Origin of the sequence: Burkholderia sp. E168m15 (genome assembly GCF_016586105.1) — a bacterium.
In the GTDB taxonomy this organism is placed as follows: Bacteria; Pseudomonadota; Gammaproteobacteria; order Burkholderiales; family Burkholderiaceae; genus Burkholderia; species Burkholderia orbicola.
The window spans coordinates 1-48,764 of the sequence record NZ_BCPO01000031.1; the positions used below are offsets into that span (position 1 = coordinate 1).

34 protein-coding genes are annotated in these 48,764 nt (G+C 68.2%); 18 read left to right on the forward strand and 16 right to left on the reverse strand.

Features of this window, described 5'->3' with window-relative positions:
• The first annotated feature begins 246 nt into the window (after positions 1 to 246).
• From JMF86_RS05525 to JMF86_RS05555, 7 genes are all read left to right on the forward strand, one after another.
• Complete coding sequence (locus tag JMF86_RS05525; RefSeq protein WP_011694233.1) at positions 247 to 1,479, forward strand: aspartate aminotransferase family protein; 1,233 nt, start codon at positions 247 to 249, stop codon at positions 1,477 to 1,479.
• Positions 1,480 to 1,509: 30 nt separating this feature from the next.
• Positions 1,510 to 2,577: an arginine/ornithine succinyltransferase subunit alpha gene (aruF, locus tag JMF86_RS05530; protein ID WP_011544986.1), complete on the forward strand. Its 1,068-nt coding sequence runs from the start codon at positions 1,510 to 1,512 to the stop codon at positions 2,575 to 2,577.
• Positions 2,574 to 3,605, forward strand: a complete 1,032-nt coding sequence (gene astA, locus JMF86_RS05535; protein ID WP_011544987.1) for an arginine N-succinyltransferase — start codon at positions 2,574 to 2,576, stop codon at positions 3,603 to 3,605. The genes aruF and astA overlap by 4 nt, the downstream gene beginning before the upstream one ends.
• A 7-nt stretch (positions 3,606 to 3,612) precedes the next feature.
• Positions 3,613 to 5,076 carry a succinylglutamate-semialdehyde dehydrogenase gene (gene astD / locus JMF86_RS05540; RefSeq protein WP_011544988.1) on the forward strand — a complete coding sequence of 488 codons (1,464 nt, stop codon included), beginning with the start codon at positions 3,613 to 3,615 and terminating at the stop codon, positions 5,074 to 5,076.
• A 14-nt stretch (positions 5,077 to 5,090) separates the two neighbouring features.
• Positions 5,091 to 6,431: an N-succinylarginine dihydrolase gene (astB, locus tag JMF86_RS05545; RefSeq protein WP_011544989.1), complete on the forward strand. Its 1,341-nt coding sequence runs from the start codon at positions 5,091 to 5,093 to the stop codon at positions 6,429 to 6,431.
• A 7-nt stretch (positions 6,432 to 6,438) separates the two neighbouring features.
• Positions 6,439 to 7,467, forward strand: a complete 1,029-nt coding sequence (gene astE / locus JMF86_RS05550) for a succinylglutamate desuccinylase (RefSeq protein WP_011544990.1) — start codon at positions 6,439 to 6,441, stop codon at positions 7,465 to 7,467.
• A 355-nt stretch (positions 7,468 to 7,822) separates the two neighbouring features.
• Positions 7,823 to 8,617 (forward strand): ABC transporter substrate-binding protein, encoded by a 795-nt coding sequence (locus JMF86_RS05555; protein ID WP_011544992.1) that lies wholly within the window; start codon positions 7,823 to 7,825, stop codon positions 8,615 to 8,617.
• 99 nt (positions 8,618 to 8,716) lie between these two features.
• On the opposite strand, the gene JMF86_RS05560 is transcribed toward JMF86_RS05555, so the two are convergent.
• Together JMF86_RS05560 and cdpA are read right to left on the reverse strand one after the other, a co-directional pair.
• Positions 8,717 to 10,240 carry an HDOD domain-containing protein gene (locus JMF86_RS05560; protein WP_011544993.1) on the reverse strand — a complete coding sequence of 508 codons (1,524 nt, stop codon included), beginning with the start codon at positions 10,238 to 10,240 and terminating at the stop codon, positions 8,717 to 8,719.
• A 27-nt stretch (positions 10,241 to 10,267) separates the two neighbouring features.
• A complete protein-coding gene (gene cdpA, locus JMF86_RS05565) occupies positions 10,268 to 12,010 on the reverse strand; it encodes a cyclic di-GMP phosphodiesterase CdpA (protein ID WP_193759616.1) in 1,743 nt (580 codons plus the stop codon).
• 278 nt (positions 12,011 to 12,288) lie between these two features.
• Here cdpA and JMF86_RS05570 point away from each other — a divergent pair, with 278 nt between their 5' ends.
• Positions 12,289 to 12,837: a peroxiredoxin gene (locus JMF86_RS05570; RefSeq protein ID WP_011544995.1), complete on the forward strand. Its 549-nt coding sequence runs from the start codon at positions 12,289 to 12,291 to the stop codon at positions 12,835 to 12,837.
• A gap of 87 nt (positions 12,838 to 12,924) precedes the next feature.
• On the opposite strand, the gene JMF86_RS05575 is transcribed toward JMF86_RS05570, so the two are convergent.
• Complete coding sequence (locus tag JMF86_RS05575) at positions 12,925 to 13,554, reverse strand: SDR family oxidoreductase (protein ID WP_006476432.1); 630 nt, start codon at positions 13,552 to 13,554, stop codon at positions 12,925 to 12,927.
• A gap of 227 nt (positions 13,555 to 13,781) precedes the next feature.
• On the opposite strand from JMF86_RS05575, the gene JMF86_RS05580 reads away from it, so the two are divergent.
• Positions 13,782 to 14,834, forward strand: a complete 1,053-nt coding sequence (locus tag JMF86_RS05580; RefSeq protein WP_041489291.1) for an RNA-guided endonuclease TnpB family protein — start codon at positions 13,782 to 13,784, stop codon at positions 14,832 to 14,834.
• A gap of 119 nt (positions 14,835 to 14,953) precedes the next feature.
• Positions 14,954 to 16,450: an NYN domain-containing protein gene (locus tag JMF86_RS05585; RefSeq protein WP_011544997.1), complete on the forward strand. Its 1,497-nt coding sequence runs from the start codon at positions 14,954 to 14,956 to the stop codon at positions 16,448 to 16,450.
• A 109-nt stretch (positions 16,451 to 16,559) separates the two neighbouring features.
• Here JMF86_RS05585 and JMF86_RS05590 read toward each other — a convergent pair whose 3' ends face one another.
• The 8 genes from JMF86_RS05590 to JMF86_RS05625 all read right to left on the reverse strand — a co-directional run bounded on the left by JMF86_RS05590 (position 16,560) and on the right by JMF86_RS05625 (position 30,630).
• Positions 16,560 to 16,943 (reverse strand): VOC family protein, encoded by a 384-nt coding sequence (locus JMF86_RS05590; RefSeq protein WP_011544998.1) that lies wholly within the window; start codon positions 16,941 to 16,943, stop codon positions 16,560 to 16,562.
• A gap of 232 nt (positions 16,944 to 17,175) precedes the next feature.
• Positions 17,176 to 20,484, reverse strand: coding sequence for an efflux RND transporter permease subunit (locus tag JMF86_RS05595; protein WP_011694234.1), 3,309 nt, complete (start codon positions 20,482 to 20,484; stop codon positions 17,176 to 17,178).
• 3 nt (positions 20,485 to 20,487) lie between these two features.
• The gene (locus JMF86_RS05600) at positions 20,488 to 23,607 is read right to left on the reverse strand and encodes an MdtB/MuxB family multidrug efflux RND transporter permease subunit (RefSeq protein WP_011545001.1); all 3,120 of its coding nucleotides are present in this window, start codon (positions 23,605 to 23,607) and stop codon (positions 20,488 to 20,490) included.
• Positions 23,608 to 23,622: 15 nt separating this feature from the next.
• Positions 23,623 to 24,996: an MdtA/MuxA family multidrug efflux RND transporter periplasmic adaptor subunit gene (locus tag JMF86_RS05605; protein ID WP_011694235.1), complete on the reverse strand. Its 1,374-nt coding sequence runs from the start codon at positions 24,994 to 24,996 to the stop codon at positions 23,623 to 23,625.
• Positions 24,997 to 25,250: 254 nt separating this feature from the next.
• Positions 25,251 to 26,075 (reverse strand): IclR family transcriptional regulator, encoded by an 825-nt coding sequence (locus JMF86_RS05610; RefSeq protein WP_011694236.1) that lies wholly within the window; start codon positions 26,073 to 26,075, stop codon positions 25,251 to 25,253.
• A 616-nt stretch (positions 26,076 to 26,691) separates the two neighbouring features.
• Positions 26,692 to 28,656: a PhoX family phosphatase gene (locus tag JMF86_RS05615; protein ID WP_077177979.1), complete on the reverse strand. Its 1,965-nt coding sequence runs from the start codon at positions 28,654 to 28,656 to the stop codon at positions 26,692 to 26,694.
• Between the two features lie 190 nt (positions 28,657 to 28,846).
• Positions 28,847 to 30,040, reverse strand: a complete 1,194-nt coding sequence (locus tag JMF86_RS05620; protein ID WP_011694238.1) for an ammonium transporter — start codon at positions 30,038 to 30,040, stop codon at positions 28,847 to 28,849.
• A gap of 254 nt (positions 30,041 to 30,294) precedes the next feature.
• Complete coding sequence (locus JMF86_RS05625; protein ID WP_011545006.1) at positions 30,295 to 30,630, reverse strand: hypothetical protein; 336 nt, start codon at positions 30,628 to 30,630, stop codon at positions 30,295 to 30,297.
• Between the two features lie 197 nt (positions 30,631 to 30,827).
• Between JMF86_RS05625 and JMF86_RS05630 the strand changes: the two genes are divergently transcribed.
• The 4 genes from JMF86_RS05630 to JMF86_RS05645 all read left to right on the forward strand — a co-directional run bounded on the left by JMF86_RS05630 (position 30,828) and on the right by JMF86_RS05645 (position 33,282).
• Complete coding sequence (locus JMF86_RS05630) at positions 30,828 to 31,256, forward strand: hypothetical protein (protein WP_011545007.1); 429 nt, start codon at positions 30,828 to 30,830, stop codon at positions 31,254 to 31,256.
• 90 nt (positions 31,257 to 31,346) lie between these two features.
• A complete protein-coding gene (locus JMF86_RS05635) occupies positions 31,347 to 31,802 on the forward strand; it encodes an Rrf2 family transcriptional regulator (RefSeq protein WP_011545008.1) in 456 nt (151 codons plus the stop codon).
• A gap of 132 nt (positions 31,803 to 31,934) precedes the next feature.
• Positions 31,935 to 32,576, forward strand: coding sequence for an NAD(P)-dependent oxidoreductase (locus tag JMF86_RS05640; protein ID WP_006476420.1), 642 nt, complete (start codon positions 31,935 to 31,937; stop codon positions 32,574 to 32,576).
• Positions 32,577 to 32,811: 235 nt separating this feature from the next.
• Positions 32,812 to 33,282, forward strand: a complete 471-nt coding sequence (locus tag JMF86_RS05645) for an Lrp/AsnC family transcriptional regulator (protein ID WP_006484401.1) — start codon at positions 32,812 to 32,814, stop codon at positions 33,280 to 33,282.
• Positions 33,283 to 33,312: 30 nt separating this feature from the next.
• Here JMF86_RS05645 and JMF86_RS05650 read toward each other — a convergent pair whose 3' ends face one another.
• The 3 genes from JMF86_RS05650 to JMF86_RS05660 are packed head-to-tail and all read right to left on the reverse strand — an operon-like array spanning position 33,313 to position 36,812.
• Positions 33,313 to 34,086 carry an ABC transporter ATP-binding protein gene (locus JMF86_RS05650; RefSeq protein ID WP_011545009.1) on the reverse strand — a complete coding sequence of 258 codons (774 nt, stop codon included), beginning with the start codon at positions 34,084 to 34,086 and terminating at the stop codon, positions 33,313 to 33,315.
• Positions 34,087 to 34,090: 4 nt separating this feature from the next.
• Complete coding sequence (locus JMF86_RS05655; RefSeq protein ID WP_011545010.1) at positions 34,091 to 35,779, reverse strand: iron ABC transporter permease; 1,689 nt, start codon at positions 35,777 to 35,779, stop codon at positions 34,091 to 34,093.
• Positions 35,769 to 36,812 carry a Fe(3+) ABC transporter substrate-binding protein gene (locus JMF86_RS05660; RefSeq protein ID WP_011545011.1) on the reverse strand — a complete coding sequence of 348 codons (1,044 nt, stop codon included), beginning with the start codon at positions 36,810 to 36,812 and terminating at the stop codon, positions 35,769 to 35,771. The genes JMF86_RS05655 and JMF86_RS05660 overlap by 11 nt, the downstream gene beginning before the upstream one ends.
• Before the next feature lie 243 nt (positions 36,813 to 37,055).
• Between JMF86_RS05660 and JMF86_RS05665 the strand changes: the two genes are divergently transcribed.
• Complete coding sequence (locus JMF86_RS05665) at positions 37,056 to 37,217, forward strand: hypothetical protein (RefSeq protein WP_006476417.1); 162 nt, start codon at positions 37,056 to 37,058, stop codon at positions 37,215 to 37,217.
• 147 nt (positions 37,218 to 37,364) lie between these two features.
• On the opposite strand, the gene JMF86_RS05670 is transcribed toward JMF86_RS05665, so the two are convergent.
• Positions 37,365 to 38,732, reverse strand: a complete 1,368-nt coding sequence (locus tag JMF86_RS05670; protein ID WP_011545012.1) for an amino acid permease — start codon at positions 38,730 to 38,732, stop codon at positions 37,365 to 37,367.
• Positions 38,733 to 39,024: 292 nt separating this feature from the next.
• Positions 39,025 to 41,319, reverse strand: a complete 2,295-nt coding sequence (locus JMF86_RS05675) for an FUSC family membrane protein (protein ID WP_011545013.1) — start codon at positions 41,317 to 41,319, stop codon at positions 39,025 to 39,027.
• A 179-nt stretch (positions 41,320 to 41,498) separates the two neighbouring features.
• On the opposite strand from JMF86_RS05675, the gene recC reads away from it, so the two are divergent.
• The 3 genes from recC to JMF86_RS05690 form a co-directional block, all read left to right on the forward strand.
• Entirely contained in the window at positions 41,499 to 44,837 is a 3,339-nt protein-coding gene (recC, locus tag JMF86_RS05680) for an exodeoxyribonuclease V subunit gamma (RefSeq protein WP_011545014.1), read from the forward strand.
• Positions 44,834 to 48,541, forward strand: a complete 3,708-nt coding sequence (recB, locus tag JMF86_RS05685; RefSeq protein WP_011694239.1) for an exodeoxyribonuclease V subunit beta — start codon at positions 44,834 to 44,836, stop codon at positions 48,539 to 48,541. The genes recC and recB overlap by 4 nt, the downstream gene beginning before the upstream one ends.
• The coding region (locus JMF86_RS05690) for a hypothetical protein (RefSeq protein ID WP_201316786.1) at positions 48,538 to 48,764 on the forward strand (227 nt) is incomplete at its 3' end. The genes recB and JMF86_RS05690, both read left to right, overlap by 4 nt.

Below are 48,764 nucleotides of genomic sequence, written 5' to 3' on the forward strand. Positions count from 1 at the left end.
GCTGCCCCGCGCAGGGGCGACGCCAATAGACCGACACGATCACAGGTGCTTCACGACACCGGAAGCAAGCCACAGACAAGACAGGAAAAAGCCCCAAAATACCGACACGGCGTAGCCGCCCCCCGGCCCTAAAGGACAAAACCAAAACCTTCCGATAGAACCCGTCGCAATTCCGCAAGACGCTTGCGTCACCCTTACCTAAACTTGATCCTATTGAACCCTCTTACGAAACCGAAAGGAACGACCATGACGACCTCGACCGTGACCCGCCAGACATTCGACGAAGTGATGGTGCCGGTATTTTCTCCCGCCCCGTTCGTGCCGGATCGCGCAGAGGGCTCCCGCGTGTGGGACACGGCCGGCCGCGAGTACATCGATTTCGCGTGCGGCATCGCGGTCACGTCACTCGGCCACGGCCACCCGGAACTGCTGAAGGTGCTGGACGAACAAGGCCGCAAGCTCTGGCACATCGGCAACGGCTACACGAACGAACCGGTGCTGCGTCTCGCAAAGCGCCTGGAATCGCTGACCTTCGCCGATCGCGCGTTCTTCGCGAACTCGGGCGCGGAAGCGAACGAAGCCGCACTGAAGCTCGCACGCCGCGTCGCGTTCGACCGCCATGGCGCGGACAAATACGAAATCGTGTCGTTCGTGCAGTCGTTCCACGGCCGCACGTTCTTCACGGTCAGCGCCGGCGGTCAGCCGAAGTACTCGGAAGGCTTCGGCCCGGTGCCGGAAGGCATCAAGCACCTGCCGTTCAACGACATCGAAGCCGCGAAGGCCGCGATCGGCCCGAAAACCTGCGCCGTGATCGTCGAGCCGGTGCAAGGCGAAGGCGGCGTGATCCCGGCCGATCCGGCGTTCCTGAAGGCACTGCGCGAAGCGTGCGACGCCAACGGCGCACTGCTGATTTTCGATGAAGTGCAAACGGGCGTGGGCCGCACCGGCCAGTTCTACGCCTACATGGACACGGGCGTCACGCCGGACATCCTGACGACCGCGAAGGCGCTCGGCAACGGCTTCCCGATCGGTGCGATGCTGACGACGAACGAACTGGCCGCGCACTTCAAGGTCGGCGTGCACGGCACGACGTATGGCGGCAATCCGCTCGCATCGGCAATCGCGGACAAGGTCGTCGAACTGATCGGCGACCCGGCGCTGCTCGAAGGCGTGCGCGAACGCAGCGTGCGCCTGAAGGGCGCGCTGGAACGCATCAACGCACGCTTCGGCATCTTCAAGGACGTGCGCGGCAAGGGCCTGCTGGTCGGCGCGGAACTCACCGCCGCATTCGACGGCCGCGCGAAGGACTTCGTCACCGCGGCCGCCGAGAACGGCCTGATCATGCTGATCGCCGGCCCGAACGTGCTGCGCTTCGTCCCGTCGCTGGTGATCCCGTTCGACCTGCTCGACGAAGGCGTGAAGCGCTTCGAGAAAGCGGTCGAACAAGTGCTCGCGGCCCAGGAAGCCACCGCGCGCTGATCGGCGCGCCCATCGCAGACAGGAACGACGATGCTATTTGTTCGCCCCGGCAAACTCACGGATCTCGATGCGCTCGCGCACATGGCGCGCACCGCGCAGCCGGTCCTGCACTCGCTGCCGCACGACCGCGCGGCGCTCGAAGCGCGTGTGGCGCTCTCCGAGGATTCGTTTCGCGCGGACGTCGACTTCGCCGGCGAGGAGTTTTACCTCTTCGTGCTCGAGGATTCGTCGACCGGCAAGCTGCTCGGCACGGCGAGCATCGTGGCCGCGGCCGGCTACTCGGAGCCGTTCTACGCGTTCCGCAACGACGCGCTGATCCACGCGTCGCGCGAGCTGCACGTGAACCGCAAGATCCACGCGCTCACGATGTCGCACGAGCTGACCGGCAAGAGCCGGCTCGCGGGCTTCTACGTCGATCCGTCGCTGCGCGGCGACGCGGCCGCGCACCTGATCTCGCGCGCCCGGATGATGTACATCGCCGCGAACCGCCGCCGCTTCACGCCGGAAGTGTTCACGCTGCTGCTCGGCGTGAGCGACGGCAACGGCGCATCGCCGTTCTGGGAAGCGGTGGGCCGCAAGTTCTTCGGCCGTGACTTCACCGACGTCGACATCGCGTCGGGCGGCCGCAGCCGCACGTTCATCGCGGAAGTGATGCCGGCCTATCCGCTCTACGTGCCGCTGTTGCCCGAAGCCGCGCAGCGCGTGCTCGGCGAGCCGAACGAAACGGCGTTGCTCGCGTACGACATCCATCTCGAGGAAGGCTTCGAGCCCGACCGCTTCGTCGACATCTTCGACGCGGGCCCGGTGCTGACCGCGCAGGTCGACCGTACCGCGTGCGTGAAGCAGGCGTCGGAGCGCGTCGTGCGCGAGGCCGCGCACCAGCAGGGCGACGTCGCGTACATGGTGTCGACCGGCAGCGGCGAATCGTTCCGCTGCGTGCTGGCCGACCTGCCGGGCGACACGGCCGATGCGGGCGGCGCCGAGGCGCCGCTGGCCGGCGACGTGCGCGCGGCGCTCGACGTGAAGGACGGCGATGTCGTGCGCTGCGTGCCGCTGCACCGCCGCGACGAGGAAGATTTGAAGGGAGACGCAGCATGATCGTCGTTCGGGTCGTACAAACGGGCGACGTCGACGCGCTCGTGTCGCTCGCGCAGGAAACCGGGCCGGGCCTGACCACGTTCAAGCCCGACCGCGACGCGCTCGCCGCGCGCATCGAACGCTCGCGCCGCACGCTCGAAGGCCGGGCCGCGCCAGGCGAAGCCGGCTACTTCTTCGTGATGGAAGAATCGAAGACGGGCGACATCGCGGGCGTGTGCGGAATCGAAACGCAGGTCGGCCTCGAGCAGCCGTTCTACAACTACCGCGTGAGCACGGTCGTGCATGCGAGCCAGGAGCTCGGCGTGTGGACGCGGATGTCCGCGCTGAACATCTCGCACGACCTGACGGGCTACGCGGAAGTGTGCTCGCTGTTCCTGAGCCCGCGCTATCGCACGGGCGGCGTCGGCGGCCTGCTGTCGCGCTCGCGCTTCATGTTCATCGCGCAGTTCCGCGACCGCTTTCCGGAACGCATCTGCGCGGAACTGCGCGGCCACTTCGACGAGGACGGCACGTCGCCGTTCTGGCGCGCGGTCGGTTCGCACTTCTACCAGATCGACTTCAACGCGGCCGATTACCTCAGCTCGCACGGCCGCAAGTCGTTCCTCGCGGAACTGATGCCGCGCTATCCGGTGTACGTCGACCTGCTGCCGCAGGACGCGCAGGACGCGGTGGGCCTCACGCACCGCGACACGCTGCCGGCCCGCAAGATGCTCGAAGCGGAAGGGCTGCGCTACCAGAACCACGTCGACATCTTCGACGCGGGCCCGGTGCTCGAATGCCACGTCAACGACCTGCGCACGGTGCGCGAGAGCGTCGTCGTACCGGTCGCGATCGGCGTGCCCGACGCGCGGGACGACGCCCCCCGGTCGCTCGTGTCGAACACGTCGCTGGGCGATTTCCGCGTCGGCGTCGCGCCGGGCGTGGTCGCGAACGGCGCGTTCGTGCTGTCGGCCGACGATGCCGTCGCGCTCGACGTGAAGGCCGGCGATCCGGTCCGCGTACTGCCGCTCAAAGTCAAACAGGGATAAACGAATCATGACGGAACTCTTCATCGACGGCGCCTGGGTCGCAGGCTCGGGCCCCGTCTTCGCTTCGCGCAACCCCGGCACCGACGCCGTCGCCTGGCAGGGCGAGAGCGCGTCGGCGGCCGACGTCGACCGTGCGGTCGCGAGCGCACGTCGCGCGTTCGCCGGCTGGTCGGCGCTCGACTTCGAAGCGCGCTGCGAAATCGTCAAGCGCTTCGCCGCGTTGCTCACCGAGCGCAAGGAAGCGATCGCGACCGCGATCGGCCGCGAGACGGGCAAACCGCTGTGGGAAGCGCGCACCGAAGTCGCATCGATGGCCGCGAAGGTCGGCATCTCGATCCAGGCGTATCAGGAACGCACCGGCGAGAAGCGTCAGGACATGGCCGACGGCGTCGCGGTGCTGCGTCACCGCCCGCACGGCGTCGTCGCGGTGTTCGGCCCGTACAACTTCCCCGGCCACTTGCCGAACGGTCATATCGTGCCGGCGCTGATCGCCGGCAACACGGTCGTGTTCAAGCCGTCGGAGCTTGCGCCGGGCGTCGCGCGCGCGACGGTCGAGGTGTGGCAGGAAGCCGGGTTGCCGGCCGGCGTGCTGAACCTCGTGCAGGGCGAGAAGGACACCGGCATCGCGCTCGCGAACCATCGGCAGATCGACGGGCTGTTCTTCACCGGCAGTTCCGATACGGGCACGCTGCTGCACAAGCAGTTCGGCGGCCGTCCGGAGATCGTGCTCGCGCTCGAGATGGGCGGCAACAACCCGCTCGTGATCGGCGAAGTCGAGGACATCGACGCGGCCGTGCATCACACGATCCAGTCGGCGTTCCTGTCGGCCGGCCAGCGCTGCACGTGCGCGCGCCGCATCTTCGTGCCGCAGGGCGCGTTCGGCGACCGCTTCCTCGCGCGCTTCGCAGACGTCACGTCGAAGATCACCGCCGACGTGTTCGACGCCGATCCGCAGCCGTTCATGGGCGCGGTGATCTCGGCACGCGCGGCCGCGAAGCTGGTCGATGCGCAGGCGCGCCTGGTCGAGCAGGGCGCGAAGCCGATCGTCGCGATGGCGCAGCGCGATCCGCGCCTCGGCTTCGTGAATGCGGCGATCGTCGACGTGACGGGCGTCGCGAACCTGCCCGACGAAGAGCATTTCGGCCCGCTCGCGCAGGTCGTCCGCTACGCGACGTTCGATGAGGCGATCGAGCGCGCGAACGACACGGCGTTCGGCCTGTCCGCCGGCCTCTTGGCCGACGACGCGAAGGTGTGGGAGCACTTCCGCCGCACGATCCGCGCCGGGATCGTCAACTGGAACCGGCCGACCAATGGCGCATCGTCCGCCGCGCCGTTCGGCGGCACGGGCCGCTCGGGCAACCATCGCCCGAGCGCGTACTACGCGGCCGACTATTGCGCGTACCCGATGGCGTCGGTGGAAAGCACGCAACTGACTTTGCCCGCGAGCCTGTCGCCGGGCCTGCATTTCTGATCGAGGGAACGACGATGAACGCACAAGAAGCCAATTTCGACGGGCTCGTCGGCCCGACCCACAACTACGCCGGGCTGTCGTTCGGCAACGTGGCGTCGCTCAACAACGAGAAGTCGGCCGCGAACCCGAAGGCCGCCGCGAAGCAGGGGCTGCGCAAGATGAAGCAGCTCGCGGATCTCGGTTTCGCGCAAGGCGTGCTGCCGCCGCAGGAGCGGCCGTCGCTGCGCCTGTTGCGCGAGCTCGGCTTCTCCGGCAAGGACGCGGACGTGATCGCGAAGGCCGCGAAGCAGGCGCCCGAATTGCTCGCCGCGGCGAGCTCGGCGTCGGCGATGTGGACCGCGAACGCGGCCACCGTCAGCCCGTCGGCGGATACCAGCGACGGCCGCGTGCACTTCACGCCGGCGAACCTGTGCAGCAAGCTGCATCGCGCGATCGAGCACGAAGCGACGCGCCGCACGCTGTCGACGCTGTTCGCGGACCCCACGCACTTCGCGGTGCACGAAGCGCTGACCGGCACGCCGGCGCTCGGCGACGAAGGCGCGGCGAACCATACGCGCTTCTGCGCGGAATACGGCAAGCCGGGCATCGAATTCTTCGTGTACGGCCGCGCCGAATACCGTCGCGGCCCCGAGCCGAAGCGCTTCCCGGCACGTCAGACCTTCGAGGCGAGCCGCGCGGTCGCGCATCGCCACGGGCTCGCAGAGGAAGCGACGGTGTACGCGCAGCAGGACCCGGACGTGATCGACGCGGGCGTGTTCCACAACGACGTGATCTCGGTCGGCAACCGCGACACGCTGTTCACGCACGAACGCGCGTTCGTCAACAAGCAGGCGATCTACGACACGCTGACCGCCGCGCTCGACGCGCGCGGTGCGCGCCTGAACGTGATCGAGGTGCCCGACGCGGCGGTGAGCGTGAACGACGCGGTGACGTCCTACCTGTTCAACAGCCAGCTGTTGTCGCGCGCGGATGGTTCGCAGGTGCTCGTCGTGCCGCAGGAATGCCGCGAGAACGCGCGGGTCGCCGCCTATCTCGACCAGCTGGCGGCCGGCAACGGCCCGATTCACGACGTGCTCGTGTTCGACCTGCGCGAAAGCATGAAGAATGGCGGCGGCCCGGCGTGCCTGCGCCTGCGCGTCGTGCTGAACGACGCCGAGCGCGCGGCCGTCACGTCGAACGTGTGGATCAACGACACGCTGTTCGCGTCGCTCGACGCGTGGATCGACAAGCACTATCGTGACCGCCTCGCACCGGAAGACCTCGCCGATCCGGCGCTGCTCGACGAGTCGCGTACGGCGCTCGACGAGCTTACGCAGATCCTGCGCGTCGGTTCGCTGTATGACTTCCAGCGCTGAGGCACGGATGCCGGCCGCCGCGTTGCTCGACGATTTTCTGGCGTTCACGCTCGCTGGTGACGCGCCGGCCGAACGGGACGGCGCCTGCGCGGGCGGCGCGGTGCGCTGGCAATGGCTCGGCGACGGGCTGCTCGCGTTCGAACCGGCGGCGACCGACGCCGCGGCGCGCGCGAGCGTGCTCGTGTCGGCCGGCGTGCATGGCGACGAGACCGCGCCGATCGAGCTGCTGTCGATGCTCGCGCGCGACCTCGTGGCGGGTGCGCTGCCGCTCGCGTGCCGGCTGCTCGTCGTGCTCGGCAACGTGCCGGCGATGCGCGCGGGCGAACGCTATCTCGACGATGACCTGAACCGCCTGTTCAGCGGCCGTCACGCGCAGGTGCCCGCGAGTCGCGAAGCGCCGCGCGCCGCGCAGCTCGAAGCGGCGGCATCCGCGTTCTTCGGGGCGGCGCCGGCGGGCAGCGCACGCTGGCATATCGACATGCACACGGCGATTCGCGCATCGGTGTTCGAACAGTTCGCGCTGCTGCCGCACACGGGCACGCCGCCCACGCGCGCGATGGTCGAATGGCTCGGCGATGCACGCATCGCGGCCGTGCTGCTGCATACGGCGAAGGGCAACACGTATTCGCATTTCACGGCCGAGCATTGCGGCGCGCTCGCGTGCACGCTGGAGCTCGGCAAGGTGCGTCCGTTCGGCCAGAACGACCTGACGCGCTTCGCGCCGGCCGACCGCGCGGTGCGCAAGCTCGTGTCGGGTGGGCGGGCGGAAGGCGGCGCCACGTTGCCGCGCGTGTTCACCGTCATCGACCAGATCACGAAGCAGAGCGACGCGCTCGAGCTGTTCGTCGCGGCCGACGTCGCGAACTTCACCGCGTTCACGCGCGGCACCGTGCTCGCGCAGGACGGCGACTACCGCTACACGGTGAAGCACGACGAGGAACGCATCGTGTTTCCGAACCCGACCGTGAAGCCCGGCCTGCGCGCGGGCCTGCTCGTCGTCGATACGACGCGCGACACGCTGGCCGCACTCGTCTGATCAGGGTGCGATCGTGCGGGCTGCGGCGACTCGCAGTCCGCGCATCGTCTCGCGGTCTATTCATTTTTTGCGATAACACCCGCCCGCCGCACGGCCGGCGCACGCGCCACGCTTGCGTATTTGCGACACCGTCTTGCGAGTTCGACGGGGCGCGTGGCGGCTCCCGGACGCGCAGCGCAGCATTGCATATCGGTGGCCGCTTTGCCATATCGGGTCGCGCGGATTGGTACAATCGCGGCCTTGCGGCTGTTGCGCCGCATCACGGCGCGGCATCGGCATTGTCGGTGTCATCCGACCCTGCAATGATGCATGCGCCCGTAGTTCCGGAACATTCGAGTATCGAGGAGAACACCTGATGAAGTTGGATTGGCGTAAAGTGGCCGCGCATGCGGTGGTGGCGGCATCGGCGATGGCGGCAGGCAGCGCGTTTGCCGCGGATCTGAAGGAGATCCGGTTCGGCGTCGAGGCCTCGTACGCACCGTTCGAATACAAGACGCCCGACGGCAAGCTGACCGGCTTCGACATCGACATCGGCAACGCGGTGTGCGCGAAGCTGAAGACCAAGTGCGTGTGGGTCGAGAACGACTTCGACGGCCTGATCCCGGCGCTGCAGGCGCGCAAGTTCGACGCGATCAACTCGGACATGACGATCACCGAGCAGCGCAAGCACGCGATCGCATTCACCGATCCGATCTACACGATTCCGAACCAGCTGATCGCGAAGCAGGGCAGCGGCCTGCTGCCGACCCCGCAATCGCTGAAGGGCAAGCGCGTCGGCGTGCTGCAGGGCACGATCCAGGAAGCGTATGCAAAGAAGAAGTGGGCGCCGGCCGGTGTTGAAGTCGTGCCGTACCAGACGCAGGATCTGGCGTACGCCGACCTGAAGTCGGGCCGTCTCGACGCGACCTTCCAGGATTCGGAAGCCGGCTCGAAGGGCTTCCTGACGAAGCCACAAGGCCAGGGCTTCGCGTTCGCGGGCGGCACGGTCAGCGACACCGAGATCCTCGGCTCGGGCGTCGGCTTCGGCCTGCGCAAGAACGACGCGGCACTGAAGACCGCGCTCGATCAGGCGCTGAAGGAACTGAAGGCCGACGGCACGATCGACAACCTCGCGAAGAAGTACTTCAGCGTGCCCGTCACGCTCAAGTAAGCGCATCGCTCGAGCGCACGCTGTTGTAAAGAAAACCCGGCCGCTGATGCGGCCGGGTTTTTCTTTTGGGGAGCGAAAACGCCGGACGCGCGCCGGCCGTCAGCCTGGCTGCGCGGGAAAGAACCGCCCCAGCTCGCGCGCGAGTTCGTTGAGCACGGCCATCTCCTGCTGCGAGATCTTGCGTGCGGGTTGCGCGCCGGCCCAGTCGCCGTACAGCAGCGCGACGCTCGTCGTGCCGACGCGCACGGGCAGCAGCACGAATGCGCGCGTGTCGTCGAACGCATCGAGATACCACGCGGGCAGGCGCTTCATCATCTTCGGCTCCTGCGCCTGCTCGATGAAGATGCCGACCGAGTTCGAGATCGCGAGATGAAACACGTCCGGCTCGAAGCGTTCGTCGAAGCGCAGCCGGTCGAGCGCCGTGTCGACGCCGGGGCCGAAGCCCAGGCGCGCGGCGAACGTACCGTCGTCGTGACGCACGAACATCACGGTGCGCGTGAACGCGAGGCCGGCCAGCAGGCTTTCCGACGCGAGCGCGAGCACCGGCGTCAGCACGTGCTCGGACGGCAGCGCGCGCAGGTCGGCCAGACCGGCTTCGAGGCAGGCCTCGGGCGCGGCCTGCGCGCGTGCGATCGCATCGGCGTTCGCGCGCAGCTCGACGATCTCGCGCATCACGGTGTCGCTCGCTTCCTCGCGCGCGAGCCGTTCGGCGATCTCGACGAGCGCGTCGGATTCCATGTCGAGCTCCGCGCCGTAGTGCTGCGCGAGCGCCGCGATGCGCGCGTCGCGCTGCGGGCTCGCGGGCATGACGAGCGCGCCGGCGACGTCGGTCGAGCAGCGGCTCACCGCGCGCAGCCAGCGGATGCGGTCGGCCGGGCCGCGATCGGCCGGGCCGTCGTCTGCCGCCGGGCCCGCGTGGCGGGCGTCGCCGTCGTCGTCGAACGCGTCGGCGTGCGCCGCGTGATCTCCGTTGGCCATCCCCGCGCGGATCACGTCGGGCAGCCGCCAGCGCGCGGCGGCTTCGAGACCGATCTCGTCGAAGCCGACGCCGAGCACGTCGACGCAGGCGGCCGATTCGTCGCCGTTCAACTCGGCCGCGCGGCGGCGGATGTGATCCCATTCGTTGTCGAGATAGCAGACCACCAGCAGCTTGCCGACCTGGCGCATCAGCGTGCAGACGACGGCTTCCTCGCCCGAGCGCAGTTCGGCGCGCTCGGTGAGCTTGCGCGCGACGCAGCCGGACAGCAGCGCGCGGTTCAGCGCCAGCTTCGCGTCGATGCGCCGCGGCGTGCTCTGATGGAAATGGTCGACGAGCTTCAACCCGACGACGAGATGGCCGACGGCGTCCATGCCGAGCACCATCAGTGCGCGGGTCACGGTGGTGATGTTGCCGCCGAACGCCATGTACATCGCGGAGTTCGCGAGCCGCAGCACTTTCTGCGTGAGCGCGAAGTCCGACAGCACGACGCGCACGAGCGCGGTGAAGTCGAGGTCGTCGTTCTTCATCGCGGCCATCGTCGCGCGCAGCGATTCCGACAGCAGCGGGAAATCGCCCCGTTCGTTCATCCGGGCCCACAGCTTGTCGAGCAGCGCGGTGCGGGGCAGGTATTCGGTGGTTGACATACGGATCTGTTCGGTTCGCCGCGCGCGTCAGGCGGCGGCGTGCAGGTGCAGCTGCTGCGCCTCGAAGCGCCGCGCGAGCTCCTCGGACGGCAGCGCCTGGCAGACGAGCCAGCCCTGGATGTGATTGCAGCCCATCTCCGACAGCAGCGCGCGCTGCGCCTCGGTCTCGACGCCTTCGGCAACGAGCTCGAGATCCAGTGTCTGCGCGAGGCCGACCACCGCGGACACGATCGCGCGGTCGTTGCGCGACGTCAGCAGGTTCTCGACGAAACTGCGGTCGATCTTCAGCTTCGCGAGCGGGAAACGCTGCAGATAGGCGAGGCTCGAATAGCCGGTGCCGAAATCGTCGATCGCGAAGCGGATGCCGAGACCGGTCAGTTCCTCGAGCAGGATTTTCGCGTGCGCGGGATCGTGCATCAGCAGGCTTTCGGTGATTTCGAGCACGATGCGGCGCGGGTCGATGCCGGTCAGCGCGATCGCCTCGCGCACGCTCTGCGTGAAGCGCGGGTCGCGGAACTGCTGCGGCGACACGTTGACCGCCACGTATTGCAGCGCGAGCCCCTGGCCGTCCCACGCGACGAGCTGCATGCACGCGGCCTTGAGCACCCAGTTGCCGAGGTAGTTGATCAGGCCGATCGATTCGGCGAGCGGGATGAAGGTGGCCGGCGGCACGAGGCCGTGCACCGGATGGCGCCAGCGGATCAGTGCCTCGACGCCGACCACCGCGCCCGACTGGCTGCGCGTGATCGGCTGGAAATGGAGCGAAAACTCGCCGTTGCGCACGCCGTCGTACAGATCCGCCTCGAGCTTGAGCCGTTCGGCGTCGGCCGGATCGTCGACGGGCGCATGGAACGCGAGCGCGTTGCCGCCCGATGCCTTCGCCTGCGCGAGCGCGTGGTCGGCGCGGCGCAGCAGCGGGCTGTGATGCTGCGCCCGGTGCGGTGCGGCACGTTCGTCGGGATAGAGCGCGATGCCGATGCTCGCGGACAGGTGCACGGTCTGCCCCTGGAATACATAGGGCTCGCGCACCGCGGCCTGCAGCCGGCGCGCGAGCGCATCGGCGGCATGGCTCGCCTGCGCGCGGTCCGCTGCGCCCAGCACGACCGCGAACTTGTCGCTCGCGACGCGCGCGAGCCGCTCGTTCGGCGTGACGAGCGCCTTCAGCCGCTGTGCGGTCTCGCGCAGCAGCATGTCACCGGCGTCGTAGCCGAGCGCGCGGTTGATCCGCTGGTAGTCGTCGAGGTCGAGCAGCAGCAGCGCCGCGCAGGTGCCGCTCTCGTCGGCCGTCTGCTGCGCGGCCATCAGCGCCGGCACGAGCGCGGACAGGTTGTCGAGCCCCGTCATCGGGTCGTGGTGCATTTCGTACGTCAGGCGAGCCTCGAGCGCGCGCCACGACGACACGTCGAACGCCGCGATCGCGAAGCCGTCGACGCCGTGGTGGCGGCTCTTGAACGCGCGGATCTCGACGTCCAGCGGGTAGGTGAGCGACTTGACGATGCACATCGTCGCCTTCTCGACCTGGCCGGAACGGGCGGCGCGTGCAAGCAGGCCTTCGAGCGCCGGGGTATCCTGTTCGGCGATCAGGTCGCGCAGCGTCAGCGTATGCAGATAGTCGCGGTGGTAGCCGATGAAGCGCAGGCTGGCGTCGGACACGTACAGAAAGCGCAGCTCGCGGTCGACGTGGGCGAGGAAATCCACCGTGCCGACCGTCTGTTCCAGCCAGTTGCGCACGGAGTCGTCGCGGCGCGGCGCGACGGCGCGCGCGGGCATCAGCGCGCCGCCCGACCGAGCGAAGCGTCGCAGCGTATGCAAGGCGCTGCGCCAGGAGCCCTTGCGTGACGTCTGTTTCCTGTTGGCTTCCATGTTTCTCGCTGACGTGAAGGGCTGGAACCGGTTGTCCGGAAGGAATAACGGCAGACTGTCAGAAATCTTTAACGGGCCGGCCGCAGGCGGCGCTGCCGCGGTCCGGATCAACGAGGCAGGCGTTCGACAGGCGAACACCTGAATGGCCTGCATCGAGGCCGACTTTATAAGAAATGAGGACGCAGATGAAGCGAAAACTGTTGCTGGGCGCCATGGCGGCGCTGGTGGCCGGCCATGCGCTGCTGGCGCAGGCGGAACTGAGGCCGGGCGCCGCGGCGCCCGATTTCACGACGCAGGCGTCGCTGGGCGGCAAGACTTACACGTACTCGCTCGCGGACGCACTGAAGCAGGGGCCGGTCGTGCTGTATTTCTATCCGGCGGCGTTCACGAAGGGCTGCACGATCGAGGCGCATGCGTTCGCGGACGCGGTCGACCGTTACAAGGCTTACGGCGCGACGGTGATCGGCGTGTCGGCCGACAACATCGACACGCTGACGAAGTTCTCGGTGAGCGAGTGCCGCAGCAAGTTCCCGGTGGCGGCCGACCCGGACGCGAAGATCATCCGCGAATACGACGCGAAGCTGCCGGCGCTCGACCGGGCCAACCGCGTGTCCTATGTGATTTCGCCGGAAGGGAAGGTTCTCTACGAATACACGAGCCTGTCGCCCGACAAGCACGTCGAGAACACGCTCGCCGCCGTGAAGGCGTGGGCCGACGCGCATCCGAAGCAGTAAGCGGCTGCCCCGCACGTGAAAACGGCCCGTCGTGCGGGCCGCGGGCACGGGCATGCGCCGCCCTTCCGGGAGGCGCGCGACGGGCCGTTACGCGCGCAATGCCTGTTCGATCGGCACGCTGCCGCCGACGAAGCCGACGATCTTGCGCGAGATGCCGAGCTTGATCGCCTCGATCGCGGCCCATGCAACATCCTGGCGCGAGACGGGCGGCGCGGGCTCGAGCCACCGGTCGGTCAGCGCGATCTTGCCGACGCCCGGATCGTCCGTGAGCGGGCCCGGGCGCAGGATCACATAGTCGACGCCCGACGCGATCACGCGCTCGTCGCCTTCGCGCTTCATCTGCGAATAGTGGTGCAGCGCGTCCGGGCCCTGCTCGGGCCGGTACGCGGACAGCGAGCTGACCACCACGAGCTTCTGCGTGTTGTAGGCCAGCGCGTAGTCGGCCGCGCGGGCGACCGCGTCGCGGTCGACCTGCTCCTCTTCGGTCGCACCGTCCGATTCCGCCGAGCCTGCCGTGTAGATCACGTGCGTGATGCCCTGGAACGCGTGCGAGAAATCGTTCGTCAGATCGGCCTCGACGACCCGTGCGCCCGCCAGCGCATAGCCGTGCCGGCGCACGAGCGCCGTGACCTCGAACTCCGGCTGCTTCAGCAGCAGATCCGCGCAGGCCTGGCCCGTCCGGCCGGTCGCGCCAATCAGCAGTACCTTCGTCGTCATGAAACCGCTCCTTGCTCGATGCGTCATCCATCCAGATAGGGACGGACGACCGATAACTCAAGTGTAATGTCGAATCGACCCGGCGGCGGGGGTGTAATAAGGGGCGTACCGGCATCGGGCGTACCGGCGTTCATTCATCAGTTGCTCCGAGAAACCCCGTCCTTCAGGACGGGGAGGAAAGGAGCGCCGCTGTTTGACAGCGGCATTCCACCGTTAAAATGGCCGGCATGATCCTTGTCTATCGCTACCGGGTGAAATCGCTCAACGGACTGCTCAACAAGCAGAGCCGTGCGGTGAACTACGTCTGGAACTTCTGCAACGACACGCAGAAGCACGCGCTCAAGTGGGGCAAGAAGTGGCCGACGGGATTCGACCTGAACGTGCTGACGACTGGCAGCAGCAAGGAACTCGGTATTCACTCCGGCACGGTCAACGCGACGTGCGAGCAATACGCGAAGTCGCGCAGCCAGCACCGTCGGCCCTACCTGCGCTATCGCGGCAGGAAATCGCTGGGCTGGTTGCCGCTGAAGGGGCGTGACCTGAAGCGCGAAGGCGACGCGTTCCGTTTCGCGGGCAACACCTTTCGCGTGTTCAACAGCCGACCGCTTCCCGAAGGCAAGATCAAGGACGGGACCAACTTCGCGCAGGATGCACGCGGCAACTGGTTTCTCAACATCGTGATCGAGATGCCCGATGTGCAGGCCCGCCCGATCCGTTCCGGCGTCGGCATCGATCTCGGCCTGAAAGACTTCACCACACTTTCGACCGGCGAGAAGCTGCCCAATGACCAGTTTGGCCGGCGCGCGGCTGAAAGGTTGGCGAAGGCGCAGCGTGCGCACAAGCACAAGCGGCATATCGCGAAGCTGCACGCCAAGGTCGCGAATGCGCGTGCCGATTTCCAACACAAGCTCGCGCTCGATCTGGTGCGGCGCTTCGATTACATCGCGGTTGGCAACGTATCTGCCGTCAAACTTGCCAGAACCAGGATGGCAAAGAGCGTCTACGACGCATCCTGGTCGTCCTTCCGAAACAAGCTCCGCTACAAGGCGATCGCGCACGGGGCCACGTTCGAGGAAGTCGACGAAAGCGGTTCGACCCAGTCCTGTTCGGCGTGCGGATCGAAAGACAGCACGACGCGGCCGAAAGGTATCGCGGGACTGAGAATAAGAGAGTGGGTCTGCAGTGACTGTGGTGTCTTGCATGATCGAGATACCAACGCTGCGCTGAACATTCTCCGATGCGGACGTGCATCGCCAGGTGTGGGAACCCTCTCCCTTTAGGGAGAGGAGGACGTCAATCACACGGATGCGGGAATGACGCGCCGACCGGCTATCATGTGCGCGATGCATTTTTCGCCGCTACGTGTGAATAACGCGGCGGCCCACCGGTTGGAGTACACATGGCATTACCCCTGGACAACGTCAGCATGGCCGTGTTCTGCGACTTCGAGAACGTCGCGCTCGGCGTGCGCGATGCGAAGTACGAGAAATTCGACATCAAGCCCGTGCTGGAGCGCCTGCTGCTGAAAGGCAGCATCGTCGTGAAGAAGGCCTATTGCGACTGGGATCGCTACAAGGGCTTCAAGGCGTCGATGCACGAGGCGAGCTTCGAGCTGATCGAGATCCCGCACGTGCGCCAGTCGGGCAAGAATTCGGCCGACATCCGGCTCGTCGTCGACGCGCTCGACCTCTGCTACACGAAGTCGCACGTCGATACGTTCGTGATCATCAGCGGCGATTCGGATTTCTCGCCGCTCGTGTCGAAGCTGCGCGAGAACGCGAAGAAGGTGATCGGCGTCGGCGTGAAGAAATCGACGTCGGATCTGCTGGTCGCGAACTGCGACGAATTCATCTTCTACGACGACCTGGTGCGCGAGCAGCAGCGTGCGCTCGCGAAGCGCGAACAGCAGCAGCGCGCGGGCAACGGCGGCGCGAAGCGGCCGGACGAGCCGTCGCGCAAGCACGACATGGAAGCGCGCAAGGCCGAGGCGATCGCGCTGGCGGTCGAGACGTTCGACGCGCTCGCGTCGGAGCGCGACGACGTCGGCAAGATCTGGGCGTCGGTGCTCAAGAGCGCGATCAAGCGCCGCAAGCCGGATTTCAACGAGTCGTACTACGGGTTCCGCGCGTTCGGCAACCTGCTCGACGAGGCGCAGGCGCGCGGGCTGCTCGAAGTGGGGCGCGACGACAAGTCGGGCGCGTTCGTGTCGCGGGCTCGCCAGTCGGCCGCAGCCGAGCACGTTGCCGCAGGGGGTGAAGGCGGCGCGGCGCACCACGGCGGCCACCACGGTACGCGCGCGGCGGAGGCGGTGCCGGCCGGCCGCGAGGCGCGCCGTCGCGGGCAGCGCGCGCAAGCCGTCGTCCACGAAAGTGTGCAGGTCGAGGCGGATGACGCGGAAGACGCGGAGTTTGCCGAGCTCGCCGATGCGACGCCGGCCGAAACACCCGACGCACCCGACACGCCCGACGTGGCCGAAGCGCATGGCGACGCGAAGGATGGCCGCAAGCGTGCGCGCAAGAGCGCGGCGAAGAAGACCGGCGCGAAGAAAGGCGCCGCCGCGAAGGGCGCCGATCGCTCCGCCGGCGGCAAGCCGGACGCCGCTGCGCAGGGCGATGCGGCGCACGGTGGCGATGCGCACGCGCCCGGCCAGCGTGGGGACGAGTCGCATCGCGACGCAGCGCATGACGAGCGGCACGCGGTGGCGCCAGCCGAACCGGCGCCTCGCGCTTCCGGCGCTCGGGACGAGGCAGTGCAATCGTCGCACGACGTGGCGCCGCTCGACGCGACGCCCGAAGGCGCTGCCGAAGCGCCGGCCGCCGCCAAGCCGAAGAAACCGGCCCGCAAGGCGGCACCGCGTGCGCGCCGTCCGCGCAAGACGACGGCTGCCGCCGAGTAACCGGGTAACGGTAGCTGGCAGTTGGCGACAGTCTGACGATCGGCCGGGTCTCGTCCGCAACCGGGCGACACCCGCGCCATCCGGGCCGGCGCAATGCCGGCCTGCCGCGCTACCCGTTCAGCCCATACGGCTGAGTCATCACTTCGAGGAAGTGACCGTCCGGATCGTCGAAGTACACGCCGCGTCCGTCGTTGTGGCGGTAGATGTCGCCGGGTTGCCGCTTCGCCGGATCGGCCCAGTGCGGCAGCCCGCGTTCGCGAATGCGCGCGAGCACGCGATCGAAGCCGGCTTCGTCGATCAGGAACGCGTAATGCTGCGACCGGATCTCGCCCGCCTGTTCGTAAAAATCGAGCGACACACCATTGTCGAGCGCGACGACCAGCATCGCGCCGAACGGCGTCGGCGGCGGCAATTCCAGCAGTTCGGTGAGAAAGCGGCTCGACGCATGCTTGTCGCGGCACCAGACGATCGTGTGGTTGAGCTGGACGTTCATGGCGGGTTCCCGTGCGGCGGGGCGGCGGTGGGCATGGACACACGATAGCCGATTGCGGCTGGCAATCAAGCCCGGCAATCAAGCGCAAAAGAAAGCGCAAAAGACGGCCGCCGAAAGAAACACTAACGCTCGGCGCTGTCCAGGAAATCCGGGCGGTTCATTCACGCCCCCCAAGGGTCGGGATAATGTCCAACTCTTGGGGGGGGGCAACTCGGAAGGGCAGCCGCGTTCGTCACTCGCCCGCGACCGCCGGCCCGCCGGTATTGCCGCGGCGGTTGCGGCGCTTCTCGGCCCACACGCGGAACCGGTCCATGTACAGGTAGACGACTGGCGTCGTATAGAGCGTCAGCACCTGCGACATGACGAGGCCGCCGGCGATCGCGATCCCGAGCGGCGCGCGCAATTCGGCGCCGTCGCCGTTGCCGAACGCGAGCGGCAGCGCGCCGAGCAGCGCCGCCATCGTCGTCATCATGATCGGGCGGAAGCGCAGCAGGCACGCCTCGTGGATCGCGTCGAACGACGACTTCCCGTGATTGCGCGTCTGGTCGATCGCGAAGTCGACCATCATGATCGCGTTCTTCTTCACGATGCCGATCAGCAGGATCACGCCGATCAGCGCGATGATGCTGAACTCCGTCTTGAACAGCAGCAGCGCGAGCAGCGCGCCGACGCCGGCCGACGGCAGCGTCGACAGGATCGTGATCGGGTGGATGTAGCTCTCGTACAGGATGCCGAGCACGATGTAGACGGCCAGCAGCGCGGCGAGGATCAGGATCGGCTGATCGTTCATCGACTGCTGGAACGCCTGCGCGGTGCCCTGGAAGCTGCCGACGATCGTCGGCGGGACGCCGATCTGCGCCATCGTCTGATAGATGATCTGTGTCGCCTGCGACAGCGACACGCCCGGCGGCAAGTTGAACGAGATCGTGGTCGCGACGAACAGCCCCTGGTGGTTGACCGACAGCGGCGTCGTGCTCGGCCCGAACGTCGCGATCGCCGACAGCGGGATCATCGTCGACTTCGAGGTCGACACCGACGCGCCCGACGACGCGCTCGACTTGCCGCTCGCCGCGATCGAATTGAGCGCCTGGTTGCGCGCGGAATCGGACGCGATCGCCGCGGCGCTCTGCGCGGCCGTGCCGGCGCTCGACGTGCCGGCCGAGGTCGCGACGAAGGTGCCGGCGGCTGCGTTGGTGGTCTGCGAGCCGTTCGCGCTGCCCCCCGACGTGCTGATCCACACCTGGTTCAGCATCTCCGGGCTCTGCCAGTACTTCGGCGCGACTTCCATCACGACGTGGTACTGGTTCAGCGGGTTGTAGATCGTCGAGACCTGGCGCTGGCCGAACGCGTCGTACAGCGTGTTGTCGATCTGCGCGGGCTTGATGCCGAACCGCGCGGCGGTGGCGCGGTCGATCGTCACCATCGCCTCGAGACCGCCTTGCTGCTGGTCGGAGTTCACGTCGGTCAGTTCGGGGCGCTTCTGCAGCGCCTCGGTCAGGATCGGCCCCCACTTGTACAGGCCGGCGCTCGAATCGCCGAGCAGCGTGAACTGGTACTGCGCGTTGCTCTGCCGGCCGCCGACGCGGATGTCCTGCGCCGCCTGCAGGAACGTGCGCGCGCCCGCCACGTCCGCCAGCCGCGGGCGCAACTGCTGGATCACCTGATCGGCCGACAGCTTGCGCTCGGTGCGGTCCTTCAGCGTGACGAACATGAAGCCCGAGTTGGTCTGCGTGCCGCCGGTGAAGCCCGCGACGCTCTTCACGTTCGGGTTGCCCTGCACGATGCGCATCATCTCGGAGAATTTCAGCTTCATCGCCTGGAACGACGTCGACTGGTCGGCCTGGATGCCGCCGATCATCAGCCCGGTGTCCTGCTGCGGAAAGAAGCCCTTCGGCACGACGATATACAGGTAGACGTTCAGCCCGATCGTCGCGAACAGCGTCAGCAGGATCAGGAGCGGCCGGCGCAGCGCCCACGACAGCGAGCGCTCGTAGCCGCGCTGCATGCGCGCGAAACCGCGTTCGAGGAAGCGCCCGAAGCGGCCCTCGCTTTGCGGGTCGTGCTGTTCGGGCAACAGGCGCGCGCACATCATCGGCGTGACCGTGAGCGACACCGCGAGCGACACGGCGATCGCGAGCGATAGCGTCAGCGCGAACTCGCGGAACAGGCGCCCGACGATTCCGCCCATCAGCAGGATCGGCAGGAACACCGCGACGAGCGAGATGCTCATCGACAGCACCGTGAAGCCGACTTCGCGCGCGCCGTCGAACGCGGCCTGCATCCGCGGCTTGCCGTTCTCGATGTGCCGCGAGATGTTCTCGAGCACGACGATCGCATCGTCGACGACGAAGCCGGTCGCGACGATCAGCGCCATCAGCGACAGGTTGTCGATCGAGAAGCCGAGCAGATACATCGCGCCGAACGTGCCGACGATCGAGATCGGCACCGCGACGCTCGGGATCAGCGTCGCGCGCCAGTTGCGCAGGAACAGGAACACGACCATCACGACGAGGCTGACCGCGATCAGCAGCGTGTGTTCGGTATCCCTCAGCGATGCGCGGATGGTAGTCGAGCGGTCGAGCACCGGCGTGACCGTGATGTCGGCGGGCAGCGACGCGGTGAGCTGCGGCAGCGCCGCGCGCACTCGGTCGATCGTCTCGATGATGTTCGCGCCGGGCGAGCGGTAGAGGATCACGAGCACCGCGCGCTTGCCGTTCGACAGGCCGAGGTTGCGCAGATCCTCGACCGAATCGACGACGTCCGACAGATCGGACAGCCGCACGGCCGAGCCGTTGCGGTAGGCGACGACGAGGTCGCGGTATTGCGACGCCTGGGACGCCTGGTCGTTCGTATAGAGCTGGAAACGCTGCGGGCCGAACTCGATCGCGCCCTTCGGCGCATTGGCGTTCGCGGAAGCCAGCGCCGCGCGCACGTCCTCGAGGCCGATCCCGTAGTGGAACAGCGACTGCGGCTCGAGCTCGACGCGCACGGCCGGGTTCGCGGAGCCGCTCACGGTGACCTGGCCGATTCCGTCGATCTGCGACAGCGACTGCTGCAGCACCGTCGACGCGGCGTCGTACACCTTCGCGGGCGACGCCGTCTCCGAGGTCAGCGACACGACCATGATCGGCGAATCGGCCGGGTTGACCTTGCGGTAGGTCGGATTGCTCTTCAGCGCGGCGGGCAGGTCGGCGCGCGCCGCGTTGATCGCGGCCTGCACGTCGCGCGCGGCGCCGTCGATGTCGCGGTTCAGGCCGAACTGCAGGATGATCCGCGCATTGCCGACGGTGCTCGTCGACGTCATTTCGGAGACGTCCGCGATCGAGCCGAGGTGCCGCTCCAGCGGGCTCGTCACGCTGGTCGCGACCGTTTCCGGGCTCGCGCCCGGCAGCGACGCCTGCACCGAGATCGTCGGAAAGTCGACCTGCGGCAGCGGCGACACCGGCAGCTTGATGAACGCGAACAGGCCCGCGAGCGCGACGCCGAGCGCGAGCAGCGTCGTCGCGACGGGGCGGGTGATGAAGGGGCGCGACAGGTTCATCGGTTATGCACCCGTGTGCTTGCCTGCATCGGCGCCCGGCCCGTGCCGCTCGAACCAGCCGCGTACGCGGCGCGCGAGCGAATCGAAGCCGAGGTAGATCACGGGTGTCGTGAACAGCGTCAGCACCTGCGACACGATCAGGCCGCCGGCGATCGCGATCCCGAGCGGCTGGCGCAGCTCGGAGCCCGCGCCGGAGCCGACGATCAGCGGCACCGCGCCGAGCAGTGCGGCGAGCGTCGTCATCAGGATCGGCCGGAAGCGCAGCAGGCAGGCCTGATAGATCGCCTCGCGCGGCGGCTTGCCTTCGACGCGTTCGGCCTCGAGCGCGAAGTCGATCATCATGATCGCGTTCTTCTTCACGATGCCGATCAGCAGCACGATGCCGATGATCCCGATGATGTCGAGGTCGTGCCCGGTGATCATCAGCGCGAGCAGCGCGCCGACGCCGGCCGACGGCAGCGTCGACAGGATCGTGATCGGGTGGATGTAGCTCTCGTACAGCACGCCGAGCACGATGTACATCGTGACGATCGCCGCGAGGATCAGGAACAGCTGGTTCGACAGCGACGCCTGGAACGCGAGCGCCGCGCCCTGGAAGCGCGTCTGGAACGAGCCGGGCAGCCCGATGTCCTTCTCGGCGGCCTCGATCGCCTTGACGGCCTCGCCGAGCGATGCGCCCGGTGCGAGGTTGAACGAGATCGTCGTCGACGGGAACTGCGACAGGTGCGCGACCAGCAGCGGCGACGGCCGCTCGTGGAACGACGCGATCGACGTCAGCGGCACCTGGCCGCCGCCGGCCGACGGCAGGTAGATGTCGTTCAGCGATTGCGCGTAGTGCTGCTCCTTCGGCTCCGATTCGAGAATCACGCGGTACTGGTTCGACTGCGTGAAGATGGTCGACACGATGCGCTGGCCGAACGCGTCGTACAGCGCGTTGTCGACGGTCGCCGGCGTGATGCCGAAACGCGCGGCGCTCGCGCGGTCGATCTCGATGTACACCGACTGGCCGTTGCTCTGCAGGTCGGTCGCGACGTCGGCGAGCGACGGCTCCTGCTGCAGCCGCGCGACGAGTTTCGGCACCCAGGTCGCGAACTCTTCCGAGTTCGGGCTCGTCAGCATGAACTGGTACTGCGTCGGGCTGACCGTCGAGTCGATCGTCAGATCCTGCACCGGCTGCATGAACAGCGAAATGCCGGTGATGTTCGACACGCGCTGCTGCAGGTCGCGGATGATCTGCGCGGCGGTTTCGGTGCGTTCGTCGCGCGCCTTCAGGTTGATCAGCATCCGGCCGCTGTTCAGCGTGATGTTGCTGCCGTCGACGCCGATGAACGACGTGAGGCTGTCGACGTTCGGGTCCTTCAGGATCGCGGCCGCGAGCGTCTGCTGGCGTTCGGCCATCGCGCCGTACGAGATCGACTGCGGCGCCTGCGTGATCGCCTGGATCACGCCGGTGTCCTGCGCGGGGAAGAAGCCCTTCGGCACGTAGACATAGAGCAGGGCGGTCAGCCCGAGCGTCAGCAGCGCGACGACGAGCGTCGAGCGCTGGCGGTTCAGCACCCATTCGAGCGCGACCGCGTAGCGCGCGATCACCCAGTCGATCGCGCGGTGCACGCGCGCCTCGAAGCGGTGGCTCTCGGGCGGCGGCGAGTGGCGCAGCAGCTTCGCGCACAGCATCGGCACGAGCGTGAGCGATACGATCGCCGAGATCACGATCGTCACCGCGAGCGTGATCGCGAATTCATGGAAGAGGCGCCCGACCACGTCGCCCATGAACAGCAGCGGGATCAGCACCGCGATCAGCGACACCGTCAGCGAGATGATCGTGAAGCCGATCTGCCGCGAGCCCTTCAGCGCGGCCTCGAGCCCCGATTCGCCTTCCTCGACGTAGCGCGCGATGTTCTCGATCATCACGATCGCGTCGTCGACGACGAAACCGGTCGCGATGGTGAGCGCCATCAGCGACAGGTTGTTCAGCGAGAAGCCGGCCATGTACATCACCGCGAGCGTGCCGATCAGCGACAGCGGCACCGACAGGCTCGGGATGATCGTCGCGTAGACGTTCGCGAGGAACAGGTACATCACCAGCACGACGAGCGCGACCGCGAGCAGCAGCTCGAACTGCACGTCGCGCACGGCCGCGCGGATCATCGTCGTGCGGTCGGTGACGATCTCGACGTCGAGCGCGGCCGGCAGCGTTTCCTGCAGCTTCGGCAACTGCGCCTTGATCGCGTCGACGGTCGCGATCACGTTCGCGCCCGGCTGACGCTGCACGTTCAGGATGATCGCCGGGTCCGAATTCACCCACGCGCCGAGCTTGGTGTTCTCCGAGCCGGCGACGACCGTCGCGACGTCGGTCAGCATCACCGGGCGGCCGTTCTTGTACGCGACGACCGCGCTGTTGTACTGGTCGGCGCTCGTCAGCTGGTCGTTCGCGTTGATCGTGTACGCACGCGTCGGACCGTCGAAGTTGCCCTTCGGCGTGTTGACGTTCAGGTTCGAGATCGTCGTGCGCAGGTCATCGAGGTTCATCCCGTACTTCGCGAGCGCGGTGGGGTTCGCCTGGATTCGCACCGCCGGGCGGTTGCCGCCCGACAGGCTGACGAGGCCGACACCCGCGATCTGCGAGATCTTCATCGCGAGGCGCGTGTCGGCGAGATCCTGCACCTGCGTGAGCGGCAGCGTCTTCGACTTGACGGCGAGCGTCAGCACCGGCGCATCGGCCGGGTTCACCTTCGCGTAGATCGGCGGAGCGGGCAGGTCGGACGGCAGCAGGTTGCCGGCCGCGTTGATCGCGGCCTGCACCTCCTGTTCGGCGATGTCGAGCGGCAGGTCGAGCGAGAACTGCAGCGTGATCACCGACGCGCCGGCCGAGCTTTGCGACGACATCTGGTTCAGCGACGGCATCTGCCCGAACTGGCGTTCGAGCGGCGCGGTGACCGACGACGTCATCACTTCCGGGCTCGCGCCCGGGTAGAAGGTCTGGACCTGGATCGTCGGGTAGTCGACCTCGGGCAGCGCGGCGAGCGGCAGGAAGCGCAGCGCGACGAGGCCGGCCAGCATGATCGCCGCCATCAGGAGAGCGGTACCGACCGGCCGGAGAATGAAGAGGCGGGATGGATTCATCGAGCGGCCCGCGCGTTACTGGGCCGCGGGGGCCGCGGCTTGCGACGCGCCGTGCCGGTGTCCGCCGCGATGGCCGCCGGCACCGGACGCAGCCGATGCACCCGATGCGGCCCCTGCGCCGCGCGCGCCCGATGCGCCCTTCGGCTTGTCGGCCGGAATCGAGATCTTCGAGCCTTCGCGCAGACGGTCCGAGCCGTCGGTCACCACGCGCTCGCCGAGCGTCACGCCGCTGACGATGCTCGTGCGTTCGCCGTCGACCGGGCCGACCGTGACCTTGCGCACCGTCACCGTGTTGTCGGGTTTCACGACATAGACGAACTGGCCGATCGACCCCGTCAGCACGGCGGAGGTCGGCACGATCGTCGCGTTGCGCATCACGTCGACGAGCAGCCGCGTGTTCACGAACTGATTCGGGAACAGCATGCCTTCCTTGTTATCGAAGTTCGCGCGCAGCTTGACCGTGCCGGTGCTCGTGTCGATCTGGTTGTCGAGCGTCGCGAGCGAGCCCGTTTCGAGCGGCACGGTGTTGTTGCGGTTGTAGGCGGTGACCGACAGCTTCTGGCCGGCGTTCACCTGCTTGAGGATCTGCGGCAGGTTGTCTTCCGACGTCGTGAAGATCACGCTCATCGGCTGCAACTGCGTGATCACGACGATGCCGTTGGTGTCGCCCGGCGTCACGTAGTTGCCGGGGTCGACCTGGCGCAGGCCGACGCGGCCGGAGACCGGCGCCGTGATGCGCGCATAGGTGAGATTGAGTTTCGCGGAATCGATCGCGGCCTGGTCGGTCTTCACCGCGCCTTCGTATTGCTTGACGAGCGATGCCTGCGTATCGACGGTTTGCGACGCGATCGAGTCCTGCGACAGCAGCGTCTGGTAGCGCTTCAGGTCGAGGCGGGCCGTCGCGAGCAGCGCCGCGTCGCGCGCATGCGTGCCTTCGGCGTTCTCGAGCGCGACCTGGTACGGGCGCGGGTCGATCTGCGCGAGCACGTCGCCTTTCTTGACGATCTGGCCTTCCTGGAACGACACCGACTGCAGGTAGCCCGACAACTGCGTCTTGACCGTCACGTTCGCGAGCGGCGTGACGGTGCCGAGCGCGGACAGCACGATCGGCATCTCGCCCTGCGTCACGGGGGCGACCTGCACCGGCTGCGGAACGTTCGCCATTGCAGCGGGGCCGCCGCGGCCGCGATGGCTGCCTGCGGCCGCGCTGGCGCCCGCGCCTTGCGCCGAACTGCCTGTCGCGGGCGTGCGGTTCCACGGATGCCACCACAGCAGGCCGCCGATGACGACGACCGCGACGGTGCCGATCAGCAGCGTGCGGCGCGGGCGCCGTGCAGCGGCGGGCGCGGAGTCTTTCGAAGGGGGCGTGGGCTTTTGTTCGTTATCCATCGTGTTCTGTCAGGAAGACGGCGCGGCGGGCCGGAAAATCGGACTGCTGGGCTGCGCGTGGGCGTGCGGGTGACGGGACGGGGCGGCCCGGCTCGGTCCGGGGCCCCGCCGATCCGCGGGAAAAGAGCGGTGCGCACCGCGAATGCGGCGCGACGATGGGCATGATCCTACGTGCCGTCCCCGTTACAGTCCAGCGGTCTATCTTTCAACGGGTTACGGTCGTTACAGAACGCGACACGGCGATGACGAAACGATTACACGCCGACGCGCCGGGCCGGCGCGCCGCCGATTTCGCGGGTGATTTTCGCGATGCATTCCTGCAGCGCCGGCACCACCTGTTCCCGCAGCCATTCGGGCGGACACTGGTGCGCCGCGCCGCCGCAATTCACTGAATAGCGTTGACCGGACGGGCCGACGAACCCGGCGGCGACCGCATTCAGGCCCTCGCGCCATTCGCCGATCGCGATCGCGTGGCCGTCGCGCATCGCTTCGTCGAGCGCGGGCGTGAGGCGAGCGGACACGTGCGGCCAGTCGTCGCCGGCCGTGGTGCGCAGCGACTCGAGCAGTTGCCGCCGCTCGTCGTCCTCGAGCGCGGCGAGGTACGCGCGCCCCACCGCCGTACGCGCGATGTCCATCCGCGAGCCGATCTCGAGGCGCGTGACGAGCACGGCCGAGCGTGGGCGGATCACGTCGATCGCGACCATGTCGAGCCGGTCGCGCACCGCGAGGTGCACGGACAGCGACGTGCGTTCGGCCAGTTCGATCATGAACGGCCGCGAACGCGCGCGGATGTCGAAGTTGCGCAGGAAGCCGTGGCTCAGTTCGAGCACCGACGCGGTCAGCACGAAGCGCTCGCTGTCGGGCAACTGGAACAGGAAGCCGGCGCTGACGAGCGTCGCGGTGATGCGCGAGACGGTCGGCTTCGGGATGCCGGTCAATTCGGTCAGTTCGCGATTGCTGACGGGGGCGTCGGCAGCCGCGATGCGGCGCAGCACGGCGAGGCCGCGGGCGAGGGCGGTGATCTCGTCGGGCGACGATTCACGGTCCCGCGACGCGGGAGAGGTTACAGTTGTCGACACGAGGGATTCTCTCTAATTCCGAAACTCGATTTCAATTTTGTTGGTATTGTAGGACTATTGTCAAAGGATGCATGTTCCGCGGGTGAACCGGTCATTCGATGCGATTTTACGGGTTCACCCTTGGTTTATTAGGAAAACGCTCAAATGAGCGTTGCTGGAAAGTGCATGAACCGGTGCAAATACCGCTTGACTTGTCGGGCGGAAACGGAAAGAATGTCTCACGTTTTCGAAACATCGTTTCAAGAGTTTAACCGGCAACGATGTTTCGCGCAGTCTCTCAGGTTCTAGCACGGCCCTCGGAATGGCTAGAACTTTTTTAGCGCCACGGTCTCCGTGGCGCTTTTTTTTGCCTGTCGTTCCGACCGTCCGTCCGGACGCGTCAGGCCCGTATTATCCCCCGATCGCCGCAAACGTCTGTCCAGGGCTGCTTCGCGCCTGCTTGCAGGTGCGTTGTGCGCCGCTCTCACGATCCCCGCACGCAAAAAAAAGCGCGACGCCCGCAGTGGGCATCGCGCGTGAAACGGCGTGGAGCGCCGACGAATGAACGGTGATGAAGAAACGACGCCTGGTCGGAGGCGCCCGGTCAAGGGAGCAACGCCTCCGCCTCGCGTGGGAATCAGCCCTTCGCGAGCTTGATGCTGGTCTGCTCGGCCGTCAGGTAGCCGACGCTGGCGCCGAAGCGATCCTTGTAGTTCGCGCGCACGAGCGGGTCGAGCGTCGGCTTGACCTTGTCGTGCAGCGGCGATTCCCAGTCGCCCGCATGCTGGAAGTTGCTCATGATGTAGGTCCAGCCGTTGATCTCGTCGACCGCGTGCAGGCCCGTCGATTCGGCGCCGGCCGGGCACGACAGCACGCGCGAGAGCGATTTCGTGTCGACGTTGTAGGCCCACAGGAAGTTGTTCACGTGCATGCCCGAGTCTTCGCCGATGAAGAGGGTGCGCAGCTTTTCGGAGAACTTCAGGTTGTCCGGGTTCGCGATCTTGTCCGGGTTCGCGAGGTTGCCGAGCGCGTCGGCCGCGGCGAGATCCTCGCCGACCAGCGCGGCCGGCGCACCCATGTCGACCGGCACCCATTCGCTGTCGATCGCGCCACCCGTCGTGTCGCGCTGGCCGGCCTTCAGGTTCAGCGCGTAGACGGCGCCCGCGGCGATCTTCTTGTCGACCGCGACGTCGCGCGACACCGCGTTGCCCTTGACCATCGACGTTTCGATCCGCGACATCGCCGTGTAGACGATCTTGTCCTTCGCGTTCACGGTCGTGCCTTCGAGCTTCGTGAACGCCATGCTGCCGCCGAGCAGCGCCGCGTAGCGGTGCGTCTCGAGGAACGCGGCCGCTTTCTCCATCCCCGGCTTCACGCGCATCCAGTTGAACTTGCCGCCGAAGTGGATCTTCGTGTAGCTCGCATCGTTCGGATCGGTCGTCACCAGGTCCATGATGTCCGACGCCTTCAGCGTGTTCGCGAGCGTCTCGATCTCGCTGCTGGTCGCGTGGCCGATCTTGATCCACGTCAGCGTCGCGGTGCCGGCGCCGGCGGACGACGTCTGCGTCCACTTCGCGACGTACAGCGTGCCGGCCGACAGGTCGGCCGCCTTGTCGGCGACGAACATGAACAGGCCGCCGTTGGTGGCGTCGTCGCCCATCATCACGGTGCGCTGGTCCGGCATGACCTGGATCAGCTCGTGCGAGATGCGGCCGAGGCAGTAGTGCTTCTTCACGGTGCCGGTGCCGTCCGGATTCACGGTGATCTCGGGCAGGTGGCCGTAGTGGTAGGGGTTCGCCTTCGTCTCGTCGCCGAACGTGTTCTTGCTGAACGCCTTGAACTGCGCATCGGTCGCGGCCTTCGTCGCGTCCGGCTCGTATTCCTCGCTCGACAGGTGCGTGCCCCACGGCGACAGGCTCGCGCCGCAGGTGATCCACAGGCCGTGCGCCTTCGACGTGTCGACGTTGTGGTACTTCACGACCTTCAGCGCGCCGGTGGCCGGGTCCTGGTCGAGCGTGAGCACGGCGATCGGCGACGGCAGCTGGCCGTACTGCGACGCGCTCGCCTGGTCGCGCGTCGTGTATTCGAACTGCACGACCGCGAACACCGTGTTGCCCTTCACGCCGGGGACGTTCGCGTTCTTCAGCGTCAGCAGCGAGCTGCCGTCCGGGCAGTCGGAATAGAACTGGCGTTCCTTGCCGGCGACCGAGCGATCGATGATCGGCTGGTTGTTGATGTCGTAGTAGCCGCCCGCGAGCGTCGTGCCGCCGTTGCCGTCCGGCACCATGTCGCCCGTCACGAAGAACGGCTTGTACGCGAGCTTGAAGTTGCGCGACGAGCCGTCCGAGAACGACACCGACAGCGTCGAGCCGACCGTCGTCGTGGCCATCGCGGCCGCGTTGTCGAGCGTCGGCGCGGTCATCGCCGAGAATGCCGCCGACGTATAGGCAGCGGCGACCGGCGCCGGCGTGGACGCGGGATCGTCGTCGCCGCCGCAACCCGTCAGCAGGGCCGGCAGCGCGAGGCCGGAAAGGGGCAGCATCGGCGCGCCGGCGAGGATCTTCAGGGCCTGACGACGGGAAGCATTGGGCAACGCGGGCATGTGGAGTCCAGTTTCGGTTGTTGGAAGAATGGCCTTCGCGAAGCGGGCGAGCGGCAAGCTTCGCGAAGGCATATTGAAAACTGGACGGAAGTGTAAGGACGCTAGATGAAAGTTTTTTGAATCGAAAACGTAATGAGGCGTCGGGCGTCCGTCAGGTGAGCTGGCGGACGCCGATCGCAAGCGTTTGCGCTCAATCGCGCTCGGGCGTGGCCGAGATGCGGTGGATCGACAGGTCGGCGCCGTCGAATTCGGCTTCGCGATCGAGACGCAGGCCGACGGTCGCCTTCAGCGCGCCGTAGACGAGCGTGCCGCCCGCGGTCGCGATCGCGATGCCGCCGAGCGTGCCGACGAGCTGCGACAGGAACGACACGCCGCCGAGGCCGCCGAGCGCCGGCAGCCCGAACACGCCGGCCGCGAGGCCGCCGAGTGCGCCGCACATCCCGTGCAGCGGCCACACGCCGAGCACGTCGTCGATGCGCCAGCGGTTCTGCACGCAGGTGAACATCGCGACGAACAGCGCACCGGCCGCGGCGCCCGTGACGAGCGCGCCGATCGGGTGCATCACGTCGGAGCCCGCGCATACCGCGACGAGGCCCGCGAGCGGCCCGTTGTACGTGAAGCCCGGGTCGTTGCGGCCGGCCATCCACGCGGCGAGCGTGCCGCCGACCATCGCCATCAGCGAGTTCACCGCGACGAGGCCGCTGATCTTGTCGAGCGTCTGCGCGCTCATCACGTTGAAGCCGAACCAGCCGACCGCGAGCACCCACGCGCCGAGCGCGAGGAACGGGATGTTCGACGGCGGGTGCGCGGCAATCCGGCCGTCCTTCGCATAGCGGCCGTGGCGCGCGCCGAGCAGCAGCACGGCCGGCAGCGCGACCCAGCCGCCGAACGCGTGCACGACCACCGAGCCCGCGAAGTCGTGGAACGGCGCGCCGAACGCGTGCGCGAGCCAGGCCTGCACGCCGAAGCGCTCGTTCCAGGCGATCCCTTCGAAGAACGGATAGATGAAGCCGACGATGATCAGCGTCGCGACGAGTTGCGGGTTGAACTTCGCGCGCTCCGCGATGCCGCCCGACACGATCGCCGGGATCGCCGCCGCGAACGTCAGCAGGAAAAAGAAGCGGACGAGCGCGTAGCCGTTGTGCTGCGACAGCGTGCCGATGTCGTCGAAGAATTCGACGCCGTACGCGATCGTGTAGCCGATGAAGAAGTACGCGAGCGTCGACACCGAGAAGTCGACCAGGATCTTCACGAGCGCGTTGACCTGGTTCTTCTTGCGGACCGTGCCGAGTTCGAGAAACGCGAAGCCCGCGTGCATCGCGAGCACCATGACGGCGCCGATCAACAGGAACAGTGTGTCGACGCCGGATTTCAGACCATCCATGCCGTGGCTTCCTTGCGCAAAAAACGGGCAAGGAATGCAAATATCGAGCCAACCTGGTGAACGATTGCGTGGAATTGGTGCCTGGATGCCGCGCCATGCGGCATTCCGGTGAATCGTGCACGGGATCGAAGCGTGATCGACGCCGCTCGAGGGGCGCGTCGATTGCACGTAGCTGGTGCGAGACGTGCTGAACTGGTGCGTACGATGAACGAGGCGGTGCGCGGCGATGCGGTATCACGCACCGATCTGGCGCGTCAGTGGCGTGCGAACAGCGCGGGCGGCCGGCGCAGCCGCAGCGCGCAGGCCGACCAGTAGGCGGCGACGGTCGCCAGCCCGAGCGCGGCGAAGGCAAGCGCCGCGAAGCCCGCGAGGGACTGGCCGTCGGCGTCGGCGCCGAGGATGCCTTGCGCGACGATCAGTGCCGCGGTCCAGAACCCGATCACGGCCTGCGTGAGCAAGCGCGCGCAGGCGATGCGGCGCGGACGCCCGGATTCGGCGAGGCGGCGCGCCGACGGCGCACGCAGGCACAGGAAGAGGGTGGCGGCGAGCAGCGCGGCCAGGGCGATGAGCCAGTCGACGAGGAAAGCCATAACGAGGAAAAGGGGGACACGTACGAAGCGGATTGAAGCGTGCCCACTTTAGAGGCGTGGCGCGTGCGATTGAATCAGACGAATCCGAAATTGAAAGGCATTTTTAATGACGGGTCGTTATTTGGCCTGTTCCACAGGCGGTATCATCGACACCGGTCCAACCACGAGGTCGCGCCACGCGCGGCCGGAGATTGCTGATGAACATGAAGACATCGCGGGCGCGTCGTGTGCCCGGGTCCGTGCTGGCGGCCGTGGCCGCCGGTGCGCTGCTGTTGCTCGCGGGCTGCGAGAAGTCCGGCACGCCGGCCGCGCAACCCGATACGGCCGCGAGCGCGGCCGCCGATGCCGCGAACAATGCGGCCAAGGCGCTCGACCAGGTGGCGAGCACCGTCAATCAACAGATTAACGCGGCGAAGGCCGGCATCGCGTCCGCGGCGTCGGCCGTGCCGCCGCTGTCCGCGAGCGGCCTCGCATCGGCCGCGCAGGCGCAGATCGACGCGGCGGCGTCCGCGGTCGTCGCGCATGCGGCTTCCGAAGCGGGCGCGAAGATCGCCGAAGCCGGCAAGAAACTCCAGCAGTGGAGCCAGCAGAACGCCGCGGGGGCGAAATCCGCGAGCGGCGAATGACGCGGGCTTGCACGATTCGCAAAATGTAATTATGATGGTTACACAAGTCGCCGGTTGCGGGTCGGGCCGGCGTCGCCGAGTGAGTCAGGAATGAATACCAGCAGCCGGTTCGCGTTTGCCGTTCACGTGCTTGCCTTGCTGTCGATGCAGGAAGGCGTGCCGTTGTCGTCCGACATCATCGCGGGCAGCGTGAATACGAATCCGGCGCTGATTCGCCGGTTGCTGTCGATGCTGGCGGCCGCGGGCCTGACCACGTCGCAGCTCGGCGCGGGCGGCGGTGCGCTGCTGGCGCGCGAGCCCGGTGAGATCACGCTGCTCGACGTGTATCGCGCGGTCGACGATGCGCAACTGTTCGCGCTGCACCGCGAGGCGCCGAATCCGGCGTGTCTCGTCGGGCGGCACATCCAGGGCGTGCTGACCGGCTATATCGGCGACGCGCAGCGCGCAATGGAGGCTTCGCTCGCCACGCGCACGCTGGTCGACGTGACGGCCGACATGCTGGATCGGGAGCAGCGCACGCAACGGGCGGCGCGCGCCGGGGGGTGACCGACGGCGGGCAGGGCAGGAAGCCGGACGGCGCGTACGCGCGGCGATCGGCGCAACGGGGGCTTCGCCCCGTTTTTTTCGGTCTTATGTGTAATTAACTGTGTTACATATTTTCATTACTGGAGAATCGATATGACGCAACGTTCGTTGAATATCGCGCTGTTCGGCGCCACCGGCACGATCGGCTCGCGCATCGCGGCGGAAGCCGTGCGACGCGGCCACCGCGTCACGGCGCTGTCGCGCCATCCGGGCGCGTCCGGCGACGGCATCACCGCGAAGGCGGCCGACCTGTTCGACGCGGCCAGCATCGCCGCCGCGCTGCCGGGCCATGACGTCGTCGCAAGCGCGTACGGCCCGAAGCAGGAAGATGCGGCGCAGGTCGTCGCGGCCGCGAAGGCGCTGGTCGCCGGCACGCGCCAGGCCGGCCTGAAGCGGCTCGTCGTGGTAGGCGGCGCCGGTTCGCTCGAAGTCGCGCCGGGCAAGCAACTCGTCGACACCGAAGGTTTTCCGGACGCGTACAAGCCGCAGGCGCTCGCGCACCGCGATGCATTCGACTACCTGAAGACGGTCACCGATCTCGACTGGACCTTCTTCGCGCCGGCCGCGCTGATCGCGCCGGGCGAGCGCACGGGCACGTTCCGCACCGGCGTCGGCAAGCTGATCGTGGACGCGCAGGGCAACAGCAAGATCTCGGCGGAAGACTACGCGGTCGCGTTCGTCGACGCGCTCGAGCAGGACAGCTTCGTGCGCGAAATCGCGACGGTCGCGTATTGATCGGCGTGGCGGCCGGCGGCGTGTGAGCGCCGGCCCGGGCGCGGCGTGCAAGCCGCGACGCGCGACGATGTCAGGCGACGCCACCCCTCGCGGGTGGCGTCGCCTGTTTCATTTGGGGCGGCGAGCGCGTGGCGGATCGGTATTTACACCGGTCGACGTGCCGAGACACTTTTCATATTGTTCCCCGTTGGGCAGGATGAATAGAATAAATTTCTATCGACGAGGGAATGGAGAAATGGACGCCATCGATCGCAAGCTGCTGGAGCTGCTGCAGGCGGATGCCACGCTGCCGATCGCGGAGCTGGCGCAGCGCGTGAACCTGTCGCAGACGCCGTGCTGGAAGCGCGTGCAGCGGCTGAAGGAAACCGGCGCGATTCGCGCGCAGGTCGCGCTGTGCGATCCGCGCAAGCTCGGGGTCGGCACGACCGTGTTCGTCGCGATCCGCACGAACCAGCACACCGAGGAATGGGCGCAGCGTTTCACGCAGGCGGTGCGCGACATGCCGGAAGTGGTCGAGGTGTACCGGATGAGCGGCGAGACCGATTACCTGCTGCGCGTGGTGGTGGCCGGCATCGACGATTACGACCGCGTCTACAAGCAACTGATTCGCACGGTGCCGCTGTTCGACGTCAGTTCGTCGTTCGCGATGGAGCAGATCAAGTATTCGACCGCGCTGCCCGTGCGCGATCTGGCCGAGCCGGCCTGACGGGCTTGCCGCCGCGTCGGCCGCGCGGCTTCAGCGGCCGCGCGCCAGCGCGCGTGCGCGCTCGTCGGCCAGCGCGTCGCGGCGCACGAAATCCGCGACGAACGGGCTGGCCGGATGATGGTGCAGCGCATACGGCGTGTCCCATTGCGCGAGCCGGCCGTCCTTCATCACGCCGATCCGGTCGGCGATCGCGAACGCTTCCGCCTGATTGTGCGTGACGAGGATCGCGGTGTGGCCCGTGTGCTTCAGGATGTCGCGCAGCTCGAACGCGAGCCGCTCGCGCGTATCGACGTCGAGATTCGAGAACGGCTCGTCGAGCAGCAGCAATTCCGGCGACGGTGCAAGGGCGCGTGCGAGGGCGACGCGCTGCTGCTGGCCGCCCGACAGTTCGTGCGGATACGCGTCGCCGGAATCGGCTAGGCCGACGAGGTCGAGCATCTCCGCGATGCGCAGGCGCCGTTCGGCCTTCGGCATGCGCCGCAGGCCGAACGCGACGTTGTCGGCCGCGCTCAGGTGCGGAAACAGCGCGTAATCCTGGAACATCATGCCGATGCGCCGCCGCTCGGGCGGCACGTCGAGCGACGGCGCCGCGACCGGCGTGCCGTCCAGCACGATGCGCCCCATGCGCACGGGTTCGAAGCCGGCGATCGCGCGCAGCACGGTGGTCTTGCCGCAGCCGGACGCGCCGAGCAGGCAGCCGATGTCGCCGCGCGGCAGCGCGAGGCTCAGGCCGTCGACCACGGTGCGGCGGCCGTGCGGCGTGTCGTAGGCGACGCAGAGGTCGTCGAGTTCGAGCAGGTTCACGGTGTCAGGCTCCGATCTTGTGGCGGGTGCGGGCGAGCAGGATCACGGGCACGAGCCCGGCCAGCACGATCGCGAGCGCGGCGACCGCGCCTTCTTCATAGGTGCCGCGCGCGGCTTCCGCATACAGCCAGGTCGCGAGCGTGTCGAAATTCAACGGACGCAGCAGCAGCGTGGCCGGCAGCTCCTTCATCGCGTCGACGAACACCAGCAGCGCGCTCGTCGTGAGCGCGGGCCGCAACAGCGGCAGGTGGATGCGGCGCAACGTGCCGCCGGCCGTCTCGCCGAGCGAGCGCGCGGCCTGTTCGAGCGACGGCGGAATGCGCGCGAGGCCGGCCTCGATGCCGCCGGCCGGGATCGCGAGAAAACGCACGGTATAGGCGATCACGAGCGCGGTCGCCGAACCCATCAGCAGCAGCCCGTCGCGGCCGAGCGCCGCGCCGAACAGCCGGTCGGCCGCCGCGAACGGAATCAGCAGGCCGATCGCGAGTACGGTGCCTGGCACCGCGTAGCCGAGGCTCGCGATCCGCGCGCACAGGCGGGCAGGGCCCGCACCGGCGCTGTCGCGCTGCGCGCGGGCGGCCCACGCGACGACGAGTCCGCACGCGAGCGTCGCGACGGTGGCGGCGGTCGCGATCGTCAGCGTGTTCGCGAGCCCCGTCATCAATTGCGCGGAGATGCCGCCGACGAGGTGCAGCCGCTTGGCCGTTTCGACCGTGAGGTACGCGGCCGGCGCGCCGAAGCCGAGCAGGACGGGTAGCCAGCCGAGCACGGCGGCGCCCAGCGCGGCCGCGCCGGTCAGGCGGCGCGGCGCGATCGGCCGCATGCGTCGGCCGTGCGCGTAGCGCTGGCGGCGGCGCCCATAGCGTTCGAGCGCGATCATGCCGACGACGATCGCGAGCATCGCCAGCGCGATCTGCGCGGCGCCGGCGAGATCGGAGCGCGTGATCCACGTCGTATAGACGGACACGGTCAGCGTCTGCACGCCGAGGAATTCCGACGCGCCGATATCGTTCAGCGTTTCGAGCAGCGCGAGGCTCACGCCGACCGCGATCGCCGGGCGGGCCAGCGGCACGACGACGCGCCAGAACGTCGCGAGGCGGCCCGCGCCGAGCGTGCGCGCGGCCTCGAGCAGGCTCGCGGACTGCGTGACGAACATCGCGCGCGTGCTCAGATAGACATACGGATACAGCACGAAGCCGAGCACGAAGATCGCGCCGGGCAGCGAACGCAGGTCGGGCAGACGGAACTGGCGCGGGCTGTCGAAGCCGAGCAGCCAGCGGATCGCGCCTTGCACGGGGCCGATCGGATGCAGCAGATCGAGATACGCGAACGCGACGATGTAGGTGGGCACCGCGAGCGGCAGCAGCAGTGCCCAGGTCAGGGTCCGGCGGCCGGGAAAATCGTAGGCGGTGACGAGCCATGCGCAGCCGGTGCCGACGATCGACACGATCGTGCCGACCCCGGCGAGCAGCAGCAGCGTATTGACGAGCGCCTGCGGCAGCACGAATTCCGCGAGATGCCGCCAGTGCGCGAGATCGGCGTCGAAGGCGGCGGCCACGAGCACCGCGAGCGGCGCCGCGACCGCCGCGGCGATCGTCAGCGCCGCGAGCAGCCACAGGCTGCCCGCGCGCGGCCGCAGGCGCAGGCCGCTCGGCTCGCGGCAGGCGCGGGCGGGCGATGCGTCAGTTGTCAAAGCCGACCTTGTCGACGAGCTGGCTCGCCTGCTTGCGATGCTTCGCGATGTCCGCCAGCGGCAGCGGATCGACTTTCAGCGTGCCGAAGCTGGCGATCACCGGGTCGAGCTTCACGTTCGCGCGCACCGGGTATTCGTAGTTCGCCTGCGCATACAGCGCCTGCGCTTCCGGCGACACGAGATATTCGAGCAGTTTCACCGCGTTGGCCTTGTGCGGCGCGTGCTTCGCGACCGTCGCGCCGCTGATGTTCACGTGCGTGCCGCCGCTCTTCGCGTTCGCGAAGGTCGGCCGCACGACCTTGATCGCGTCGCCCCATTTGCGCGCATCGCTGCCCGGTTCGGCGTTTTTCATGTGGCCGACGTAGTAAGCGTTCGCGAGGCCGACGTCGCAGATGCCGCCGAGGATGTCGCGCGCGACGTCGCGGTCGCCGCCGGTCGCCTTGCGTGCGAGGTTCGCCTTCACGCCGCGCAGCCATGTCTCGGTCGCGGCCTCGCCGTCGTGCGCGATCATCGCCGCGACGAGCGCGGTGTTGTACGGATGCTGGCCCGAGCGGATGCAGACCTTGCCCTTCCATTTCGGATCGGCGAGATCTTCGTAGCGGAACGCATCGACCTTCAGGTCCTTTTCGACGTACAGCACGCGATCGCGCAGCGACAGCGCGTACCAGTCGCCGTTCGTGGCGCGCAGGTTCGCGGGAATCGCGTCGTCGAGCACCTTCGAGCGCACCGGCTGCGTGACGCCGCCGTCGACGAGGTCGAGCAGGTTGCCGACGTCGACCGTCATCAGCACGTCGGCCGGCGACTGCGCGCCTTCCGCCTTCACGCGCTCGAGCAGGCCGTCCTTCACGAACACCGTGTTGACCTTGACGCCGCTCTGCTTCGTGAACGCGTCGATGAGCGGCTGGATCAGCTTCGGCTCGCGGGTGGTGTACAGGCTCACTTCCTCGGCCGCGTGGGCAAGCGGCGCGAAGGCTGCTGCGGCGGCGGCGAGGGCGCCGGCGAGCGGCAGCAGGCGGGTGCGCGGATTCGACATGAAGACTCCGGTGCGGCAGGTGGACGAGGGAGCGTTCCGGGGCGCGCCTGCCGCCCGAGCGACCCGAAACATTACAAAATGAAAGACTTTGGATTCTAGATCGAAATGGGAACGATTAACAATCGAAAGCTGACGGAAAGCGGAGGAGAAGCCGGGGCCGGAGGGCGGCGAACGGGGCGGTGCAGTGTGGGCGCAAGCGCGTAGAATGCCCGCTTCGACGAATTTGACGGAGCCGCACCGACCATGAACGATCAGCGCAAGAAGAACCCTGTCCGCAACGTGAGCATCCTGATCGTCGTGGCCGTGCTGCTCGTGATCGGGACGATCCTGTACAACGCGATTTCGCAGAAGCACGCGTACGACGAGGCCCATCCGGCCGAGGCCGCGAGCGCGGCGTCGCACTGACGCGCCGCTACGCGGCCTGATCGGGTCGCGTGCGGGGCATGCCACGGGAGTCGATCCGCGGCGTCCGGCGCGACGGGCGCCGCGCGGAACCGGGACATCGGAAGGCGCGTCGGAACCGGCGCGCCGCACCGGCCAGTCCGCCGTGCGTCAACGTGACGCAGGTGCGAATTTCGGGCGAATCCGTGCGTAGAACACGGCCGCGAGCAGCGCGAGCCATGCCGCGCCGACATACAGCGCCACGCGCGTATCCTCGAACCAGCCGAGCATCACGATCACGAAGCCCATGAAGGCGATCGTCAGCGCGGGCGCGACGGGCCACAGCGGCACCTTGAACTTCAGCGCGGCGACTTCGGCACTCGACAGGCGGCGACGCATCGCCACCTGCGACAGCAGGATCATCAGCCACACCCACACGGTCGCGAACGTCGCGATCGCGGCGACCACCAGGAACACGTCCTTCGGCATCAGGTAGTTGAGCAGCACGCCCACCAGCAGCGCGCCGGCCATCACGAGCACCGTGACCCACGGCACGCCGTGGCGCGATGTCGTCATCAGCACGCGCGGCGCCTGACCCTGCCGCGCCATCCCGAACATCATCCGGCCCGCGCCGAAGATGTCGCTGTTGATCGCCGAGATCGCCGCGCTGATCACGACGAGGTTCAGGATCGTCGCGGCCGATTTCACGCCGAGCGCCGAGAAGATCTGCACGAACGGGCTGCCGTCGCTGCCGACACCCGTCCACGGGCTGATCGACATCAGCACCACCATCGTCAGCACGTAGAACAGCAGGATGCGTGCGGGCACCGCGTTGATCGCGCGCGGAATCACGCGTTCCGGGTCCTTCGCCTCACCGGCGCTCATCCCGATCACCTCGATCCCGCCGTACGCGAAGATCACCACCGACAGCGACGCGATCAGCCCGCCGATGCCGTTCGGCAAGAAGCCGCCGTGGTTCCACAGGTTCGCGAACGTCGGCAAGTCGGCCGAATGACCGAAGTGCATGCCGGTCAGCAGGATCGCGACGCCGCCGCCGATCATTGCGACGATCGCGCCGACCTTGATGATCGACAGCCAGAATTCGAGCTCGCCGAACACTTTCACGTGGCACAGGTTCAGCCCGCAGATGATCGCGACGACGCCGAGCACCCAGATCCATTGCGGGACGTCCGGAAACCAGAAGCCCATGTAGATGCCGAACGCGGTGATGTCCGCGATCGCGACGATCACCATTTCGAGCGTGTAGGTCCAGCCGGTGACGAAGCCCGCGAAGGGGCCGAGGTTCTCGGTCGCGTAGTGGCCGAACGAGCCGGCGACGGGTTCGCGCACGGCCATCTCGCCGAGCGCGCGCATCACCATGTAGACGGCCGCGCCGCCCAGGATGTACGCGAGGATCACGGCCGGGCCGGCAAGCTGGATCGCGGACGCGGAGCCGTAGAACAGGCCCGTACCGATCGCCGAGCCCAGCGCGAGAAAGCGGATGTGCCGCGCGCTCAGGTGGCGCTGCAAGTTTTTCATCGAGTCTCCGATATCGTTATGCGACGAACCTGGCGAGCGGGGCCGGTTCGAGTGCGCCAAGTTGTCTATACAACTTGAATGTGAACGAATGATAACAAGCCGGACCCGGTGACCGGAATCGGGTATTCCCTGACTGGCGCGGCGAGCGGAACGGGGCGTGGGGCGGTCGCGCGCTGAATGCGCGCGCCGCATGGAGCGGTGGAGCATGCTTCGGGGGATCGTTGAATCGAGGCGCGCCGGTGGCCGAGCCGCGTCGTGCGCGGGCCGGCCTGCCGGCGCGGACAGCCGGAGGTCAGGCCGGCAGGCGGATCACGCTCGCATCCTTGCGGATCAGCAGCGACGACGCGAGCATCTGTTTGCACTGGTGCGCGAGCACCTTCAGGTCGTGCGTGAGCTCGGCGCCGACTGCATCGGATTTTTCCGCGGACACGACCATCGCATCGAGATCGCGCGTGATCTGCTTCGACGCTTCGAGCTGGTCGGTGGGCGGCGGCTCGCCGGCCTCGGCCTTCTCGAGATTGTCGAGCACCGCGGCGAGGCCGCGCTGCAGCGCATCGTCGTGGACGAGGCCGCCGTCGGCCGCGCATGCGCTGCGGATCAGCGGCGCGGCGGCCGTGATCTGCGCGCCGAGCACGTGCGTCTGCACGAGCAGGTCGTTCAGTTCGGGCACGAAGCGCTGGTGCGCCTTCGGCTCGATCATCATCCGCTGGAACGCCTGCCCGAGGTTCGCGAACGCGATGTGCACGTCCTTGCGGGCGAGGCGGTAGCGGTAGTCGTCGTCGAGGCTGGCCGTCGGGGATTCGATCGCGGCGGCGACGCCCGCGACGACGGCGGCACCGTCGGCGGTCGGCACCGGCACCGGCGGCGACATGCCGCGCCCGGCACGCCACACGGCCTCGAAATACTTGCGGGTGGACGTCAACATGTCGGTGACGAGCTTGCCCATCAGCCGGTATTCCCAGTACGGGAACAGCCGGCTCGCGGCGATCGCGATCATGCAGCCGACCACCGTGTCGATCGCGCGTTCGCCGATGATCCGCATGCTGCCCGGCGCGAGCAGGTGGAACATCAGCAGCACGTATGACGACGTGAACACGACGCTCGCCGCATAGTTGAACAGCAGCAGGCTGTAGCTCATCACCATCGACCCGAACATGATCGCGATCAGCAGGTGCGTATCCTTGACCGTGTAGATCAGCGCGACGCTCGCCGCGCAGCCGATCAGCGTACCGACGATACGCGCCGCGTTGCGCTGCTTGGTCAGCGAATAGCCGGGCTTCAGGATGATGATGGTCGTCATCACGATCCAGTACGCGTTGGTGAGCGGCAGCAGCCGGCCGATCCAGAAGCCGACCGCCACTGCGATCGTCACGCGCAGTGCATGGCGAAAGCTCGGCGAGCGCATGTTCAGGTTCGAGAAGATCAGCAGCGGCGACATGCGGCGGCGCTGCAGGAAGCGCGTGAGCGCCTTGTCGATCTTCAGTTCGGTTTGCTGCGGATCGGCGTGGCCCGACAGGTTGCGGCGCATCCGGTCGATCAGGCGCGTCGCGCTCCAGATGCGCCGGAACGTCGCGACCACGGCCGCATAGGCTTCCGCGTGGGTGGCCGCGAAGTTTTTCTTGCGCATCAACTCGATCTCATACTCGATCGCGCGCAGCTCGGCCTTCACGCTGATGTGCGAATGCGGCGCGCGGTTTTCGAGCACCGCGAGGCCGACCTCCTCGAGATCGGCTGCGGCCTTGCGGATCAGGTCGCGATAGAAAATGATCAGGTCCGAGCCGCCGAACGTGTTGCGCACGAGCGGGTAGTCGGTGTGCGCGCCGACGAACAGCTCGTGCAGGTCGACGCTGTTGATGAACAGGTTGTACATCGTCGTGCGGCCGGGATCGAGCTTGCCGCGCCGCAGCTTCGGCAGGTTGCGCAGCACGATGTCGCGCGCGGTTTCCTGCGTTTCGACCGCGGTGATCTGCCGGGCGACGAGATTGCGGTAGCACTCGTCGAGATCGGCGTCGAGGTCGTAGAACTGCGCGCGCGCGAGCAGGTAGTCGGCGCAGGCGAACAGGCTTTCGGCCAGCGCCTGCTGCTCGATTCGGCGCGCCTGCCATTGCGACACGAGCGTGGCCCAGTACGTGTACCAGAGGCCGCCCGCGAGAATCCAGCCGGCGTTGACGAACGCCTGCAGCGGCGTGAACTTCTCCTCGAGCGTCATCACCATCATGAACAGCGTCGCGAAGCTGATCTGCGGCCAGCGGTTGCCGTAGACGACGATCAGCGACAGCACGAACGTGAGCGGCACGATCGTGAGCCACAGCGCGAAGATGTTCGGGGTCGCGAGACCGGTCGCGAGCGCGGCCAGGAAGCCGATCACGCTGCACGCGAGCATTTCGTTGTGTTTGTACTTCAGCGGGCCCGGCATGTCGACCACGCACGCACCGAGCGCGCCCGTCGAGATCGTGAAGCCAAGCTCGCGGTTGTGAAACACGATCAGGCACAACACGGCCGGCAGCGACACGCCGACCGCGATCCGCAGGCCGCCGAAAAAGTACTGGCTGTAGAAAAACTTTCTGATTTCGACCGAATAGCGCATCGATGGGCTGAATGACAGACGAAGACGCCGGGGCGGCGTATTGACTGGCGACGAGTCTATCGTATTTCGCGGCTCGCAAAAGCTGGCTGTCCGGACGATGGCCGTGGCTGCGGCCCTTTGCTATCCTTGGTCATCCTGTTCGCCCGGCCCCGTCGGTGCGAGGTTCCGACGCCCGCCTCATGCTCCATCTCTTCTATTCGAACCGTCACGAAACGCTGGCCGACGCGCTGCTCGAGGATCTGACCGCGTTCCCGGCCCGCAACGGCCCGTGGGCGCCGCAACAGGTCATCGTGCCGAGCGCGGCGCTGCGCCGCCGTCTCGAGCTCGACATCGCCGCGCGCAATGGCGTGTGCGCGAACGTCGAGTTCACCTATCTCGCGCAGTGGCTGTGGGCGCAGATCGGCCGCGTGCTGACGGTGCCCGCGCGCTCGCCGTTCGCGCCCGACCGGCTCGTGTGGCGCTGCTACCGGCTGTTCGCGCAGGCGGCCGATGGTGCGCCGTGGCTCGCGTCGCCGCGGCTCGCCGCGTATCTGTCGGCTTCCGACGATGCGATGCGCTACGAACTGGCCCATCGCGTCGCGGCCGTGCTCGATCACTATCTGACCTACCGCCCCGAATGGCTGGCCGCGTGGCAGGCCGGCGAATCGGTGCTCGCGGGCGACGCCGCACCGCGCGGGATCAGCGACGCCGCGCGCGACGACGAGCGCTGGCAGGCTGCGCTGTGGCGTGCGCTGCTCGCCGAGCTGAGCGACAGCGGCACGCCGCCGGCACACCGCTTCCTCGTCGAAGCGCGCCATCTCGATGCCGACGCGGTCGCGCGGGCCGACTGGCCCGAATCGGTCAGCGTGTTCGCGCTGCCGACGATGCCGCCGCTGCACGTCGCGCTGTTGCGCGAACTGTCGCGCTGGATCGACGTGCGCGTCTACGCGCTGAACCCGTGCCGCGAATTCTGGTTCGACATCGTGACCGCCGCGCATGCCGAGGCGCTCGATGCGGCCGGGCGGCGCGACTACCAGGAAGTCGGTCATCCGCTGCTCGCCGAATGGGGCAGGCAGACGCAGGCGCAACTGCACATGCTGCACGAACTGACCGAAAGCGCCGCGTCGGGCGATGCGTCGCGTTTCGTCGAGAATCCCGCACCCACCTGGCTCGCGCGCGTGCAGAACGCGATCCTCGAATTGCAGCCGGAAGCCGACATCGGCGACACGCCGGTCGAGCGGGGGATCGAGGTGCACGTGTGCCACAGCCTCGCACGCCAGCTCGAGGTGCTGCACGACCGGCTGCTTGCCTGGTTCGACGCCGATACGAGCCTGCAGCCGTCCGACGTGCTCGTCGCGGTCGCCGATCTCGCCGCGGCCGGGCCGCTGATCGACGCGGTGTTCGGCACGGCCGGCGCCGGCGGCGCGCGGGTGCCGTACCGGATCACCGGCCTGCCGCCGTCGCAGGCGAACCCGGTCGCGCGCGTGCTGCTCGACTGGCTCGCGTTGCCGGAACGGCAGGTCGGCGCGCCGGAGCTGGTCGAATGGCTGCGCGTGGATGCGGTGGCCGCTCGCTACGACATCGACGCGGCCGCGCTCGAAACCGTGCAGACCTGGCTCGCGGCCGCCGGCGCGCGGCGCGGGCTGTCGCCGCTCGCGAGCGACGACGCGGCCGTGCCCGCGCCGCGCCATACGTTCTCCGATGCGCTCGCGCGGCTCTTTCTCGGCTATGCGATGCCCGAAGGGGCGGCGCCGATCGGCGCGTGGTTGCCGATCGAGGCGGCCACCGGCAGCGAGGCCGAACTGCTCGGCCGGCTCGCACGCTTCACCGACGATCTCGACGGCTTCGCGCGGCGGCTCGCCGAGTCGCACACGCCGCGCGGCTGGAGCGAGCTGTTTGCCGACACGCTCGCGCGCTTCTTCGATTCGGGCGCCGCGTATGCGGATGCGCTGGCCGGCGTGCGCGACGCGCTCGACGCGATGCTGGCCGCGATGACGGAAGGTGCGCCGGACGAGGCGTTGCCGGCGGCCGTCGTGCGCGCGGGGCTCACCGCGGCGCTCGACGATCCGGCCCGCGGCGGGGTGCCGTGGGGCGGCGTCACGTTCTCGTCGCTGACGAGCTTGCGCGGCCTGCCGTATCGCGTCGTCTGCCTGCTCGGGATGGACGACGGCGTGCTGCCGAGTCTCGCGCGCGCGGATGAATTCGACCTGATGGCCGTGCTGCCGAAGCTGGGCGACCGGCAGCGTCGCGACGACGAGCGCAATCTGTTTCTCGACCTGTTGCTCGCCGCACGCGACCGGTTGCTGATCGCCTATACGGGCCGCAGCATCCGCGACAATGCGCCGTTGCCGCCCGCGGCGCTCGTCGACGAGCTGCTCGATCATCTGGCGATCGTCACGGCCGGGCTCGGCGCCGCACCGGATGCGGTCGATGCCGCGCGGCGCGCGTTCATCGTCGAGCATCCGCTGCAACCGTTCGCGGCCGCGTATTTCCAGCCGGGCAGCGAACTCGTGTCGTACGACGCCGAGCGGGCGACACTCGCGTCGCTGCTGGCCGCCGAAGCGTCGCGCGGCGAGCCGCGCGAGCAGCCGTTCTTCGCGCAGCCGCTGCCGGCCGAGCCGGTCGAGCCCGTCGCGTTCAGCGAATTCGAACGCTTCTGGCGGCATCCGGCGCGTGCGTTGCTACGCGGCCGGCTCGGCATCGTGCTCGCCGACGCACAGGCCGAACTACTCGATACCGAGCCATTCGCGCTGGACTTTGCCGGCAGCGACGCGCTGGCCGAGCGCGTGCTGCCGCTCCTGATCGAAGCGGGCGAGGGTGGCGTGCACGATCACGCGCTGCGCATTGCGGACGCGAGCCCCGAACTGCCCGGCGGCGCGACGGGGGCGGTGTGGCGCGACCAGGCGCTCGGTTCGATGACGCAGCTTGCGTCGAACGTGCGCCGTGCGCTGGCCGACGGGATCGAGCGGCGGCCGTTCTCGCTCATCGTCGCACCGAAGTGGCCCGACACCGAGCAGGCGCTGTTCGGCGCCGACGACGCGATGCTGGCGGCCGACGCGGTGAGCGCGCCGCTCGAATTGCACGGCACGCTGAACCGGCTGACGCCGGCCGGGCAGGTCATCTACCGCTATGCGCGGCCGAGCGCGCGCGATTACCTGTCCGCGTGGCTCGCGCATCTCGTCTACTGTGCGATCGAGCCCGGCGGCCCGCGCCGCACGCTGTGGTTCGGCAGCGGCGGTGCGTTCGAGCTGACGCCCGTCGCGGCGCCGCTCGAACGGCTCGCGCCGCTGGCCGCGCTGTTTCGCGCGGGGCGGCGCATGCCGCTGCGGTTTTTCCCGCGCAGTGCGTGGGCGCGGGTATCTGACGGCGAGGCGAAGGCCGCGAGCGTGTGGATCAACGAGCGGGTCGTGAGCGAAGCCGACGACCCGGCCATCGCGATCGCGTGGCGCGGCGCGCATCCGTCGCTCGACGAGCCGTTCGGCACGCTTGCGCGACTCGTGTTCGAGCCGCTCGTCGAGCATCTGAAGGAGGTCGCATGAGCGCCGTGTCGCAGCAGCAGGCGCTCGAACTCGACGTATTCGCGTGCCCGCTCGACGGCGTCAACCAGATCGAGGCGTCGGCCGGCACCGGCAAGACCTGGAACATCTGCGCGCTGTACGTGCGTCTGCTGCTCGAAAAGGATCTCGGCGCGGACGAGATCCTCGTCGTGACCTTCACGAAAGCGGCGACGGCCGAGCTGCACGAGCGGATTCGCAGCCGGCTCGCGCAGCTTGCGCATGCGCTCGACACGGGTGACGACGGCGGAGATCCGTTCATCGCGCGCCTGCTGGAGACCACCCTCGGCGACGACGGCGCGCTCGACTCCGGGACGGCCGCGAAGCGGATCCGGCGCGCGCTGCGCGCGTTCGACCAGGCGGCGATCCATACGATCCACGCGTTCTGCCAGCGTGCACTGCAGGAAGCGCCGTTCGCGGCCGCGATGCCGTTCGCGTTCGACATGGAGGCCGACGATGCGTCGCTGCGCTTCGAACTCGCGGCGGATTTCTGGCGCACGCGTGTCGAACCGGCGGCCGCGCGCTGGCCGGGCTTCGCGACCTGGCTCGTCGAATCGGGCGCCGGCCCGGCCGCGCTTGATGCACAGCTTGCACGCCGGCTGAAGAAGCCGCTCGCCGCGCTGCGCTGGGATGGCGTGACCGAGCCGGACGAATCAGCCGAAGCGGCGGCGGCCGAATGCTTCGCCGAGGCGGCGCGGATGTGGGCGGCCGAGCGCGACGCGATCGATGCGTTGCTGCGCGCCGCGCAGCCCGTGCTGAATCAACGCTCGCACAAGCCCGACGCGGTTGCCGATGCGCTTGCCGCGTGGGCCGTGCATTTCGAGCAGGGCGACGCGACGGCCGCGCTGCCGAAAGCCGCGCTGAAGCTCACGCAAACCGCGCTGACGAAGGCGACCAAAAAAGGCGGTGCGACACCCGCACATGCGTTCTTCGACGTGGCCGACGCGCTCGAAGCGGCCGTGGCCGCAGCCGAGGCTGCGCAGCGCGCGCGCTGGCTCGCGCTGATCGCCGAATGGCTCGACATGGCGCCCGGCGAGCTGGCCGAGCGCAAGCGCACGCGACGCGTCGTGTCGTTCGACGACCTGCTCGCGAACCTGTATCACGCGCTGCACGCGCATCCATGGCTCGCCGAGACGCTGCGCGCGCGCTATCCGGCCGCGTTGATCGACGAGTTCCAGGATACCGATCCGCTGCAGTTCGCGATCTTCGACCGGATCTTCGCGCCGCGCGGCCCGCTGTTTCTCGTAGGCGATCCGAAGCAGGCGATCTACAGTTTCCGCGCGGCCGACCTGCATACCTATCTCGCCGCGCGCGCACGGGCGAGCGCGTGCTACACGCTCGCGGTCAACCAGCGCTCGACGCCTGCGATCGTCGACGCGTGCAACCGCTTCTTCCTGTCGAATCCGCGCGCGTTCGTGCTCGACGGGCTCGACTATTACGCGGTGCGCGCCGGCACGCGTGTGCGTGCGCCGTTCGTCGACGAGACCGATCCGGGCCCGGCCGGCGATTTCCGGGTGTGGGCGCTGCCGGGCGGCGAAGGTACGCTGCTCAAGCGCGATGCGCAGGCGCAGGCTGCACAGGCCTGCGCGGCCGAGATCGCGCGGCTGATGCGCGGCGCGCGTGAAGGGCGTGTGCGGTTGGGAGAGTCGCCGTTGTCGCCGGGCGACATCGCGGTGCTCGTGCAGACGCACCGGCAGGGCAGCCTCGTGAAGCGCGTGCTCGCGACGTGGGGCATCGGCAGCGTCGAGCTGGCGCAGGCGTCGGTGTTCTCGACCGGCGACGCCGAACAGCTCGAACGCGTGCTGGCGGCGATCGATGCGCCGGGCGACCTGCGGCGTCTGCGCGCGGCGCTCGCGTCCGACTGGTTCGGGCTCGATGCCGGCGCGCTGTGGCGCATGGAGCAGGGCGACGGCGATGCGCCACCCGGCGCGTCGGCGGCCGACAGTGCGGACGCGATGAGCTGGGTCGAGCGCTTCTCGCGGTATCGGCTGCTGTGGCGCGAACGCGGCTTCGCGGTGATGTGGCGCACGTTCACGCGCGAGCTGCGGATCGCCGAACGGCTGATGGCCGGTGCGGACGGCGAGCGCCGCGTGACCGACATCAACCATCTGGCCGAGTTGACGCAGGCGCGGGCATCCGCGCAACCGGGTATCGCGCCGACGCTGCGCTGGCTCGCCGCGCAACGGCTCGACGGCGGCGGCGAGGAAGCGCAACTGCGGCTCGAATCCGATCGCAACCTCGTGCAGATCGTCACGGTGCACAAGTCGAAGGGGCTCGAATACGCGGTCGTGTTCTGTCCGTTCCTCAACGACGGCGGGCTACGCGAGCCGCCGTCTTCCGCGCTTCCCGATGCGCGCGAATATCACGACGACGCGGGCGATGCGGTGCTGCATTACGGATGCGACGACGAAGCGGCCGCGCACGCGGCGCGGCAGGCGCTGCGCGAGCAGGCCGCGGAGCGCGCGCGGCTCGTCTACGTGGCGCTCACGCGCGCGGTGTATCGCTGCTATGTCGTCGCCGGGCCCTACCTGTCGTCGCGTTCGACGCGCGAAGCGCGGCGTAGCGTGCTCAACTGGCTCGTCGCCGGTGCCGGCCATGCGTTCGATGCGTGGCTCGACGAGCCGCCCGACGAAGCCGCGCTCGAGGCGGCATGGCGCGCGCTCGCGGGCGGTCCCGTGAGCGTCGCGCCGCTGCCCGTGCCCGCGCGCCGCGAGCGTCTCGCGGCCGGGCACGACGCGTCGCAGACGCTCGCGGCGCGCCATGCGACGCGCGTGCTGCGCGATGCGTGGCGGTTGGCGAGCTTCAGCTCGCTGACCGCGTCGATGGCGCGCGAGGAGGCGGGCGTCGCCGCCGTGCCCGACGACGAACTGCGGCCCGATCACGATGCGCTCGCCGCGGTGACGCCGGACGGCGAACTGATATTCGCCGATACGGTTGCGACCGACCCGCCGGACGACGACATCCTCGTGTTCCCGCGCGGCGCGGCGGCCGGCGAATGCCTGCACCGCCTGTTCGAACTCAGCCGGTTCACGGAGCCCGAATCGTGGCACGCGGCCGCGCTCGGCGCGCTGCACGACCGGCCGGTCGAGGCCGAGCCGGCGCTTGCGGCGCGTCTGCCGGCGATGATGGTGCGGCTCGTCGACGACGTCGTGCACACCGAGCTCGTGCCGGGCATGCGGCTCGTCGATCTCGATCCGGCGAAGCGGCTCGACGAAATGGGTTTCCTGTTTCCGGCGCCGTCGCTGGACCTGCTGGCGCTGCGCCGGCTGCTGGTCGCGCACGGTTATCCGGACGTTGCACTGGAGGCGGGCACGCTCGCCGGTTTCATCAAGGGTTTCATCGACATGATCGTCGAACACGACGGCCGTTTCTGGATCGTCGACTGGAAGTCGAACCACCTCGGCACGACGCCGGACGCCTATGGCCCGCGCGCGCTCGACGTCGCGATGGCCGATCACGCATATCACCTGCAGGCGCTGCTCTATACGGTCGCGCTGCATCGCTATCTGCGCGGCCGGTTGCCGGATTACGACTACGACACGCATATCGCGGGTTACCTGTACCTGTTCGTGCGCGGCGTGCGGCCAGGTTGGCGCAGCGGCGGCGAGCCGGCCGGCGTGCATGCGCGGCGGCCCGCCCGCGCGCTCGTCGACGCACTCGACCGGATGATGGAAGGGGGCCGCGCATGACCGCATCCGACGACATGCTCGAATTCACCGGCGGTCTCGTCGCGCGGCTGCCCGAGCCGGCCGATTTCGGCATTGCGCTCGCGGAAGGCTTCGCGCGCCGCATCGGTGACCTCGCGCGACGTGCCGGTGCGCCGTCCGCGTCGGCACGCTGGGCGGCGCGTGCCGCGTTCGCGACGAGCCGCGCGACCGCGAGCGGCCACGTGTGCGTTGCGCTCGGCGCGCC

Bases quoted from the DNA above. Each gene is read 5' to 3' on its own strand.
- JMF86_RS05525 (WP_011694233.1), top strand. From the start codon at position 247: ATGACGACCTCGACCGTGACCCGCCAGACATTCGACGAAGTGATGGTG.
- aruF (WP_011544986.1), top strand. From the start codon at position 1,510: ATGCTATTTGTTCGCCCCGGCAAACTCACGGATCTCGATGCGCTCGCG.
- astA (WP_011544987.1), top strand. From the start codon at position 2,574: ATGATCGTCGTTCGGGTCGTACAAACGGGCGACGTCGACGCGCTCGTG.
- astD (WP_011544988.1), top strand. From the start codon at position 3,613: ATGACGGAACTCTTCATCGACGGCGCCTGGGTCGCAGGCTCGGGCCCC.
- astB (WP_011544989.1), top strand. From the start codon at position 5,091: ATGAACGCACAAGAAGCCAATTTCGACGGGCTCGTCGGCCCGACCCAC.
- astE (WP_011544990.1), top strand. From the start codon at position 6,439: ATGCCGGCCGCCGCGTTGCTCGACGATTTTCTGGCGTTCACGCTCGCT.
- JMF86_RS05555 (WP_011544992.1), top strand. From the start codon at position 7,823: ATGAAGTTGGATTGGCGTAAAGTGGCCGCGCATGCGGTGGTGGCGGCA.
- JMF86_RS05560 (WP_011544993.1), bottom strand. From the start codon at position 10,240: ATGTCAACCACCGAATACCTGCCCCGCACCGCGCTGCTCGACAAGCTG.
- cdpA (WP_193759616.1), bottom strand. From the start codon at position 12,010: ATGCCCGCGCGCGCCGTCGCGCCGCGCCGCGACGACTCCGTGCGCAAC.
- JMF86_RS05570 (WP_011544995.1), top strand. From the start codon at position 12,289: ATGAAGCGAAAACTGTTGCTGGGCGCCATGGCGGCGCTGGTGGCCGGC.
- JMF86_RS05575 (WP_006476432.1), bottom strand. From the start codon at position 13,554: ATGACGACGAAGGTACTGCTGATTGGCGCGACCGGCCGGACGGGCCAG.
- JMF86_RS05580 (WP_041489291.1), top strand. From the start codon at position 13,782: ATGATCCTTGTCTATCGCTACCGGGTGAAATCGCTCAACGGACTGCTC.
- JMF86_RS05585 (WP_011544997.1), top strand. From the start codon at position 14,954: ATGGCATTACCCCTGGACAACGTCAGCATGGCCGTGTTCTGCGACTTC.
- JMF86_RS05590 (WP_011544998.1), bottom strand. From the start codon at position 16,943: ATGAACGTCCAGCTCAACCACACGATCGTCTGGTGCCGCGACAAGCAT.
- JMF86_RS05595 (WP_011694234.1), bottom strand. From the start codon at position 20,484: ATGAACCTGTCGCGCCCCTTCATCACCCGCCCCGTCGCGACGACGCTG.
- JMF86_RS05600 (WP_011545001.1), bottom strand. From the start codon at position 23,607: ATGAATCCATCCCGCCTCTTCATTCTCCGGCCGGTCGGTACCGCTCTC.
- JMF86_RS05605 (WP_011694235.1), bottom strand. From the start codon at position 24,996: ATGGATAACGAACAAAAGCCCACGCCCCCTTCGAAAGACTCCGCGCCC.
- JMF86_RS05615 (WP_077177979.1), bottom strand. From the start codon at position 28,656: ATGCCCGCGTTGCCCAATGCTTCCCGTCGTCAGGCCCTGAAGATCCTC.
- JMF86_RS05620 (WP_011694238.1), bottom strand. From the start codon at position 30,040: ATGGATGGTCTGAAATCCGGCGTCGACACACTGTTCCTGTTGATCGGC.
- JMF86_RS05625 (WP_011545006.1), bottom strand. From the start codon at position 30,630: ATGGCTTTCCTCGTCGACTGGCTCATCGCCCTGGCCGCGCTGCTCGCC.
- JMF86_RS05630 (WP_011545007.1), top strand. From the start codon at position 30,828: ATGAACATGAAGACATCGCGGGCGCGTCGTGTGCCCGGGTCCGTGCTG.
- JMF86_RS05635 (WP_011545008.1), top strand. From the start codon at position 31,347: ATGAATACCAGCAGCCGGTTCGCGTTTGCCGTTCACGTGCTTGCCTTG.
- JMF86_RS05640 (WP_006476420.1), top strand. From the start codon at position 31,935: ATGACGCAACGTTCGTTGAATATCGCGCTGTTCGGCGCCACCGGCACG.
- JMF86_RS05645 (WP_006484401.1), top strand. From the start codon at position 32,812: ATGGACGCCATCGATCGCAAGCTGCTGGAGCTGCTGCAGGCGGATGCC.
- JMF86_RS05660 (WP_011545011.1), bottom strand. From the start codon at position 36,812: ATGTCGAATCCGCGCACCCGCCTGCTGCCGCTCGCCGGCGCCCTCGCC.
- JMF86_RS05665 (WP_006476417.1), top strand. From the start codon at position 37,056: ATGAACGATCAGCGCAAGAAGAACCCTGTCCGCAACGTGAGCATCCTG.
- JMF86_RS05670 (WP_011545012.1), bottom strand. From the start codon at position 38,732: ATGAAAAACTTGCAGCGCCACCTGAGCGCGCGGCACATCCGCTTTCTC.
- JMF86_RS05675 (WP_011545013.1), bottom strand. From the start codon at position 41,319: ATGCGCTATTCGGTCGAAATCAGAAAGTTTTTCTACAGCCAGTACTTT.
- recC (WP_011545014.1), top strand. From the start codon at position 41,499: ATGCTCCATCTCTTCTATTCGAACCGTCACGAAACGCTGGCCGACGCG.
- recB (WP_011694239.1), top strand. From the start codon at position 44,834: ATGAGCGCCGTGTCGCAGCAGCAGGCGCTCGAACTCGACGTATTCGCG.